The sequence below is a fragment of the Robiginitalea sediminis genome, assembly GCF_002198115.1.
Taxonomy (GTDB): domain Bacteria; phylum Bacteroidota; class Bacteroidia; order Flavobacteriales; family Flavobacteriaceae; genus Robiginitalea; species Robiginitalea sediminis.
Genome location: NZ_NGNR01000004.1, coordinates 180,227 through 237,897 on the forward strand (window position 1 = coordinate 180,227; position 57,671 = coordinate 237,897).

General features: G+C 55.1%; 54 protein-coding genes (2 of these 54 running past the window's edge). 33 read left to right on the forward strand and 21 right to left on the reverse strand.

Annotated features, from left to right (window positions below):
* The 17 genes from CA832_RS13300 to CA832_RS13380 form a co-directional block, all read left to right on the forward strand.
* Positions 1-70 carry the end of an amidohydrolase family protein gene (locus CA832_RS13300; RefSeq protein WP_088342133.1) on the forward strand. The gene continues 2,876 nt to the left of window position 1, outside the view, so 70 of the gene's 2,946 nt are visible here — the last part of the coding sequence; its start codon lies beyond the left edge, outside the window; the stop codon is at positions 68-70.
* 25 nt (positions 71-95) lie between these two features.
* Positions 96-1,385 (forward strand): amidohydrolase family protein, encoded by a 1,290-nt coding sequence (locus tag CA832_RS13305; protein ID WP_088342134.1) that lies wholly within the window; start codon positions 96-98, stop codon positions 1,383-1,385.
* A 51-nt stretch (positions 1,386-1,436) separates the two neighbouring features.
* Complete coding sequence (locus tag CA832_RS13310) at positions 1,437-2,261, forward strand: TrmH family RNA methyltransferase (protein ID WP_088342135.1); 825 nt, start codon at positions 1,437-1,439, stop codon at positions 2,259-2,261.
* A 78-nt stretch (positions 2,262-2,339) separates the two neighbouring features.
* The gene (locus tag CA832_RS13315; RefSeq protein ID WP_088342136.1) at positions 2,340-3,599 is read left to right on the forward strand and encodes a M48 family metallopeptidase; all 1,260 of its coding nucleotides are present in this window, start codon (positions 2,340-2,342) and stop codon (positions 3,597-3,599) included.
* A gap of 60 nt (positions 3,600-3,659) precedes the next feature.
* Positions 3,660-4,646 (forward strand): bestrophin family protein, encoded by a 987-nt coding sequence (locus tag CA832_RS13320; protein ID WP_088342137.1) that lies wholly within the window; start codon positions 3,660-3,662, stop codon positions 4,644-4,646.
* A 64-nt stretch (positions 4,647-4,710) separates the two neighbouring features.
* Positions 4,711-6,024, forward strand: coding sequence for an ADP-ribosylglycohydrolase family protein (locus CA832_RS13325; protein WP_088342292.1), 1,314 nt, complete (start codon positions 4,711-4,713; stop codon positions 6,022-6,024).
* On the forward strand, positions 6,003-6,515 hold the full coding sequence (locus CA832_RS13330) for a GyrI-like domain-containing protein (RefSeq protein WP_088342138.1): 513 nt from the start codon (positions 6,003-6,005) through the stop codon (positions 6,513-6,515). Before CA832_RS13325 ends, CA832_RS13330 begins: the two co-directional genes overlap by 22 nt.
* Positions 6,516-6,690: 175 nt before the next feature.
* Positions 6,691-8,898 carry a RelA/SpoT family protein gene (locus CA832_RS13335; protein ID WP_088342139.1) on the forward strand — a complete coding sequence of 736 codons (2,208 nt, stop codon included), beginning with the start codon at positions 6,691-6,693 and terminating at the stop codon, positions 8,896-8,898.
* Between the two features lie 85 nt (positions 8,899-8,983).
* Positions 8,984-9,454 carry a Fur family transcriptional regulator gene (locus CA832_RS13340; protein WP_088342140.1) on the forward strand — a complete coding sequence of 157 codons (471 nt, stop codon included), beginning with the start codon at positions 8,984-8,986 and terminating at the stop codon, positions 9,452-9,454.
* Positions 9,451-10,725, forward strand: coding sequence for an adenylosuccinate synthase (locus CA832_RS13345; protein ID WP_088342141.1), 1,275 nt, complete (start codon positions 9,451-9,453; stop codon positions 10,723-10,725). The genes CA832_RS13340 and CA832_RS13345 overlap by 4 nt, the downstream gene beginning before the upstream one ends.
* Positions 10,726-10,798: 73 nt before the next feature.
* Positions 10,799-12,484 (forward strand): OstA-like protein, encoded by a 1,686-nt coding sequence (locus CA832_RS13350; protein ID WP_394335755.1) that lies wholly within the window; start codon positions 10,799-10,801, stop codon positions 12,482-12,484.
* The gene (locus tag CA832_RS13355) at positions 12,474-13,667 is read left to right on the forward strand and encodes an aspartate aminotransferase family protein (RefSeq protein ID WP_088342142.1); all 1,194 of its coding nucleotides are present in this window, start codon (positions 12,474-12,476) and stop codon (positions 13,665-13,667) included. Before CA832_RS13350 ends, CA832_RS13355 begins: the two co-directional genes overlap by 11 nt.
* A gap of 86 nt (positions 13,668-13,753) precedes the next feature.
* A complete protein-coding gene (locus CA832_RS13360; RefSeq protein WP_088342143.1) occupies positions 13,754-15,154 on the forward strand; it encodes a tetratricopeptide repeat protein in 1,401 nt (466 codons plus the stop codon).
* 27 nt (positions 15,155-15,181) lie between these two features.
* On the forward strand, positions 15,182-16,111 hold the full coding sequence (locus CA832_RS13365; protein ID WP_088342144.1) for a DUF368 domain-containing protein: 930 nt from the start codon (positions 15,182-15,184) through the stop codon (positions 16,109-16,111).
* A complete protein-coding gene (locus CA832_RS13370; RefSeq protein WP_088342145.1) occupies positions 16,111-17,130 on the forward strand; it encodes a DUF368 domain-containing protein in 1,020 nt (339 codons plus the stop codon). Before CA832_RS13365 ends, CA832_RS13370 begins: the two co-directional genes overlap by 1 nt.
* Complete coding sequence (locus CA832_RS13375; protein ID WP_088342294.1) at positions 17,123-17,854, forward strand: shikimate dehydrogenase family protein; 732 nt, start codon at positions 17,123-17,125, stop codon at positions 17,852-17,854. Before CA832_RS13370 ends, CA832_RS13375 begins: the two co-directional genes overlap by 8 nt.
* Positions 17,855-17,946: 92 nt before the next feature.
* Complete coding sequence (locus CA832_RS13380; protein WP_088342146.1) at positions 17,947-20,052, forward strand: DUF349 domain-containing protein; 2,106 nt, start codon at positions 17,947-17,949, stop codon at positions 20,050-20,052.
* Positions 20,053-20,055: 3 nt separating this feature from the next.
* On the opposite strand, the gene rimO is transcribed toward CA832_RS13380, so the two are convergent.
* Complete coding sequence (gene rimO / locus CA832_RS13385; RefSeq protein ID WP_088342147.1) at positions 20,056-21,357, reverse strand: 30S ribosomal protein S12 methylthiotransferase RimO; 1,302 nt, start codon at positions 21,355-21,357, stop codon at positions 20,056-20,058.
* Positions 21,358-21,448: 91 nt separating this feature from the next.
* On the opposite strand from rimO, the gene CA832_RS13390 reads away from it, so the two are divergent.
* On the forward strand, positions 21,449-22,567 hold the full coding sequence (locus CA832_RS13390; RefSeq protein WP_233131821.1) for a serine hydrolase domain-containing protein: 1,119 nt from the start codon (positions 21,449-21,451) through the stop codon (positions 22,565-22,567).
* A 2-nt stretch (positions 22,568-22,569) separates the two neighbouring features.
* On the opposite strand, the gene CA832_RS13395 is transcribed toward CA832_RS13390, so the two are convergent.
* From CA832_RS13395 to recR, 11 genes are all read right to left on the reverse strand, one after another.
* Positions 22,570-24,324, reverse strand: a complete 1,755-nt coding sequence (locus CA832_RS13395; RefSeq protein WP_233131823.1) for an amidase family protein — start codon at positions 24,322-24,324, stop codon at positions 22,570-22,572.
* A gap of 63 nt (positions 24,325-24,387) precedes the next feature.
* Positions 24,388-25,350 (reverse strand): signal recognition particle-docking protein FtsY, encoded by a 963-nt coding sequence (ftsY, locus tag CA832_RS13400; RefSeq protein WP_088342150.1) that lies wholly within the window; start codon positions 25,348-25,350, stop codon positions 24,388-24,390.
* 126 nt (positions 25,351-25,476) lie between these two features.
* On the reverse strand, positions 25,477-25,629 hold the full coding sequence (locus CA832_RS13405; RefSeq protein WP_088342151.1) for a DUF4295 domain-containing protein: 153 nt from the start codon (positions 25,627-25,629) through the stop codon (positions 25,477-25,479).
* A gap of 9 nt (positions 25,630-25,638) precedes the next feature.
* On the reverse strand, positions 25,639-25,821 hold the full coding sequence (gene rpmG / locus CA832_RS13410; RefSeq protein WP_088342152.1) for a 50S ribosomal protein L33: 183 nt from the start codon (positions 25,819-25,821) through the stop codon (positions 25,639-25,641).
* Between the two features lie 26 nt (positions 25,822-25,847).
* A complete protein-coding gene (gene rpmB, locus CA832_RS13415) occupies positions 25,848-26,084 on the reverse strand; it encodes a 50S ribosomal protein L28 (RefSeq protein ID WP_088342153.1) in 237 nt (78 codons plus the stop codon).
* A 71-nt stretch (positions 26,085-26,155) separates the two neighbouring features.
* On the reverse strand, positions 26,156-27,403 hold the full coding sequence (locus CA832_RS13420; protein WP_088342154.1) for a competence/damage-inducible protein A: 1,248 nt from the start codon (positions 27,401-27,403) through the stop codon (positions 26,156-26,158).
* Positions 27,403-27,741, reverse strand: a complete 339-nt coding sequence (locus tag CA832_RS13425) for an Hpt domain-containing protein (protein ID WP_088342155.1) — start codon at positions 27,739-27,741, stop codon at positions 27,403-27,405. The genes CA832_RS13420 and CA832_RS13425 overlap by 1 nt, the downstream gene beginning before the upstream one ends.
* Positions 27,738-28,352 (reverse strand): fumarylacetoacetate hydrolase family protein, encoded by a 615-nt coding sequence (locus tag CA832_RS13430; RefSeq protein WP_088342156.1) that lies wholly within the window; start codon positions 28,350-28,352, stop codon positions 27,738-27,740. The genes CA832_RS13425 and CA832_RS13430 overlap by 4 nt, the downstream gene beginning before the upstream one ends.
* A 30-nt stretch (positions 28,353-28,382) precedes the next feature.
* Positions 28,383-29,162, reverse strand: a complete 780-nt coding sequence (locus tag CA832_RS13435; protein WP_088342157.1) for a 3'-5' exonuclease — start codon at positions 29,160-29,162, stop codon at positions 28,383-28,385.
* 42 nt (positions 29,163-29,204) lie between these two features.
* Positions 29,205-30,551 carry a dihydrolipoamide acetyltransferase family protein gene (locus tag CA832_RS13440; RefSeq protein WP_088342158.1) on the reverse strand — a complete coding sequence of 449 codons (1,347 nt, stop codon included), beginning with the start codon at positions 30,549-30,551 and terminating at the stop codon, positions 29,205-29,207.
* A gap of 77 nt (positions 30,552-30,628) precedes the next feature.
* Positions 30,629-31,255, reverse strand: a complete 627-nt coding sequence (gene recR, locus CA832_RS13445) for a recombination mediator RecR (RefSeq protein WP_088342159.1) — start codon at positions 31,253-31,255, stop codon at positions 30,629-30,631.
* 172 nt (positions 31,256-31,427) lie between these two features.
* Between recR and CA832_RS13450 the strand changes: the two genes are divergently transcribed.
* Positions 31,428-32,903 carry a sodium:solute symporter gene (locus CA832_RS13450; protein WP_088342160.1) on the forward strand — a complete coding sequence of 492 codons (1,476 nt, stop codon included), beginning with the start codon at positions 31,428-31,430 and terminating at the stop codon, positions 32,901-32,903.
* Here CA832_RS13450 and CA832_RS13455 read toward each other — a convergent pair.
* On the reverse strand, positions 32,897-33,265 hold the full coding sequence (locus CA832_RS13455; RefSeq protein WP_088342161.1) for a CoA-binding protein: 369 nt from the start codon (positions 33,263-33,265) through the stop codon (positions 32,897-32,899). The genes CA832_RS13450 and CA832_RS13455 overlap by 7 nt on opposite strands.
* Positions 33,266-33,585: 320 nt before the next feature.
* Here CA832_RS13455 and CA832_RS13460 point away from each other — a divergent pair, with 320 nt between their 5' ends.
* Positions 33,586-36,042, forward strand: a complete 2,457-nt coding sequence (locus tag CA832_RS13460) for an outer membrane beta-barrel family protein (RefSeq protein WP_088342162.1) — start codon at positions 33,586-33,588, stop codon at positions 36,040-36,042.
* A 129-nt stretch (positions 36,043-36,171) separates the two neighbouring features.
* Here the strand turns inward: CA832_RS13460 and CA832_RS13465 are convergent, their stop codons facing one another.
* Positions 36,172-37,179 (reverse strand): 3-oxoacyl-ACP synthase III family protein, encoded by a 1,008-nt coding sequence (locus CA832_RS13465; protein ID WP_088342163.1) that lies wholly within the window; start codon positions 37,177-37,179, stop codon positions 36,172-36,174.
* Positions 37,180-37,383: 204 nt separating this feature from the next.
* Between CA832_RS13465 and CA832_RS13470 the strand changes: the two genes are divergently transcribed.
* Positions 37,384-39,837 carry a S9 family peptidase gene (locus CA832_RS13470; protein ID WP_088342164.1) on the forward strand — a complete coding sequence of 818 codons (2,454 nt, stop codon included), beginning with the start codon at positions 37,384-37,386 and terminating at the stop codon, positions 39,835-39,837.
* Here CA832_RS13470 and CA832_RS13475 read toward each other — a convergent pair.
* Both CA832_RS13475 and CA832_RS13480 read right to left on the reverse strand, forming a co-directional pair.
* Entirely contained in the window at positions 39,798-41,135 is a 1,338-nt protein-coding gene (locus CA832_RS13475) for an ABC1 kinase family protein (RefSeq protein WP_088342165.1), read from the reverse strand. The two genes, CA832_RS13470 and CA832_RS13475, sit on opposite strands and share 40 nt — an antisense overlap.
* Positions 41,132-41,800: a TetR family transcriptional regulator C-terminal domain-containing protein gene (locus CA832_RS13480; RefSeq protein ID WP_233131826.1), complete on the reverse strand. Its 669-nt coding sequence runs from the start codon at positions 41,798-41,800 to the stop codon at positions 41,132-41,134. Before CA832_RS13480 ends, CA832_RS13475 begins: the two co-directional genes overlap by 4 nt.
* Before the next feature lie 346 nt (positions 41,801-42,146).
* On the opposite strand from CA832_RS13480, the gene htpG reads away from it, so the two are divergent.
* Both htpG and CA832_RS13490 read left to right on the forward strand, forming a co-directional pair.
* Complete coding sequence (gene htpG / locus CA832_RS13485) at positions 42,147-44,033, forward strand: molecular chaperone HtpG (RefSeq protein ID WP_088342166.1); 1,887 nt, start codon at positions 42,147-42,149, stop codon at positions 44,031-44,033.
* A 115-nt stretch (positions 44,034-44,148) separates the two neighbouring features.
* Positions 44,149-44,502 (forward strand): DoxX family protein, encoded by a 354-nt coding sequence (locus CA832_RS13490; protein ID WP_088342167.1) that lies wholly within the window; start codon positions 44,149-44,151, stop codon positions 44,500-44,502.
* Positions 44,503-44,506: 4 nt separating this feature from the next.
* On the opposite strand, the gene CA832_RS13495 is transcribed toward CA832_RS13490, so the two are convergent.
* The gene (locus CA832_RS13495) at positions 44,507-44,905 is read right to left on the reverse strand and encodes a hypothetical protein (RefSeq protein WP_088342168.1); all 399 of its coding nucleotides are present in this window, start codon (positions 44,903-44,905) and stop codon (positions 44,507-44,509) included.
* A complete protein-coding gene (locus CA832_RS13500; protein ID WP_088342169.1) occupies positions 44,895-45,479 on the reverse strand; it encodes an RNA polymerase sigma factor in 585 nt (194 codons plus the stop codon). The genes CA832_RS13495 and CA832_RS13500 overlap by 11 nt, the downstream gene beginning before the upstream one ends.
* A 124-nt stretch (positions 45,480-45,603) precedes the next feature.
* On the opposite strand from CA832_RS13500, the gene CA832_RS13505 reads away from it, so the two are divergent.
* Together CA832_RS13505 and CA832_RS13510 are read left to right on the forward strand one after the other, a co-directional pair.
* Positions 45,604-45,951, forward strand: coding sequence for a DUF6249 domain-containing protein (locus CA832_RS13505; RefSeq protein ID WP_088342170.1), 348 nt, complete (start codon positions 45,604-45,606; stop codon positions 45,949-45,951).
* A gap of 239 nt (positions 45,952-46,190) precedes the next feature.
* Positions 46,191-46,829 (forward strand): MOSC domain-containing protein, encoded by a 639-nt coding sequence (locus CA832_RS13510; RefSeq protein ID WP_088342171.1) that lies wholly within the window; start codon positions 46,191-46,193, stop codon positions 46,827-46,829.
* Positions 46,830-46,882: 53 nt separating this feature from the next.
* Here CA832_RS13510 and CA832_RS13515 read toward each other — a convergent pair whose 3' ends face one another.
* On the reverse strand, positions 46,883-47,236 hold the full coding sequence (locus CA832_RS13515) for a hypothetical protein (RefSeq protein WP_088342172.1): 354 nt from the start codon (positions 47,234-47,236) through the stop codon (positions 46,883-46,885).
* A 205-nt stretch (positions 47,237-47,441) separates the two neighbouring features.
* Between CA832_RS13515 and CA832_RS13520 the strand changes: the two genes are divergently transcribed.
* Genes CA832_RS13520 through CA832_RS13530 form a run of 3 tightly spaced genes read left to right on the forward strand, consistent with a single transcriptional unit; the run spans position 47,442 to position 49,214 of the window.
* Positions 47,442-48,314, forward strand: coding sequence for an AraC family transcriptional regulator (locus CA832_RS13520; RefSeq protein WP_088342173.1), 873 nt, complete (start codon positions 47,442-47,444; stop codon positions 48,312-48,314).
* On the forward strand, positions 48,311-48,904 hold the full coding sequence (locus CA832_RS13525) for an alpha-ketoglutarate-dependent dioxygenase AlkB family protein (protein WP_088342174.1): 594 nt from the start codon (positions 48,311-48,313) through the stop codon (positions 48,902-48,904). Before CA832_RS13520 ends, CA832_RS13525 begins: the two co-directional genes overlap by 4 nt.
* A 25-nt stretch (positions 48,905-48,929) precedes the next feature.
* Entirely contained in the window at positions 48,930-49,214 is a 285-nt protein-coding gene (locus CA832_RS13530) for a TIGR03643 family protein (RefSeq protein ID WP_088342175.1), read from the forward strand.
* Positions 49,215-49,217: 3 nt separating this feature from the next.
* Here CA832_RS13530 and CA832_RS13535 read toward each other — a convergent pair whose 3' ends face one another.
* Positions 49,218-49,991, reverse strand: coding sequence for a S1/P1 nuclease (locus CA832_RS13535; protein WP_088342176.1), 774 nt, complete (start codon positions 49,989-49,991; stop codon positions 49,218-49,220).
* A 94-nt stretch (positions 49,992-50,085) separates the two neighbouring features.
* Between CA832_RS13535 and CA832_RS13540 the strand changes: the two genes are divergently transcribed.
* From CA832_RS13540 to CA832_RS13560, 5 genes are all read left to right on the forward strand, one after another.
* On the forward strand, positions 50,086-52,347 hold the full coding sequence (locus CA832_RS13540) for a transglycosylase domain-containing protein (protein ID WP_233131828.1): 2,262 nt from the start codon (positions 50,086-50,088) through the stop codon (positions 52,345-52,347).
* Positions 52,328-53,278 carry an alpha/beta hydrolase gene (locus CA832_RS13545; protein WP_158211937.1) on the forward strand — a complete coding sequence of 317 codons (951 nt, stop codon included), beginning with the start codon at positions 52,328-52,330 and terminating at the stop codon, positions 53,276-53,278. Before CA832_RS13540 ends, CA832_RS13545 begins: the two co-directional genes overlap by 20 nt.
* Before the next feature lie 70 nt (positions 53,279-53,348).
* The gene (locus CA832_RS13550; RefSeq protein WP_233131830.1) at positions 53,349-55,550 is read left to right on the forward strand and encodes a DUF5916 domain-containing protein; all 2,202 of its coding nucleotides are present in this window, start codon (positions 53,349-53,351) and stop codon (positions 55,548-55,550) included.
* Positions 55,551-55,602: 52 nt separating this feature from the next.
* Entirely contained in the window at positions 55,603-56,874 is a 1,272-nt protein-coding gene (locus CA832_RS13555) for a DUF819 family protein (RefSeq protein ID WP_088342179.1), read from the forward strand.
* A 51-nt stretch (positions 56,875-56,925) separates the two neighbouring features.
* Positions 56,926-57,630, forward strand: a complete 705-nt coding sequence (locus tag CA832_RS13560) for a DUF4369 domain-containing protein (RefSeq protein ID WP_088342180.1) — start codon at positions 56,926-56,928, stop codon at positions 57,628-57,630.
* Here CA832_RS13560 and CA832_RS13565 read toward each other — a convergent pair.
* Positions 57,627-57,671, reverse strand: partial view of a hypothetical protein gene (locus CA832_RS13565; RefSeq protein ID WP_088342181.1) — the end only. 225 nt of this gene lie beyond the right edge of the window; 45 of the gene's 270 nt are visible here — the last part of the coding sequence; the start codon falls outside the window, past its right edge; the stop codon is at positions 57,627-57,629. The two genes, CA832_RS13560 and CA832_RS13565, sit on opposite strands and share 4 nt — an antisense overlap.

The window sequence follows — 57,671 nt, forward strand, 5'->3', positions numbered from 1 at the left end:
AAAGGACGGGGGGGCCAAACGCACCCCTAAGATGAACCGCAAAGAACGCCTGCACTGTGACAGCCTCTAACCCAATACGAAACGCAAGAAGACCCATGAAACCACACTATATAGTAATCGCCTTGTTCCTTTTCCTTGTGGGAGCTCCGGGGAATGCCCAGCAAACCCCTGCCCCGCCGCAGGAAGGAACCATCAGTATAACAGGGGCTACCCTGCACCTGGGGGACGGCAGTATTATCGAGAACGGCACCCTGACCTTCACGGATGGGACCATAACCGCGATAGGCGCAGACGTGGCCCCTGCAGGGCGCGTCATAGACGCTTCCGGGAAGCATGTATACCCTGGCTTTATTGCCCCTATTAAGTCCCTGGGGCTTATAGAAATCGACGCGGTCCGGCCTTCGGACGACGAAGATGAAATAGGGGGTATGATCCCGCATGTGCGGAGCCTTATCGCCTATAACGCAGAATCCAAAGTCGTGGAAAGTATGCGCCCCAACGGGGTGTTGCTCGGGCAGGTCACCCCTCAGGGCGGTACCATTTCCGGCACCTCCTCCATCGTCCAGTTCGACGCCTGGAACTGGGAGGATGCGGCCGTGAAAATCGATGACGGGATCCACCTGCACTGGCCACGGTCCTTCCGCCGTGGGCGGTGGTGGCTCGGGGAACCCCGCGGGTTGCAACCCAACAAGGATTACGCCGACGAGCAGGTGGAAATCCTGGACTTTGTCCGCAGCTCCAAAGCCTATGGCACCGGGGCCAATGCCGACGTAAACCCGGCCTACCAAGCCATGCAGGGCCTTTTCGATGGCAGTAAGAGGCTTTATGTCTATGCCGACGGGGAGCGGGAAATTATCGATGCTATTACCGCCCTAAAGGAGGCCGGTATTTCCAAAGTGGTCCTGGTGGGGGGCTACCAGGCCTATAAAGTGACCGATTTTCTGAAGGAGCACAGCATCCCTGTACTGGTGTCCGAACCCCATGCCCTGCCAGCGATGGAAGACGACCCGTACGACCTCCCCTACCGCCTGCCGAAAATGCTGGTAGATGCCGGGCTGTTGGTGGGGATCCAGAACGAGGGGATGGCCAACTTCCAGACCCGTAACCTGGCATTTTATGCCGGCCATGTGGCCGGACAGGGCCTGGACCGGGAAAAGGCGCTGCAACTCATCTCAGGCAATACGGCCAAAATACTGGGGATAGACGACCGCTACGGTACCCTGGAGGCAGGTAAAAGTGCTACCTTATTCATTTCCGAGGGCGATGCCCTGGACATGCGCACCAACCTGCTCACCCATGCCTTTATAGACGGGCGGGAACTCTCCCTGGAAACCCACCAGACCGAACTCTGGAAGCGGTACTCCGGGAAGTTTGCCCGGCAGTAGGCGGCAATACCTTATCTTTGAAAACGGAACAGCAAGCTGTTCCGTTTTTTTATGCCCGCTCCCATCAAACATATCAGCAGCATCCAAAATGCCGAAGTACGGCAGTTGCAGCATTGGAACCAAAAATCCCGCGACCGGAGGAAGTCCGGAAGGTTCGTCCTGGAAGGCCTGCGCGAACTCACCCTTGCCCTGGAAGGGGGCTACCGGGCCGAACGGTTTTATTTCTGCCCGGAAATCCTGGGCGAAGATGCCCTGTATGCCCTCCCGGGAGCGGAACAAGTCCCGCTTACCAGCCTGAGCCCGGAGGTATACAGGCACCTGGCCTACCGCGGTAAAACCGAAGGAGTGCTCGCCGTAATGCACACCAAAACCCATGGGCTGGACGATCTGGTATTCCGCAGGGAAGCACCCCTGATCCTGGTGGCCGAGGCCCCAGAAAAACCCGGTAACATCGGAGCCCTCCTGCGCACAGCAGACGCTGCGGCCCTGGATGCGGTTATCATTGCGGACCCAAAGGGGGACGTATACAACCCCAATGTAATCCGCTCCAGCGTGGGTTGTCTGTTTACGGTTCCCGTTGCCGTGGCTACCTCCGAGGCAGTCCTCGAATTCCTGGCTGCGCGGGGCATTCAGGTGTTGGCGGCCTGCCTGGGGGGCAGTACGCGCTACGACCTGGCCGATTACAGGACCCCTACGGCCATCGCCGTGGGTACCGAAGCCACCGGCCTCACCGAAAAGTGGCGTACCGCAGCCCGTACTGCGGTGGAAATCCCCATGTCCGGTGTTATCGATTCCATGAATGTTTCGGTATCTGCGGCCATCCTGGTTTTTGAAGCCCTCAGGCAACGGGGTTTTGACCAGGGCAGCCACCTTTAATCAGGGTGCGATTTGTCGGAAAAGTTATCCAGACCCCTGAAAATTGGTTACTTTGGTCTCCCAGCCCAAACCTGAGACATGTCGGCAACCTTCCTGCTATACCTCATTGCAGGCATCCTGTTGGTCCAGTATGCCATAGACACCGTATTGGAATACCTCAACGCCAAGCGGTTCGACGCCCCCCTGCCCCCTGAGGTGGCCGGGTTATACGACGAGGCGGAATACCGGAAATCCCAGGAATACAAGAAAGCCAACTACCGCTTTGGCCAATGGTCCTCGGCCCTTTCCACCTTTGGAATGCTCGCGTTTCTCCTGTTGGGCGGTTTCGGGTGGATAGACGCCATGGCGACCTCAGTAAGCACACACCCTCTCCTGCAGGCTCTTGCCTTTTTCGGGATTGTCTTTGTCCTCTCCGATTTGCTCACCACCCCATTAAGCTATTACCACACCTTTGTCATTGAGGAGCGTTTCGGCTTTAATAAGACCACCCCGGCCCTGTTCTGGACCGACAAATTAAAAGGGTGGCTATTGGCCCTGGTTGTTGGCGGAGGCCTGCTTACGGCCATCCTGGTGTTCTATCAGTGGGCCGGTAGCGGGTTCTGGCTCTACGCCTGGGGGCTGATTGCGGTATTCAGCGTGGGGATGAACTTGTTCTACAGCCGGCTGATTGTCCCCTTGTTTAACCGGCAGGAGCCCCTGGAAGACGGGCCCTTGAAATCGCAGATTGAGCAGTATGCACGGAAAGTGGGATTTGAGTTGAAAAAAATCTTCGTGATAGACGGATCGCGCCGGTCCACCAAAGCCAATGCCTACTTTTCGGGGTTTGGCAGCCAGAAACGCGTCACCTTGTATGACACCCTGATCCGGGACCTGGAGCAGGAGGAGGTGGTTGCCGTCCTGGCCCATGAGGTAGGGCATTACAAACGGCGGCATATCCTGATCAATTTGCTGGCCTCCATCCTGTTAACGGGGATAACCCTCTATGTGCTGTCGGTTTTTGTCAACCACCCGGAACTCTCCCTGGCGCTGGGGGTGAAAAACCCCAGTTTCCATGCAGCCCTGTTGAGCTTTGGCTTGCTCTACAGCCCGATTTCTGAGGTCACGGGCCTGGTGATGAATTATTTCTCCCGAAAGTTTGAATTCCAGGCGGATGCGTATGCCCGCGAAACCTATGCCGCGGAACCCCTGATCCGCTCCCTGAAAAAACTCTCGCGCAACCACCTGAGCAACCTCACCCCCCACCCTGCATACGTGGTGGCCCATTACTCCCACCCCCCGCTCGCGGCCCGAATTGCCCACCTGAAATCCAGGCCCGAACCAACGCCCCCCATCGCCTGAGGCGGCCCGAATCTTTTGCTTACCTTTCGGGGTGCCCTGAGTGGCAAACAGACCACAGGTATGTATATCAGAAAGACCTATGGCTTTTGGATGACCTTTAACTGGTCCAAATGGCCCTTTATCCTCGGCACCCTCTACGGGGCCCTCATTTCCGGAATATCCTATTTGCTGGGGACTGCCCTCTACATCCCCTGGGGGCCACTGGGGGTGGTGGGCATTGCCGTAGCCTTCTACCTGGGATTTAAAAACAACAGCTCCTACGACCGAACCTGGGAAGCCCGCAAAATATGGGGGAGCATTGTGAACAACAGCCGGAGTTTCGGGGCAGCCGTTATGGCCTTTGTCCATGGGAACGAGGCCGGTGCCGTCCGGCAGGAACTCTTGTACCGTCATCTGGCATGGCTTACGGCCTTGCGTCACCAGCTGCGCACCAGCAGGCCGTGGGAACATACCGAAAACAGGGTTAAAGGACTGTATGCTCCCGAGATTTGCGAAGGCGGGCGAACCGACTTGGACAGCGAATTAAAAGCCCTGATAGGCCCGGCGGAATTGGCCGGGTTACAGGGAGCAGCGAACAGCGCCACGCAATTGCTCCGGATACAGTCCGAACGTTTGCAGGAACTCCGTAATGCAGGGTATTTTGAGGACTTCAGGCACATGGAGTTCCATCACCTGATAACCGCATTTTACGAGGACCAGGGGAAATCCGAACGCATCAAGAATTTCCCGTTCCCGAGGCAATATGCCTCGGCAGGACTCTGGATTACCTGGATGTTCTGTATTCTGGTGCCTTTCGGGTTGATGGATATCCTACAAGGGCAACCCCTTGGCATGTGGTGGCTTTGCCCGGTACTGGCAGGCATCATTATCTGGGTTTTCTTCCTTACGGAAAAGATTGGGGATTATTCGGAAAACCCTTTCGAGGGCACCTATAACGACGTCCCCATCACGTCAATTGCCCGGGCCATAGAGATAGACCTCAGGGAGATGCTGGGCGAAACCGAGGTACCCCCACCAGTGGTGGACGTGAACGGCTTTTTGATGTAGCCCGGCCGCTGCCCGGGGTTCCGTCCATTTGATTATCTTGGAGGTCCAACCAACCTTTTTAACCATGAGGATATCTGTACTAGTGCCGTTGCTGCTCCTGATTGTGGCCTGTGGGGAAAAGCGAGACCCCGGGGCCGAATCAGCGGAAAATACCGTAATGATTTCCCGAAGCGACTACAAGGACCGCCTGGAGGGGTTCTGGCTGGCCCAATGCATCGCCAACTGGACCGGGCTGGTAACCGAAATGGACAAAATCGGCAATATCGGGGAAATCCGGACAGGGCCGTTTTATACCCGTGAGGATTGGGGAAAACCGGACCAGCCCAGCATCTTCAACCCGGATTCCATAAGCCGCTGGTCCGAAACCATCGATTTTGTGCTTCGGGGGCCCGAAGAGGTCTGGGGTGCGGACGATGACACAGATGTCGAGTACATGTACCAGTACCTGCTATTCGAATCGGGAGCTACCCGACTAAACCCGGAGCAAATCCGGGACGGGTGGCTCCGGCATATCCGCGCCGAGGAGGAAAACTACCTCTGGGTTTCAAACCAACAGGCCTTTGACTTGATGCAACAGGGGGTCCTGCCCCCCGAAACCAGCGACCCGGAGCGCAACCCGCATTACGAAATGATAGATGCGCAGCTCACCACGGAAATTTTCGGGCTATATGCCCCGGGCAGGCCGGACATCGCCCTGGAAATGGCCCACCTGCCCATCAGGACCACGGCCAGGGGCGGGGCTGCACAAATCTCAGAGTTCTATGTGATCCTGCACGCGCTGGCTGGCACGCCTGCTGAAGGGCTTAATCCGAAAGCGCAATTGATGCAAATGGCTACCACCGCCCGCGGGCACCTGACCGAGGGGGATTACCCTGCAGCCATGTACGATTATGTCCTGGGGCTCTATAAAAGCGGCATCCCCTGGGAACAAACCCGGGATTCTATCTACCAGCGCTACCAGGTGGAGGAGGCAGACGGTTACGACATCACTTCCCAAAACCTCTATTGCAATGGGTGTTTTGCCGCCGGCATCAATTTTGCAGCCAGCCTGGTGAGCTACTTCTACGGGGAGGGCGACCTGAAGCAAACCCTCAAAATCGGGGTGCTTTGCGGATGGGATTCGGACAACCCCACAGCCACCTGGGGCGGGCTACTCGGTTTTATGATGGGAAAGGAAAAAGTGGAACAGGCCTTCGGGCAACCCCTTTCCGACCGCTTCAACATCCACAGGACCCGGCAAAATTTCCCGGATGACGGCAAGGATACCTTTGACAAAATGGCCGCAAAAGGGATGGCTATTACCGATAGGGTAATCACCAAGGAAATGGGTGGAAAAACAGATCCCGAGGAAAAGGTATGGATCATTCCACTGCAATGACCCGCATGGACTATACCCTTCAAACCCACCCGGAAACCCTTTTGGCCGGAAAATCCCTGAGGATGAGCGTGGCCCTAGACCGCACCGGGGAACTCTGGGGGCGTTTTATGCCCGGATTAAAGGAGATTCCCGAACGCATCGGCCGCGATTTGTATTCCATGGAGGTCTACGACGGGCTGGCGTATTTTGATGCGTTCGATCCGGAAAAGAGCTATACCAAATGGGCAGCAGTGCCTGTTGCCGCCCAGGGGGATGCCCCAGAGGGAACGGAATACCTGATACTCCCGGAAGGGCTGTATGCCGTATTTCCCTACCGGGCCTCCATGGCACCGACCCCGGTCTTTTACGGACGTATCTTTACAGAATGGCTCCCGAAATCAGGGTTCCGGCTGGATAACCGTCCGCACCTGGCCATTATGGGGCCTGACTACCACCGGGATAATCCGGACGCCCTGGAGCATATTTGGATACCGGTTAAGGCAAACGGTTAGCCGGGATTATCTGTGCAGGGTCCCCCCACCCTCCCACCCACCAAACTACCCCCACCCCCTGCACCCCACCAGCAGCAACCACCAGAATCACGGTCAAATCGTCAGGGAACACCGCCCAACGGACGCAAGGCACAGTTTTTGTTGGAAGTAGGGAGAATTGTGCTATTTTTAATCTATGGCTGCCGAAACCCTCATAGAGCAGGAAAACAAGGAGATCGCCAAGCAGTATAAGGAACTGCTGCGAATCAGCTATCAGACCTTGTCCCCGGAGGACAAGAAACTGATCCGGCAGGCTTTTGACGTGGCCGTAGATGCCCACAAGGACCAGAGGCGCAAATCCGGGGAAGCCTATATCTTCCACCCCATTGCCGTGGCGAAGATTGTGGCTTCGGAAATAGGCCTCGATGCCGTTTCCATTGCAGCGGCCCTGCTTCACGATGTGGTAGAGGACACCCCCTATACCCTCAATGACCTGGAGCAGATCTTCGGGGAAACGGTGGCCCGGATCGTGGACGGGCTTACCAAGATTGCCCACCTGAAGAAGGACATGAACATTTCCCAGCAGGCGGAGAATTTCCGCAAGATGCTGCTCACCCTCCACGACGATGTCCGGGTCATCATCATCAAAATAGCCGACAGGTACCACAACCTGCTCACCATGGATTCCATGCCGGAACACAAGCAGGTAAAAATTGCCTCGGAAACCCTGTATATCTATGCCCCTCTGGCCCACAGGATCGGACTGTACAACATCAAAACGGAATTAGAGGACCTCAGCCTGAAATATACCGAGCCTGATGTGTACAACGACATCCAAAACAAGATTGAGGACACCAAGGAGGAGCAGGAGCAGTATATTGAGGCCTTTTCCAAAGTAATTCAGGACTCCCTGGATATGGAAGGCCTGCATTATACGATCAAGGGGCGGATGAAATCCATCCACTCCATCCGGAGGAAGATGCAGACCAAGAACATCTCCTTCGACGAGGTCTACGACAAATTTGCCATCCGTATCATCTACAAATCGGACCGGAAGAACGAGAAATTCCTGGCCTGGAAGATCTACTCCATAGTAACAGACCACTTTACCCCCAACCCCGTTCGGCTCCGGGATTGGATCTCCTCTCCCAAGAGCACAGGTTACGAAGCCCTGCACATTACCGTGATGGGGCCCAAAGGAAGGTGGGTAGAGGTGCAGATCCGCTCGGAGCGCATGCACGAGATCGCCGAGAAGGGGTACGCCGCCCATTTTAAATACAAACACGGGGAACAAAAAGAACAGGGGATTGAGGTTTGGCTGAACCGCCTGCAGGAAGCCCTGGAGAGTTCCAACGGGAATGCGGTGGATTTCGTGGAGGAGTTCAAACTCAACCTGTATTCCAAGGAGATTTTTGTCTTCACCCCTACGGGCGACCTTAAATCCCTCCCCAAAGGGGCCACCCCGCTGGATTTTGCCTTCAACATCCACACGGAGGTAGGCATGCACACGCGGGGAGCCAAGGTAAACGGCAAACTGGTACCGCTCAACACCACCCTGAAAAGCGGCGACCAGGTAGAGGTCATTACTTCGGACAGCGCCCGACCCAACCAGAACTGGCTCGATTACGCCACCACCGCCCGGGCTCGCTCCAAAATCCGCTCTTCCCTGAAAGAGGAGAAAAAGGAAATGGCCACCGAGGGCAAAGACATCCTCAGGCGGAAACTCAAATCCCTGAAGGTGAACCTCACCGAAGACGTGGTTAACAAAATGGTAGCGTACTTCAAGCTTCAGACCAGCCTGGACCTGTTCTACCGCGTGGGCAACGGGGCCATCGGCAACCAGCAACTGCGGGAATTCGCCAATTCCTACAACAATGCTTTTATCAGCTTCTTCAAAAACAAGATGCGCCGGAAGCACCAGCCGGGGGATATCAACCGGGAGGAGATCACTTCCAATTACGACATGCTGGTCTTTGGCAAGGAGGAAGAAAAGCTGGGCTATACCCTCTCGAAGTGCTGTAAGCCCATCCCGGGGGACGATGTTTTTGGTTTTGTAAGCGTGAACGAAGGGATCAAGGTGCATAAAAAGAACTGCCCCAATGCTATTTCCCTTCAGTCCAACTACGCCTACCGCATTATCCCTGCCCGGTGGATCGATTCCACCCAGGAGGAATTCACCTCGGAGATCCGGATGAGCGGGATAGACAACCTGGGGCTGATCAACCATATCACGGACGTGATTTCGGACGAAATGCACGTGAACATGCGCAACCTGAACTTCAGCACCCAAGGGGGGACCTTCGAGGGTCGGATCACCGTAGTGGTTAAGAACAAGGACATCCTTAAGAAGCTCATCGAAAACCTGCGCAAGATCAACGGGATCGACAAGGTAGACCGCACCTGAGCCACGGCCCTGCGGGATTTCGTCCCCATGTGCCCGAATTCCCAATTAAAGCGTATTTTTGTAGCTGCCGACAGAGCTAATTCTTATGTCCAAAAAAGATCAGGAAATCGTTAAGGGAGTCTTTACGGCCTTTTTAGAAGAGAAGGGTCACCGTAAAACCCCGGAACGCTACGCCATTCTCCAGGAGATCTACGACAGCGACGACCATTTTGATATCGAATCGCTCTATATCAAAATGAAAAACAAGAACTACCGGGTAAGCCGGGCCACTTTGTACAACACCATTGAGCTGCTGCTCGAGTGTAAACTGGTCCGCAAACACCAGTTTGGCAAGAACCAGGCACAATACGAGAAATCCTATTTCGACAGGCAGCACGACCATGTGATCTTAACCGACACCGGGGAAGTGATCGAATTCTGCGACCCGCGCATCCAGTCTATCAAGCAGACCATCGAAGAGGTTTTCAATATTCAAATCAACAACCATTCACTCTATTTCTATGGGATTCGCAAACCCCAGGAAGAAGGACACCCAATAACCGAAACCGATTCATGAGCGTAGATCTGCTGCTCGGCCTCCAGTGGGGCGACGAGGGAAAAGGAAAAATCGTAGACGTTCTTACCGGAAATTACGACATCATAGCCCGGTTCCAGGGTGGGCCAAACGCTGGCCACACCCTGGAGTTTGACGGCATCAAACACGTACTGCATACCATCCCTTCCGGGATTTTCCACCCAACGGCCATCAACTTGGTGGGCAATGGAGTGGTGATAGACCCCGTCATTTTCCGCCGGGAGTTGGAAAAGTTGGAAGCCTTCCCCATAGATGTCACCAAAAACCTTCTGATTTCCAGGAAGGCCCACCTGATTTTGCCTACCCACCGCCTGCTGGATGCCGCTTCCGAGGCCTCTAAAGGGAAGGCAAAAATTGGCAGTACCCTTAAAGGTATCGGGCCGGCCTATATGGATAAAACCGGACGCAACGGCCTGCGGGTGGGTGACCTCGAGTTGCCGGACTGGAAAGAGCGCTACCGTGCGTTGGCGGACAAGCACGAAAAAATGATTGCGTTCTACGACGTGGATATCCAGTACGACCTGAAGGAACTGGAAGCGGAATTCCTGGAATCGGTGGAACACCTCAGGCAATTGCAGTTTATAGACAGTGAAGCCTACCTCCACCAGGCTATACGAGACGGCAGGAAAATCCTCGCCGAAGGGGCGCAGGGCTCCCTGCTGGATATCGATTTCGGGACCTATCCCTTTGTGACCTCTTCCAACACCACAGCCGCCGGGGCATGTACCGGGTTGGGGATTGCCCCGGGAAGCATCCGGGATGTATTCGGTATTTTCAAGGCCTACACCACCCGGGTGGGAAGCGGGCCTTTTCCTACAGAACTCTTCGACCAGGATGGGGAAACCATGGGCCGGGTCGGGCGCGAATTCGGGGCCACCACAGGGCGCCCCAGGCGTTGCGGCTGGTTGGACCTGGTAGCCCTTAAATACGCTGTACAGGTCAATGGGGTAACCCGCCTGATGATGATGAAAGCCGATGTCTTGAGCGGCTTCGACACCATAAAGGTATGCACCGGGTACAATTACAAAGGAGAGAAGATCACTCACCTCCCCTATACCCTGGAGGCCGAACACCTGACCCCAATTTATACCGAATTCAAAGGGTGGAAGGAGGACCTCACCGGGATGTCCGAATCCGGGCAGCTGCCGGCCGAACTAAAGGCCTACATCGCCTTTTTGGAGAAGGAACTGGACACCCCGGTATCCATCGTCTCCGTTGGGCCGGACCGCAAGCAGACCATCCACAGGGCCTGACCGACTGCTAAAAGGGTGTGAAAGCGTGAGCCTCCCGTTTATTTTGTGCTATTTTTGGTTAAAATTCCGCAAGTTGAAAGGGGTATGGATCGCGCTGGCGGCCCTGCTTGGCTGGGGTTCGCTCCAGGCACAGGCAGACAGCACACAAAGCAAGAAAATCACGATTGTCTACGGGGGGAACTTCACCAAGGACGAATCCCTGAGGCCCGGTGCGTCTATCTTCAGCCGGGATACCCGCCAGGTGCAGTTTGAACACCAGGGGGCAGACCTGTGGTGCGACTTTGCCCTGCTTTACCAGAAAGAAAACCGGCTGGAAGCCATCGGGAATGTCCGCATGAAACAAGGGGACTCGGTGCTGATGACCAGCGGGTTTGTGGAATACGACGGCAACCTGAAACAGGCCAAGGCCTTTGAAAACGTGCGTCTGACCAATCGCAGTAATGTCCTGACCACAGACACCCTGCTCTTCGACCGGGAACGGCAGGAGGCCTTCTACGAACACCACGGCCGCATTGTGGATTCGGTCAATACCCTCACCAGCCGGGTGGGGCGGTATTACCTGATCCCCAAAAAGTACCAGTTTGAGGATTCCGTTCGGATAAACAACCCGGACTACACAGTGGAATCGGCCCGCCTGGATTACTACACTCTCTCCAAAAACGCCTACATGTATGGCCCCTCCCGCATTACCGGGGAAACCTATATGATGTACTTCGAACGGGGGTTTTACGACACTAAGATCGAACAGGGGTACGGCATCAAGAATACCGAGATCCACTACAGCAACCGCATCATAGAGGGAGACAGCGTGTACTTCGACAAGGCGACCTCCTTTGCCTCTGCAACCAACAACATCGTGGTGACCGATACCATCAACAACGGGGTTATCCGGGCGCATTACGCCGAGGTCCACCGGGAACAGGATTCGCTGTTTGCAACCCGCAGGGCCGTATCGGTTTCCCTGGTGGAACAGGACTCCCTCTACATGCATGGAGACACCCTGATGGTTACCGGGAAGCCCGATGCGCGGATCCTGAGGGCCTACCGCAATGCCCGCTTCTACAAAACGGACCTGAGCGGAAAATGCGATTCCATCCACTTCGACCAGACCACGGGCATTACACAACTTATCCGCAACCCCGTGCTTTGGAACCTGGAAAACCAAATGACCGGAGACAGCATTCACCTGATATCCAATCTGGAAACGGAAAAACTGGACTCCCTGAAGGTCATCCGTAATGCTTTTATCATTTCCGAGGACACCGTGGGCCACCGGGGCTATAACCAGGCCAAGGGCAGGGACCTGTTCGGCAAGTTTATCGAAAACGAACTCCGTCTGGTAGACCTGGTAGGCAATACAGAAGTGGTCTACTACATGTACGACGACGACGGGAAACTCATCGGGATAGACAAGACAAAATGCAGCAGCATCCGCCTGGCCCTGGCCCAGTCCGACATCGAAGAGATCACCTTCTACACCGACCCGGACGGCACCATTTACCCGGAGGCGGACTTCCCCCAGGGGCAACGCCAGCTGGACGGGTTTATCTGGCGCGGGGAAGAGCGGATCCGTTCCAAGGATGACCTCTTTGATGCCGAGGACAACAACCTGGTACTCCCGCGCATCCGGGGGGTAGACGAACCCATAGACCGGGAAGAAGAGCTGCCCGAAGCGCCCACAACGCCCAACCCAGGGGCCCTGAAACCCCAGAAAGCTCTCCGGCCGAAGCCCCCAAAAGCCAATCCCCGTGAATCCTGACTTTTTAAAATTTCAGGCGCAGACCGGGCCGTATCCGCTGGGACTGCAAATCGATCGGGCTTCCGGGAGTTACCTCTACGATACCAGCGGGAAGCGATACCTGGACCTTATAGCCGGGGTCTCTGCATGTACCCTCGGCCATTGCCACCCCGCCGTGGTACATGCCGTAACCGAACAGGCGCAACGGTATATGCATGTCATGGTCTATGGGGAATTCGCCCTGGAGCCGGCCGTTGCCCTGTGCCGCGAATTGGCTGCGGCCCTCCCTGAACCCCTGGAGCGCACCTACCTGGTAAATTCCGGGACCGAAGCTATGGAGGGGGCCCTGAAACTCGCCAGGCGTGTGACCGGGCGAACCGAGTGGATCGCCGCGGAAAACGCCTACCACGGAAACACCCTGGGCAGCCTGAGCCTGATGAGCTACGAACCCCGTATGGCTCCCTTCCGGCCCCTGATACCCGGCGTCCGCCATATCCGCTTCAATTCTGAGGAAGACCTGGAACGCATTACAGAAGAAACGGCTGCCGTGGTGCTGGAGACCATCCAGGGCGGGGCCGGGTTTATCCTTCCCGAAGAAGGCTATCTGAAAAAAGTGCGCAACCGGTGTGACCAGACCGGGGCCCTGCTTATCCTGGATGAAATCCAGCCCGGGTTTGGCCGGACGGGCTCCTTATTCGCATTCAGCCAATACGATTGTATCCCGGATATCCTGGTGATGGGCAAGGGCATGGCCTCGGGCCTGCCCATAGGGGCCTTTACGGCATCAGCCGCCCATATGGAAACCCTCTCCCACCAGCCCGAACTGGGCCACATCACCACCTTCGGGGGGAACCCTGTGGTGGCTGCGGCTGCCCTGGCTACCCTCCGGGAACTGCAATCCGGTCCGTGGATGGCAGCCGTTGCGGCCAAGGAAGCCCTGTTCCGCAACCTGCTGGTGCACCCCCTCATTACCGAAGTGCGCGGCAAGGGTCTGATGCTGGCCCTCATGGTGGAACAGCCCGCCGTGGCCAACTACCTCGTAACCGAATGCATGCGGCGGGGCGTGCTCTTGTTTTGGCTGCTCTTCGAGCCGAGAGCTGTGCGGATTAGCCCGCCCCTGACCCTGTCGGAAGCCGAAATACGGGAGGGGTGCCGCACGATCCTGGAGGTCCTGGACGGATATGAGGAAGGGGCTGTTAACTAAATTGTTGATAACAATACCCCGTTTTTGGGGAAGGGGGACCCCCAAAAAATCTATTTTTAAGTCCATACAGAACCAAAGTGGCATGTATGGCGTTTGATTCCGGAGAAACCCCCAACCCTTCCATCCTTAAGTTCGAATCCATGCTCAAGACCGATGCGGTCTACTTTTTTGATGCAGAGGATTTTGAGGACATCATCCATCACTACCTGAATCACGGGAAAATTTCCCTGGCCAAAAAGGCCATCCGTATGGGCATGCAGCAGCATCCGGACGCCCTGCAACTCCATTTGCTCCATGTAGAAGTGCTGGTCTTTGAAAACCAACTGGGAAAAGCGGAGGCCATCCTGGATGAGTTACAGGAAATTGACGGGCGAAACGAGGAAATCCTCATCCAGCGGGCCAATATCCAATCCAAGAAAGACAACCACCAGGGCGCTATAGACTTCCTCAAAAAAGCCCTGGAGCTCGTGGAGGACGATTTCGACATCTATTCCCTGATGGGGATGGAATACCTCTTCCTGGACAATTATACCGAAGCCAAGGGCTGTTTTCTGAAATGCCTTGCCCACGATCCGGAAGATTACGCTTCCCTGTATAATGTGGTCTATTGCTATGAGTTCCTGGACGACCCGGAAGGTGCCATCCGGTTTTTGAATACCTACCTGGACCGCAACCCTTATTGCCAGGTGGCATGGCACCAACTGGGCAAGCAGTACTTTACCCTGGAGATGTACCCCGAGGCCCTCTCCTCCTTCGATTTCGCCATCATTGCGGACGAAAGCTTTATCGGGGCCTATTTCGAAAAGGGGAAGGTGCTGGAGATGATGGGTCGCTACCAGGAAGCCATCGCCAATTACAACATCACCATAGAACTGGATGACCCCACCTCTCATGCCTATCTGCATATAGGGCGGTGTTTTGAACGCCTCGGACAGGATCAGCAGGCACGGCACTACTACTACCTTACCGTACACGAAGACCCGTTACTGGACAAGGGGTGGCTGGCCATTACCGACTTTTACCTGCGCCAGCGCCAGTACCGCAAAGCCCTCGAATACATAGACAAAGCCATCAACATAGACGGGGAAAACGCCCAGTATTGGAAACGCTGCGGGCTAATCCACCAGGCGCTGTGCGAACTGGACCAGGCCGATTATGCCTACAAACGGGCGGTGGAACTGGGACATGCAGAACTGGATATCTGGATGCGCTGGGCCTCCGTGCTTCGGGATAGCGGGGAATACGGAGCAGCGGCAGAAGTGCTCCTGCAAGGGGCCGAACAGTATCCGGAAGCGGCGGAAATCAACTACCAGCTGGCAGGCATCTGCCACAAGATGGGCAAACCCTCCCTGGCCGCCCAACACCTGAAGGCCGCCTTTAAAAGGGCCCCCTCCAAACTGAAATCCTTCAAGAAGGCCTACCCGGAATTTTACGGGGCTTCCTGGGTGCAGGGAATCCTTCGGGACGTTCGGAAAGCATCCGAATAAAAAAGCTACTTTTGCTTTTTATCCGGAATGAACGCGCGTACCCCCTTACAACTTCTCGTATTGGTGCTCAAGGGCATGGCCATGGGCGCAGCCGATGTGGTCCCCGGTGTTTCCGGAGGGACCATCGCCTTTATTTCGGGCATTTATGAAGAGCTGATCACCTCCATTAACGGCATCCGCCCTTCTTTGCTGAAGGTGTGGAAATCCTCCGGCTTCAAAGCATTCTGGAGGGCCCTTAACGGGAACTTCCTGCTGGCCGTCGCCACGGGGATTGGCATTAGCATCATCTCCCTGGCCAAGGGGATCAGCTGGTTACTCACCAACCAGCCGGTGCTGCTCTGGTCGTTTTTCTTTGGCCTGGTCCTGGCCAGTGTGATCTACGTAGGAAGGGCTATTGGCCGTTGGGATGCAGCAGCCGTGTTATTGTTCCTCCTGGGTGCCGCCCTGGCCTGGCTTGTGGTCTCCCTCCCGGTATCGGAGCACCAGGACGGCCTGGTTTACCTCTTTTTTTCAGGGGCCCTGGCCATTTGTGCGATGATCCTCCCGGGTATTTCGGGAGCCTTTATCCTGGTCCTGCTGGGCTCCTACAAAACCGTTTTGGATGCCGTCCACGAGCAGGAATTCCGGATTATCCTCATTGTAGGCACAGGAGCTGTATTTGGCCTGCTGAGTTTTGCCCGCCTGCTCAAATGGATGTTCTCGCGTTACCGCAATGCCACCCTGGCCCTGCTTACGGGCTTTATCCTGGGGTCCCTCCGGAAAATCTGGCCCTGGAAGGAGGTCCTGGAAACCCGGGTATTCGATTCTAAAACCATTCCGGTCCGGGAGGCAGGGGTATGGCCCTGGGAGTATTCCTCCGAACCCCAGACCTTTGGCGCCCTGGCTCTGGCCCTGGCCGGGTTTTCCCTGATTTTCCTGCTGGAAGGGCTGGCGAAAAGCAAGAAGTCCGAAGCCTGATGTTTCACAAAAGATCCATAGCGGACAAAACCCTGTTGTTTATCAAAGGGCTCGCCATGGGGGCTGCCAACAAGGTCCCCGGGGTCTCCGGCGGCATTGTGGCCTTCGTCGTGGGGTTTTACGAGGAGTTTATCTACTCCCTGCAAAAAATAAACCTGAAGGCCTTCCGCCTTCTTTTGGGCGGACGGTTTCGCAGTTTCTACCGCTATGTGAACGGCCCGTTCCTCTCCATCCTTATCCTGGGGATGCTGTTCAGCTATTTTTCCGTTTCCCAGGTCCTGGATTACTTCCTCGAACGCAAGGAGCTCTACGTCTGGTCCTGTTTTTTCGGGATGATTATCGGGTCCATTTACTTTATTTCCAAAGACTTCGAGCATTGGAATAAAAAAACCCTTCCCTTTGGGATTATTGGCCTGGTATTGGGGGTTTCCATCAGTTTCCTCCCCCCTGCCCGGGAAAATGACAACCTGATCTTTATTTTCTTTTGCGGCATGATAAGCGTATCAGGCATGACCCTTCCAGGACTATCCGGTTCCTTTATCCTGATTTTGCTTGGCAATTACGTCCTGCTGCTGGTCGATTCGGTCAACGGGCTCTACGATACCCTGGCGGAAGTTTTCCGGGGCGATTTCAGTTTCGTCCGCAATACGGCCCGCCTGGAAATACTCAAGATCCTGGCCGTGTTCACCGCCGGTTCCGCTGCCGGTCTGGTTACCCTCTCACACGTGCTGGGCTACGTGCTGAAACACTACCGGCACATGACCACGGCAACCATCATTGGCTTTATCACGGGTTCCCTCGGGGTGGTATGGCCCTGGAAAAGGACCATCATGGCCCGGGCACAGGACGGGTCGCGCATCCTGGATTCCAACGGCGACCCCATCATCCAGAATTACGAGCGTTACCTCCCGGATATGGCTGTGGCGGAAAACCTCTGGGCACTGTTTTACATCGCCCTGGGAATCGCCATCCTCATCGGCCTGGAGTGGTATGGGCAAAAACGGGGACAAAATGCGTAGGTTCGGACTCATTGGCCGCAATATCGGGTATTCCTTTTCCAGGGGGTACTTCTCGGAGAAGTTCCAGCAGTTGGGCCTGGAAGACCATAGCTACGAAAACTTCGATCTGGAGGATCCTGCCCAGATACCGCATCTGCTGCGTCACACCCCGGGCCTGGCCGGTTTAAACGTCACCATCCCGTATAAGCAGGCGGTTGTCCCGCTGCTGGACCGGCTGGACCCGGTGGCGGCGGCCATCGGCGCAGTGAATACCATCTGTTTTGAGTCCGGGCAGCTAGTGGGATACAACACCGACGCGGCTGGGTTCCGCGAGTCCCTGGCCCCCCTTCTTGTACCGGAAGACCGGGGGGCTCTCATCCTGGGCACGGGCGGCGCCTCCCGGGCTGTAGCCTACGTATTGCGTGAACTGGGCCTCGAAGTCTGCTACGTCTCCCGCACCCCTTCTGAAGGCCAGCTTTCCTATGACCAGATAAACGGGGAGGCCCTGAAACGCTACAGCCTCCTGGTGAATTGCACCCCCCTGGGCACCTTTCCGGATACGGATCGCTGCCCCACCCTGCCTTACGAACTGCTGGGCAGCCGCCACCTGCTTTACGACCTGATCTACAACCCGCCCCTTACCGCCTTTCTGAGCCGGGGCCAGGCAGCCGGTGCGCGCATCAAAAACGGGCTGGAGATGCTCCAGATCCAGGCAGAGTGCGCCTGGGACCTCTGGAACCGCTAAGGGACGCTCCGCCTTCGCGGGACCTACTTTTTTAAGAACGCTTTTGTTAGTATCTTAGGTAAGCGATTGCCGGACGCCGTAAAACTTGTGTGATGTCGGAAGAGGAAAAAAAAGAACTGCAGGAAACTGCAGGGGGTAAAGAACAAATCGAAAATACTGAAGCTGTTCCACATGGGGGGCCTGAGGTGGACCCGGAGCAAGCGCCTGCCCCACCATCTAAGGAACCTACCGTAGTCTCTAAGGATAAAACCCCTGAAGAACCGGAGCCCGAACCCGATTCCGCGGAAGCAACGGTCGATGTTGTCCCTGAAGCGACTGAAGCCACCCAAGTGGAAAATCCGGACGACAATCCTGAAAAATCCGATGACGCCGGGGAAGGAGATGACGATATTGACGCCTCCAATGCCGAAGATGCCGAAGACACCGAGAACGAAAGGCGCCACCACATCCCTTTCCTGGACTACCATGCCCTGAGTATGGAAAACCTGGTAGGGGAACTGCAGCGGCTGATGCGCACCGAAAAGGTACAGGCCATCCGCAGGCATGTCGATGCCATCAAACACGAGTTCGACCTGAAATTCCAGGACTTCCTGGAGCACAAAAAAGAAGAGTTTATAGACCGGGGAGGCCTGGAAAGCGACTTCCGGTATACCTCGGTTACCAAACGGCAATTCAATGAGCTCTATGCGGAATACCGGGAAAAACGCAACCAGTATTACCGCAGCCTGGATGCCCAGCTCCAGGAAAACCTGGAAGCCCGTCTGGAGATCATAGAAGAGCTCAAAGGCCTGGTCAACATGGAGGAGGACATGAACTCTACCTACAAGAATTTTAAGGCCCTCCAGGACCGGTGGCGCAAAGCGGGGCCCATCCCCCGTAACCGCTACAACGATGTTTGGCGAACCTACCAGCACCACGTGGAGATCTTCTACGATTTCCTCTCCTTAAACCGCGAACTGCGCGACCTGGACTTTAAGCACAACCTGGAGGAAAAGGAAAAAATCGTAGCCCGGGCTGAGGCCCTGGTGGAGGATCCGGACCTCAGCCGTGCCTTCCGGGAGCTGCAGACCCTGCACAAGGTCTGGAAAGAGGAATTGGGGCCTGTGGCCAAGGAACACCGAAAAGCCATCTGGGAGCGCTTCAGTGCGGCTACGCGGGCCATGCACCAAAGGCGGCAGGAGCAGGACCAGGAACTGGAGAAGCGGTATGAGGCTAACCTGGAGGTCAAAAAAGACCTCATCGATAAAATTGCTGCTATTGCAGGGGCAGCTGCCGATAACCACCGGGGGATCCAACAGCAGATCCGCGAAGTGGAAGCCCTCAGGGAACAATTCTTCCAGGCCGGCAAAGTTCCCCAAAAGGACAACGAACCCACCTGGCAGGCGTTCAAGGGGGCGGTCCGGCAGTTCAACCGGAACAAGAACGCCTTTTACAAGACCCTCAAAAAAGAACAACAGACCAACCTGGATCGAAAGCGCGCCTTACTGGATCAAGCCCTTGCGTTGAAGGACAGCGAAGACTGGGATGCCACCACCCCCAAAATGAAACAAATCCAGAAGGAATGGAAACAGGTGGGGCATGTGCCCCGCAAGTATTCCGACAAAATCTGGAAGCAGTTCAAGGAAGCGTGCAACCACTACTTCGACCGGCTCCATGCCCAGCGCAATTCCGCTCAGGAAGGTCAGCAGGAAAACCTCAGGGCCAAGGATGGTATCCTGGAGGAACTCAAAGCATTCCAGCTCAGCGGGGACAAGGAAAAAGACCTGGAAAAAATCCGGGATTTTATCGGCCGGTGGAAATCCCACGGCCGGGTTCCCAACAACCGCAAACACCTGAATTCCAAATTCTTCAAGATTGTCGAGGCCCTGATGCGCAAGCTCGGGATCTCCCGGGAGGAGGCTGAAATCATCAAATACGGCAATAAGATCCAGCAACTGGCCAAAGAGGAGGACGCCAGGGCTGTGGAATACGAAAGGCAGGCCATCCGCAAACGGATCGAAGAGTATAAAAACGAAATCCGCCAGTTGGAAAACAACCTGGAGTTTTTTTCGGGGAGTACTGAAGGCAACCCCCTGGTACAGGAGGTGGTAGAAAAGATCGACCGCCAGAAAGCCGCGCTGGATTCGTGGAAAGCCAAATTAAAGAAGCTCAACATCCTCAGGCACAACCTGGAACGCGAAAGTCAGGAAGAGGAATAAAACCTATTCCACCACCCCGTAAAGGTCATAATCCGTGGCTTCTGTGATGCGGACAGTGGCAAAATCCCCAACCCTCAGATACGCCGATCCGGCCGGGATACGCACCTCATTGTCCACGTCCGGGGAATCGTATTCCGTCCTGCCCACATAGTGGTCCCCTTCCTTGCGGTCTATAATACACTTGAGACGCTGCCCGATGCGCTTCTGGTTGGCTTCCCAGGAAATACGCGCCTGCAGTTCCATAACCGCATTGGCCCGTTCCTGTTTTACTTCCGCCGGGACATCGTCTTCCAGCCCAAAGGCATGGGTATTCTCCTCATGGCTGTAGGTGAAACAGCCCAGGCGGTCGAACCGGGTGCGTTCCACCCAATCCATAAGGGTTTGGAAATCCGCCTCTGTCTCCCCCGGATACCCTACTATCAGGGTGGTACGGATGGCCATCTCCGGAACGGCCTCGCGGAAGTCCGCCAATAGTTTCTCGGTCCGGGCCTGGGTGGTCCCGCGGCGCATACTTCTCAGGATGGGATCGGAAATATGCTGGAGAGGGATATCGATATAGTTGCAGACCTTGGGCTCTTCCCGCATCACCTGAAGGACATCCATGGGGAAGCCCGCCGGAAAGGCATAATGCAGCCGGATCCAGTCGATCCCCTCTATCCTGGCCAGTTCCCGCAGCAGGCGGGCCAGGGCCCGTTCGCGATAGAGGTCGAGGCCGTAATAGGTCAGGTCCTGGGCAATTAGGATGAGTTCTCGCACGCCTTTGGCCGCCAGTTGACGGGTTTCCTCCACCAATTCCTCCACCGGCTTGCTCCGGTGCTTGCCCCGCATCAGCGGGATGGCACAGAAGGAGCAGGGGCGGTCGCACCCCTCAGCGATTTTCAGGTATGCGTAGTGGGAAGGGGTAGTAGTCAGCCGCTCCCCTACCAATTCGTGCCGGTAATCGGCCCCCAGGGCCTTAAGCAGCCGGGGCAGGTCCCGGGTGCCGAAATAGGCATCCACATTGGGGATTTCCTTTTCCAGGTCCGGCTTGTAGCGCTCGCTCAGGCAACCGGTCACAAAAACCTGGTCTACCAACCCATCTTCCTTGCGCTGCACGTAATCCAGGATGGTGTTGACGCTTTCCTCCTTGGCATTGTCGATAAACCCACAGGTGTTGATCACCACGATATTGCCCTCGCCTTCGTGGACCACGTCTTTGTTGCCGGCCTTGAGTTGCCCCATCAGGACCTCAGAATCGTACAGATTCTTGGAGCACCCGAGGGTGACGACATTGATGCGGTTCCGTTTACTGGATTTGGTGCGCATATAGCTTACAATGAGGGCGCAAAGGTACAAACTTAAGCGTGTATTGCGCATAGGGGCAGACGAATTTGCCGCGCCCGGACGTTATAGGGCTATGAAGCACTCATACTTTTATCAGAAGTCCGTTAGAATGTTCCTGGCCGGGGTTTTGTGCCTGGGGTTATCACAGGCCTGCTCCAACGATGCCGAACCCGTCCCGGACATGCCCGACCCCGTTTCCCAACCCTATTTTCCTTCTGATGACCCGGGGGTAGTATGGGAAACCCTCTCCCCTTCGAATCTGGGGTGGGATGCCGATGCGGGCATGGCTCTTGACGAATTCCTGGAGGAGAGCGGCACCAAGGCATTTATCATCCTTGTGGGAGGGCGCATGGCCCGGGAAACCTATTTTGGCACCTTCACCCAAGACAGTGTCTGGTACTGGGCCTCTGCGGGTAAAACGCTCACCGCATTCACCGTTGGCCAGGCCCGGGAAGACGGCCTGCTACAGCTGGAGGACCAGACCTCAGAGTACTTAGGGGAAGGTTGGACTGCCGGGGCCCTGCAGCAGGAAAACCTTATTACCATAGGTCACCAATTGCGCATGACCACGGGACTTAATGAACTATTCTTCGACTGCGTGGAACCCGATTGTCTCCGCTACCTTGCCAATGCCGGAACCCGCTGGGCCTACCACAACGGACCCTATACGCTATTGGAGTCCGTAGTATCGGCTGCATCCGGGGAAACATGGAGTGCCTACTTCAACCGTAAACTGCGGGACCCTATCGGGATGGATGGCTTCTGGAGAAGTACCAATGGAAAAAACAATGTCTATTTCAGTACGGCAAGGAGTATGGCCCGTTTCGGGTGGCTGGTTCTAAATAAGGGCACCTGGGGGGAGCAGGTTATCCTCTCCGACCGGGCTTATCAACAAGCTATGCTGACACCTTCCCAGAACCTGAACCGATCCTACGGGTACCTATGGTGGCTCAACGGCCAGCCGGGTTATATGCTTCCGGGCTCCCGTGAAGGTTTTGACGGACCTTTATTTCCCGACGCCCCGGAGGACATGGTGGCAGGGTTGGGTAAAAATGACCAGAAACTCTACCTGGTCCCTTCCATGGACCTGGTGGTGATCCGGATGGGCAATGATGCCGGGGCCAATCAGGCAGGGCCCTCAAGCTACGACAATACCCTTTGGCAACACCTGAATGCCTATTTGCGGCTTTAAACTTAATCTGTGTACCCCTGCGGCATTTGCCGAAAAGGACCCAGGGCTTCAAAGCCTGCCCCGTACCGGAGCAGCTCCAACTCCTGAAAACGGCGGGCGATAAACGTCAGGTTGGCCGGTTGGCCGTCCGGGCGGTATCCCATGGGTACCCCCAGGGCCGGGTATCGGGCCACGGCGGCCAGCCCGGCGTGCTGGTTGTTGACGCTCAGGACAGCGTGCACCCCTTCCTGGAAAGCCCCTTCGAAAAATCCCATACCGAGGCGCTGCAGCCGTCTGCGGAGCACCGGCAAGCTGTCTGCCGGGGTGGTGTCGGCAAGGATTCCCTCAAGCCGTCCTTGTCCGTATGGCGCGCGCAGCAGGCTGTCCTCCCGGTTAAAAGCAATTACGTCTGCCACCGAGGCAACCGGAACGGCAGCCGTATCCCGGACCCGGTCAGACAGGTACTGCGGCAAATCCTGCCGCATATCCCCGTTCAGGAGTTGGGTAAACCCTTCCAACTCGGTATCCGGAGGGGTAAACGGTACGATCTGCGCCCCGGCGGCTCGCAGGGCATCCACGGCCACTCGGTAGAGGCTATCCGACTCCAGTAAGGATTCGAAAACCCCGAACCGCAACCCGGCCAGGGAGGTATCTTCCGGGAGGTACCACTGGCCCTCATACTGGGCATTGACCGATTTGGTATCCTGCTCGTCGTATCCCATCATGGCATCCAGGAGGATCCCGGTATCCGAAACAAAACGGGTCATGGGGCCAGGGGTATCCAGGGTCCCGGAGATGGGGACAATCCCGGTCCGGCTCAACACGCCCACAGTAGGCTTCAGACCCACCACCGAATTCTGGCCCGAAGGGGAAAGGATGGATCCCGAAGTCTCAGTCCCTACCGCTGCAATGGCATAGCCGGCGGCGATAGCTGTTCCACTGCCCGAGCTGGAGCCCCCGGTTTCGAACTGGCGCCTGCCGTAAGGGTTCAGGGTTTGCCCGCCTATGGCGCTGTAACCCACGGGGCATCCGGAACAGAAATAATAGGCCCACTCGCTCAGGTTGACCTTCCCCAGGATAACAGCCCCTTTTCCCTTCAGTTGTTGTACGATAAAGGCATCTTCAGGGGTATGGTCCGCAAGGGCAAGGGCCCCGGCCGTGGTGGGCATCCCCTCGGTATCGATGTTGTCCTTGAGCAATACGGGCATCCCGAAAACCGGGTGGCGCGGGGCCCCCGGGTTGGCGGCCAGCAGGCTGTCGGAGCGACGTGCCTGGGCAATGGCCTCAGGGTTCAGTGCCAAAATGGTATTGAGGTAGGTATCCCGGTTTAGTTCGTACCTGTAGATACGGGAGAGGAAAAACAGGGTTAGTTCCTCGTACGTATAAAGCCCGCCCCGGATATCCTCCTGGATTTCCGGGATACTGCGAGGCAGAACCCAGTCCCGAAGCTGTTCATACCGCTGCGGGTCCAGAGCTTTGGAAGCTCCTGCCAGGGGTTCGAAAATCGTATTCTTATCGCTTATCCGGGATTGGATAAGCTTATAGCGCATCCTGGCAATGGGGTGGTCCCGGTTTGCTTCCAGCTCGGGCCCCTGGTCGTAGGGCTCCCAAAGGGAAGGGGCCTGGGTTGTTTCTGGTGGGATTACCTCAGGGGTATCGGGTACTTCCTGTGGCTCAGGGACGGTTTTCACGTCCTGGCAGCCTGACATGATAAGAAATAATACAACGGTAAATACCCCGAGTGCACGAGGTGGAAAGAAGGTGGGTTGGGTTTTCATATCCCGGGTTTTTAGGTGAAAGCTGCCAGCGCCTCCCACTGCAACCCGGAACCATCCCCGGTATCAGCTTTTGGCCTGGAAAAACGAATCTACGAATTCGTATTTATTAAAGACCTGTAAATCTTCAAGTCCTTCCCCAACGCCAATGTATTTCACCGGAATCTGGAACTGGTCGGAAATCCCGATTACCACTCCCCCTTTGGCGGTACCGTCCAGCTTGGTAATAGCCAGAGCATTGACCTCGGTTGCCTGGGTAAATTGGCGGGCCTGTTCGAAGGCATTCTGGCCTGTAGACCCATCCAGAACCAGCAAAACCTCATGGGGCGCGTCCGGGATCACTTTCTGCATCACCCGCTTTACCTTGGAGAGCTCGTTCATCAGGTTTACCTTGTTGTGTAACCGCCCGGCCGTGTCCACCAGGACCACATCGGCCCCCTGGGAAACCGCCGAGGTCAGGGTATCGAAAGCCACCGACGCCGGGTCGCTGCCCATCTTCTGCTTTACGATGGGGACCCCTACCCTTCCGGCCCAGATCTCGAGTTGCTCAATAGCAGCCGCCCGGAAGGTATCCGCAGCTCCCAATACGACATTTTTACCTTGTAACTTAAACTGGTGGGCCAGTTTACCAATGGTGGTGGTCTTGCCTACCCCGTTTACCCCCACTACCATAATGACATAGGGGCCTTCCACCTCGGGCAGTTGGAGTTCCGAGGCCTCCCCGGACTCCGTTTCGGACAGCAACCCGGCTATTTCTTCACGCAGGATGCGGTCCAGCTCTTCGGTGCCCAGGTACTTGTCCCGGGACACCCGGGCTTCGATCCGCTCGATGATCTTCAGGGTGGTATTGACCCCCACATCGGACCGTACCAGCACTTCTTCCAGTTCGTCCAGCACCTGGTCGTCTACCTTGGACTTGCCGACCACGGCCTTACTCAGCTTGGAGAAAAAACTCGTGCTGGACTTCTCCAGGCCCTTGTCCAGGGTTTCCTTCTTATCCGAGGAAAAGATTTTCTTGAATAAACTCATGGGGTCTCAGGATGGGATGTAAAGATAGGATATTCTTAAAACCCGGGTTGGGGTAAAAAACGCAAAAAGGCAGTCATAAAAAAAGCCTTCCCGGGGGAAGGCTTTGACTTGTATACGTGGCCGGTCTTATTTCTGGGACAGCCATTCGTTAACTAACTCGGGTGCCATTACCGCTTCTACGAAGGTGTAGGCTCCGGACTTAGGGGATTTTACCATCTTGATGGCCTTGGTGAGCCTCTTGGAAGAGGATTGCAGTGTTGCTACGGTTTTCTTAGCCATGGTTCGAAATTATTTAATTTCCTTATGTACGGTCATACGCTTGAGGATCGGGTTGAATTTCTTCAATTCCATCCGGTCCGGCGTGTTCTTCTTGTTCTTGGTGGTGATATACCGGGAAGTTCCGGGCATCCCGGACTCCTTGTGCTCGGTGCACTCGAGGATCACCTGTACTCTGTTGCCTTTCTTTGCCATCTTCGCGTTGCTTTAGGGGCGGGTGGTTACTGAAGGATTCCCTTTTGCTTTGCTTCTTTCAGCACCGCGGAAATCCCCTTCTTGTTGATCGCTTTCAAAGCCTTTGCAGAGACCTTCAGCGTAATCCAGCGGTCTTCCTCAGGGATGTAGAACCGCTTTTTGGAAAGGTTTACGTCAAACCTTCTTTTGGTCTTATTGATGGAAAAAGAAACATTGTTCCCGAATTGGGCCTTTTTCCCGGTGAGTTCGCAGACTTTGGACATAGCGCTACACTTCTTGGTTCAAAACAGGCTGCAAATTTACAGCATTTTTAGCGTACCCGCAAACTTCTTATTCAGATTTTCAGGATTTCCCTGTGAAGCATTTCAAATGCCTTATGCACAGCCTTTTGGACAATCCGTTCCCGGTGGTTGCCCATGGTGAATTTTTCCGAAATGGTGCCCCCTGGTCCGGCTATGGCCAGGTACACGGTCCCGATAGGCGCATCGGAATCCCCTTTAGCAGGACCGGCATTCCCCGTCGTGGCAATGGCGAAGTCGGATTGCAAGGATGCCCGCACCCCGTTCGCCATGGCTTCGGCTACCGGGCCACTTACCACGGAATGCGCCTCCACCAGTTCCCGGGGTACCCCCAAAAAATCGGTTTTAACATCAGTGGCGTAACTTACTACGCTGCCCCGGAAATAGGCAGAGGCTCCGGGGACTGCCGTAATTTGAGCCGCAAGGCGCCCACCGGTAAAGCTTTCAGCCGTGGACAGGGTGAGGCCCTTTCGCGTTAAGATTTTACCCAGGGTTTCTTCCAGGGCCTCCCCGTCCTCCTCGGCGTGCAGGATATCCGACAGCGCCTCCCGGAGAGTTACCAGGTAGGATTCCAGTTCCGCCTCTAGGGCCTTTAAGTCCGTCCCTTTTATGGAGAGCCGCAGGCGCACCTTTCCCAGGTTGGGGAGGTAGGCCAGCTTCATGTGCCCGGGCAGGGCGTCTTCCCAAGCCTCAATCCTGTCGGCAATGGCACTTTCGCCCAGACCATAGGTAATGAGGGTGCGGTAGAGGAGCACAGGACGGGTGAAGGTCTCGGTGATTTTGGGGATCACATGGTTCTGGAACAGGGCCTTCATCTCGTAGGGCACGCCTGGGAGGGAGACAAAGACCGCCTTTTTGCCCTGCATCCACATCCCGGGTGCGGTACCATAGGCATTGTGAAGCACGGTGGCCCGCGACGGTACCAGGGCCTGCCGCCGGTTGATCTCCGAAATCGGGGTCTTGATAAACCTTCGGAAAAGGGACTCCACATGGGCCAAAACCGCGGGGTCCGATACCAGGTGGTCTCCCAGGAATTCGCAGAGCGTGTGTTTGGTAATATCGTCCTTGGTAGGGCCCAGCCCCCCGGTGAGTACCACCAGGTCTGCGCGTGCCTCCGCCTCCTCCAGGGCCTTGAGGATATGCGCCCTATCGTCCTGAACGGAGCTGATCTGGTACACGCTTACCCCGATCTTATGCAGTTCGGCAGCGATATACGCCGAGTTGGTATCTACGATTTGGCCAATGAGGATCTCGTCGCCAATCGTGATAATCTCAGCATTCATCAAATACCGAAATCATTGGAAAGCTCGCCAATCACCTGTTCCACGTCACGTTTGAGCAACGGAAACCGCTCGCGGATGACGGACATATTGCCCTCGCTCTTACCCAGGGTTTCGATTTCCAACGCTACGGCGCGGGTTTGCTCCATCCCCAGAAGATCCACATTGGGCTTGATCTTGTGTGCCAGTTTATAAACCTGGTCGTAGTTCGCGGCCTCAATAGCCTGCTCCAGGTCTTTCAGGTCCTGCGGTACCTCTTCCAGGAACACGGAAATCACGGACTGAACGAAGTCCATGTCCCCCTCAGCCATTTCATTGATTTTATCGAGATTGTAAATCATCCTTTGACATTTAAAGAAAACAGGGGCTTGCCCTCGAGGTACCCCACAAGGTAATCATTTGGCGCAACCCGTCCAACCCCCTCCGGGGTACCGGTAAAAATGATATCCCCTTTTTTCAGGGTAAAGAAAGTGGAGATATAGGCGATGAGTTCATCGATCTTCCAAAGCATCAGTGAGGTATCCCCGCGCTGAACCTGCTCCCCGTTCTTCTCCAGGACAAAATTCAGGTGCTCCCGACCGGCAAACTGCTCCTTGGGCACCCACTCCCCGATGACGGCCGCCCCGTCGAAGCCTTTGGCCTTCTCCCAGGGCAGGCCCTTTTCTTTAAGGCGGGACTGGAGGTCCCGTGCCGTAAAATCGATCCCCACGGAAAAAGCATCGTAATAGGTTGGGGCAAACCTGGGGTCTATATGTTTGCCCACCTTGCAGATGCGCACCAACAGCTCTGCCTCGTAGTGGACGTCATCCGAAAACTCCGGAATGTAAAAATCCTGCTCCCGCGGCAGGATGGCCGAATCCGGTTTGATAAACAACAAGGGTTCCTCCGGGCGTTCGTTCTGGAGTTCTTCGATGTGGGCCGTGTAATTGCGGCCTATGCAAATAAGTTTCATAGTACAGGTACCCCGAGGGGATATCCGGGCTTACGCGCCGGGGTTTTCGTTAAACGACTCCAGTTTGATCTGCGTCAGGACTTTCTTGGTATATAGGGGAAAGTCCGCGTTGAGGATCCACCCGAAATACCCGGGTTCCTGCTGCAGGACCTCGGTTACCTTGCGTCCCTTGTGCTTCCCGAAAGAGAATATCGGGTCCCCGTTCTCGTCCCTTAAGATAAACCCGGCAAAATCTACCGTATCCTTATGGGAGGAGAATGCAGCCAGGGCCTTGATGTTGTTCTCCAGTTCCGGGTACCGCTCCAGTTGGGCCAGCAAGACCTCGTAAGTGGCTTCGGTATCGGCCTGGGCACTGTGGGCGTTGCTCAGATCTTTATCGCAGTAGAATTTATACGCAGCTTCCAGGGTGCGCTTCTCCATCTTGTGGAAGATGGTTTGCACGTCTACGGCCACGGCAGATTTCATGTCGAAATTCATCCCCGCACGGAGGAGTTCCTCGGCCAGGAGCGGGATATCGAATCGGTTGGAGTTGAACCCCGCCAGGTCGCACCCCCGTATCATTTGGTGGATTTCGCTGGAGAGGACTTTAAATGTGGGCTCCCCGGCGACTTTTTCGTCCGTAATCCCATGGATGGCGCTTGCCTCTTCGGGTATGGGTACCTCCGGGTTTACCAGCCAGGTCCTGCTCTCCTTGTTCCCGTTGGGATAGACTTTAAGGATGGAAATCTCCACAATCCGGTCTGTGGCGATATTGGTCCCTGTGGTTTCCAGGTCGAAAAAGCAGATAGGTTTGGTCAGATTCAGTGCCATGGTTCACATTTGGGCCGGGTGCATGGATGCCCCCGATTGTATTTATATTTCCCGGTTGATATCCCAGGATTCCAGGTAGTCGGCCACGGCCTTTACGAACATCCCGCCAAGAGCGCCGTTCACCACCCGGTGGTCGTAACTGTGGGAAAGGAACATCTTGGACCGGATTCCAATAAAGTCGCCCTCCGGGGTTTCGATTACCGCTGGCATTTTCCGAATTGCCCCAAGGGCCAGGATCCCTACCTGGGGCTGGTTGATGATAGGGGTTCCGAATACGCTGCCAAAGGTCCCCACGTTGGTTACCGTGTAGGTGCCGTCCTTAATCTCGTCGGGCTTCAGTTCGCCCTTCCGGGCCCGGGCTGCCAGGTCGTTTACGGCCCGTGCCATGCCCACCAGGTTGAGTTGGTCAGCATTCTTGATGACCGGGACAATCAGGTTGCCATCGGCCAGGGCCGCGGCCATGCCCAAGTTTATATTTTTACGCCGGATGACGTTGTCTCCGTCTACAGAGATATTCATCATCGGGTACTTTTTAAGCGCCATCGCCACGGCCTCCATAAAGATGGGCGTAAAAGTGAGCTTTTCCCCTTCCCGTGCCTGGAAGGCATCCTTGACCTTGTCGCGCCATTGCACCACCTGGGTTACATCCACTTCCACAAAGCTCTGGACATGGGCGGAAGTCGCCACGCTTTCTGCCATGTGTTTGGCGATGAGTTTGCCCATGCGCGTCATGGGGATGACCTCATCACCCTGGCCTGCAACGGCTGTCACAGCCGGGGCAGCCTTGGGTGCAGGGGAAGCCTGGGCGGCAGGCGCAGGCTCCGGTGTGGCTGGGGGAGCCGCAGCGGGCTTAACCGGTTGCGCACCCCTGTTTTCGATATACGTCAGCATATCCTGTTTGGTTACCCTTCCTTCTTTTCCGGTTCCCGGAATCCGGTCGAGTTCCTCCTGCCCTATGCCCTCCTGCCGGGCCATATTGCGGACCAGGGGGGAATAAAACCGCTCCGAAGTCGAGGCCGGAGCCGCGGTCGGGTCCGGGGTCACGGTCTGGCGAACAGCCGTTATTTCCTTTTCAACAACCGCTGCAGTCTGGGCCGCGGCAGGTTCCGGTACCTGGGTGACTTCGGCCTTTTCCGGCTGTGCCGCACCTCCGGTTTCAATTACGGCTACCACCTGGCCCACCTGGATGACGTCGTCTACTTCGAATCGCTTTTCCACCAGGACCCCGTCTACCTCGCTGGGTACCTCGGAGTCCACCTTGTCCGTGGCAATCTCGAAGACCGCTTCATCGGCTTCGATGGTATCGCCCACTTCCTTGAGCCAGGCGGTAAGGGTAGCCTCTGCCACACTCTCGCCCATTTGCGGTAATTTCAATTCGAATTTTGACATATTCTCAAATTCAGACCGGATGCGTGATTAATTTTTGCAAAAATAACAAAATATCGTCCGTTTTATTGTGCTATTTTTTATTCCTCCGATTGTTTTAGGGAGCCTTCGAAGGGAACGCGTTGTAAAATAGACCTGCCCAGGGTCACCTCGTCGGCATATTCCAGTTCGTCTCCCACCGGAATGCCCCGCGCAATGGTAGTAAGGCGGATGGGAAGCCCTTCCAGCTGGCGGGAGATATAAAAGTTAGTAGTATCCCCTTCCATAGTAGCACTCAGGGCAAAAATGATTTCTTTGGGCTCCCCGCCCCGCGCCCGGGAAACAAGAGAGGCGATGGTAAGGTCGTGGGGGCCTACTCCTTCCATAGGGGAGATCTTGCCCCCCAGTACATGGTACAGCCCGCGGTACTGGCCCGTGTTTTCGATGGCCATGACATCGCGAATGTCCTCTACCACGCAAAGGGTTTGGCGCTCCCTCTTGGGGCTGCTGCAAATGGCACATACCTCCTGGTCCGAAATATTGTGGCATTCCCCGCAGTAGCGCACCTGCTCCCGGAGTTCGAGCAATGCTTCCGAAAGACGACGCGCCTGGCCTTCCGGCTGGCGGAGCAAATGAAGCATAAGTCGCAGGGCCGTCCGCTTGCCGATCCCAGGCAGCAAGGCTACTTCATCGACTGCGCGCTGGAGCAGTTTTGAGGCGATTTCCATAGGGCAAAATTACAAACACCCCGGGAGTTTTCAGCGCTTGGGCCTGAATTTCGTTAAAGATGCCCTCTGGCAGCCAGACCCGCTTCCGGGCCGGTTCCCATAATCTATCTGAAGTTTTGTACTTTGGACGCTCCACAGCGACCCATATAAAAGAGGCGCTACAAAGGACCCTATGACGGCATTTCACATCCTTTTGCTCATTGGCGGGTACTTCTGCCTGCTGTTGCTGATTTCCTATTTCACCGGCAAGAATGACTCCAATGACGACTTTTTCCAGGCAGGCCGCCAATCCCCCTGGTACCTGGTGGCTTTCGGCATGATTGGCGCATCGCTTTCCGGGGTGACCTTTATCTCGGTCCCGGGCTGGGTCCAGAGTTCGCAATTCAGCTACATGCAGGTGGTCTTTGGTTACCTGGCCGGCTACCTGGTAATTGCCTGGGTTCTGTTACCGCTGTATTACCGCCTCGGGGTGACCTCCATTTACGAGTACCTGGACCAGCGCTTCGGAAACACCAGTTACAAGGTAGGGGCCATTTCATTTTTTATCTCCCGCGTGCTGGGTGCGGCATTCCGGCTTTTCCTGGTGGCCATTGTCCTGCAGCAATTTGTGTTCGACGCCTGGGGCGTTCCCTTCGAGCTTACCGTGATTTTATCCATCCTGCTGATATGGGTGTATACCTTCAGGGGTGGTATCAAGACCATTGTCTGGACCGACACCCTCCAAACCCTTTTTATGCTGCTGGCGGTGGGCCTCTCCATTTACTTTATCAACCAGAGCCTGGGGTGGGACCTGGCAACATTCCTCACCTCGGAAGAACTCAAACAGTACAGCCAGGTTTGGTTTACCGAATCCCTCGCCGAGCGGAACCACGTATTGAAATCCTTCCTGGGAGGCATGTTTATCACCATTTGTATGACGGGCCTGGACCAGGACATGATGCAAAAGAACCTCACCTGCAGGAACCTGGGCGAGGCCAAGAAGAATATGGTTTCCTTTAGCCTGGTCCTGGTCGTGGTAAAGTTTTTCTTCCTGTTGCTCGGGGCGCTCCTCTTTATCTATGCCGAGCGCTTTCAGATTGCCACCCCCTTAATGGACGGCTCCCCGAAAACCGATTTACTCTTCCCGGAAATCGCTCTTAACAGCGGCCTGGACCCCATAGTGGGGATTACCTTTATGCTGGGGCTTATTGCCGCTGCCTACAGCAGCGCAGACAGCGCCCTGACCTCGCTCACCACCTCTTTTTGCGTGGATTTCCTCCAGATCCGCAAACACCCGCAAGACAAGCAGAAAGCTTTGCGCAAAAAAGTCCACCTGGGCATGAGCGCCCTGTTGGTGGTCGTGGTAATCCTCTTTAAATATGTGCTGGACCGCAATGTGATAGACGGACTGCTTACGGTTGCCACCTACACCTATGGCCCGCTTCTGGGGCTCTTTGCCTTTGGCATCCTGACCCCCTACGCCCTGCACGACAAATGGGTAGGTGTGGTTGCCCTGATGGTGATCGGGGTGGTGGTCCTTTTGGTAAACCTGCAACAGACCCTACTGGGGGGGTACCAGTTCGGGTATGAACTCCTGCCCATCAACGGGCTGCTTACCTTCCTTGCCCTATTGCTGATCCGCAGGAAAACCCGCTCCGACCTTCAGTAAGTGCCGGTAGCCAGCATGACCAGGGTACAGGCTTCCACTACTTCCACGCCTGCCGCTTCCCATTTGGGGTAAGTCTCCGGGCTTTCGGCCCCCGGGTTAAAAATAACCCGCCTGGGCCGCAGACCAATTAACCGTTCCGTAAAGGGTTTCAGCAAGGAGGGGCGCATGTAAATGGTTATGGTATGAACCCCTTGCACATCATCTAAATTTGATGTAATTTTCAGGTTATAGGCGGTTCCCTCAACCAAACCAAAACCCATTGCCTCAAATCCTCTGTCCGACAGGCTTTTCATAGCCATATTACTATATCGTTGAGGTTTCAGGGAAGCTCCGAAGACAAGCGTTTTATCCGTTTTTAACATGTATGGCGTTAAATACTGTTAAGCGGTGTAACACAGATGGGAATCGTCCGTCTGTTACTATACTATTGCAAAGATACAATCATTGGTAACGCTGTATTTTTTGTAGTTAATGGTTAGTGTTTAGTATAGCCTACCAATGAAAGAAACCCCGCACCCGGATTCCGGTGTTGCGGGGTTTCGTATTTGTAAATACCTGTTTTCGTTAATGTTGGCACCCTGCCTCAGGTAGGGCGAATGTTAAAAGATACCGATACTGTAACATTCCCCCTGGGCGCTCGTCTTGTCAATAACATCATCAATCAATCAAAAAACGAACTGTCATGACTACCTGCCTTCGCGGGGTGGCGCTCTTTTTGTGTGCCCTGCTTACCCTATCTGCATCCCTCCCGGACCCGGAGACTGACCTTAAAGTTGGAAGTGTTACCGGGACTGTTATAGATCAAAGCCTCAAACAACCGGTAGCCTACGCCGCCGTGGTGGTGAAACAGGCTTCGGATTCTACCGTCGTAACCGGCGGCATCACCGAAGACAGCGGCACCTTCACAATCGAAAAGCTCCCGGAAGGCAGCTTTGTGCTGGAAGTCCAGTTTATCGGGTACAGGACCTACAAGGAATCCTTCACCATTACCCGGGGCCAGAAGAAGGTCGAACTCGGCACCATTACTCTGGAAGAAGAGGCCACGGCTTTGAGCGGGGTTGAAGTGGTTGCCGAACGCACCACCATCGAACAAAAGGTAGACCGCAAGGTGATCAATGTGGGGAAAGACCTCACCACCGCAGGGGCTACGGCCTCGGACATCATGAACAACATTCCTTCGGTTAACCTCGACCAGCAGAGCGGGGAGATTACCATGAGGGGAAATGCCAATGTCCGCGTCATGGTGGATGGTAAATTATCGAATGTACCGGTGGCCCAGTTGCTCCGGCAAATCCCCTCCACGGCTATCAAGTCGATTGAGCTGATCACAAACCCTTCGGCCAAGTATAACCCGGAAGGCATGAGCGGGATTATCAATATTGTCCTGCATAAAAACGCCAACATCGGTTTTAACGGAAACCTGAACATGGGTCTGACCAAAGGCCTGGAGGCGAAGTTCAACAATTCCCTGGACCTGAACTACCGCAACGGTAAATTCAACCTCTATGGCAATGCCGGCACCAATATCGGCAAATGGGTAAACGACGGGGAGCTCAACCGGCTGGAAGAAAACTCCATCCAGCAAATCGATGTGCTTTCCAACAACAAATCCTACCTCTATAAGGTAGGGGTTGACTTTTACCTGAACGACCACAATACCTTGTCTTTCTTCACCAACCAGAATTATTTCGACGGCCGCTTCCGGGTAGATACCGATGTCCTTTATCCGGATAACCCTAACCTGAACCTGGGCCAGCTGCTGTTGAGCGATTCGGAAAACCACTCCCAGCAGTACAACTTCGATTACAAACTAGCCTTTGGCAAGGAAGGACATGGCCTGGAACTGGAGGTGGACCATAACCTTTTTGAAAGCGAGGAAGATGCGGACTTCAATCTGAGCGGGGCCTATCCCTTCCCGGATTACGCCGATTTCGTGGATACCGAACGCACCCAGACCACCGTCAACCTGGACTACACCAACCCGGTGGATTCCCTCTCGAGGGTGGAACTTGGGGTGCAGGCGCGCCTATTCGGCACCGACACCGATTACGCCTCCACCGGGTTCTCCTATAACGCTCAGGGAGATCTGGTCCCAACCCCCACTACCGCCTTCGAATACGACATGGACATCTATTCCGCCTATGCCACCTACAGCCGGAATGCGGGCAAATGGTCGTATCAGGTGGGCCTTCGGGTAGAAAATGTGGAAGTCCAGGCAGACACCAACCAGGTAAGGGCCTTCACCGACCGGTATACGGAGTTCTACCCCTCCGGTTTTGTCACCTTTGCGCCTAATGAGAAAGACCAGCTTCAACTCAGCGTGAGCCGGCGGGTAGATCGGCCCGGGCTTTCCCAGGTAAACCCTATCCGGGAGTTTTCCACCCCGCTGATCTCTTCCTTCGGGAACCCGGCCCTTTTGCCCCAGTTCACCTTCTCCTATGAACTGAACTACACACGCCGCTTTAAGCTGGGCAGTCTTACAGCCGGGGTCTTTTACCGGACCATCACCGACGAGATCAACCGCGCCCTGTTCCTGGACCGGCTGGACCTGAACCGTATTGTGCTGTCCTTCGATAATTTCGACGACACCAACGCCTTCGGCGTGGAGCTCTCCTCCAACCTCAAACCGCTTTCCTGGTGGAGCATCAACGCGAGTTTCGACCTCTATAACCAAACCCAGCGGGGTTTCAGCGAAAGCCTTCCCCCCGGCCTGGCTAACCCGGGGGTGGACGACATCCAGACCCAAACCATCTCGGTGGAGAACACCGCCTGGAACCTCAGGGTAAACAACAGCCTGAAAGCCACTAAACAGTTAACCTTCCAGATCTTCGGGTTTTACCGCGGGCGCAACCGGACCCTGCAGTTCCAGCAGGAGCCTATCTATTTTATCAATACCGGGGCGCGCTATTCCTTTGCCCAGGGGAAAGGCACTTTGAGCCTGAATGTGAATGATGTCTTTAACTGGATGCAGGCGGAGATCTCGGCCGGGCAGCCCATCCCGCAGGAGGGCGTCTTTACCTGGGAGAGCCGCACCCTCTACCTGGGGCTGGCCTATCGGTTTGGCAGCGGCAAAAACAGGGCCTTATCCCGCAAACGCCGGGACAACGACACCAAAGAAGGCGGGGGAGGCTTATTCTAAGCGTATAGGCAGGCGCGTTAAGGGAATGGGTTGGTTGACCCTTTCGCGCACAGCCTGAAGGGAACCCTGGCCTCCATGGCCGGGGTTCCTTATTTTATGGAAGTACTGGGCGGATTGTTAACGAGTGGACTACCAGCGAATAATAACGCTGCCCCAGGTAAAGCCGCTTCCAAAAGCCGCGAGGACTACCAGATCGCCCTTCTTTACATGGCCCTGTTCCCAGGCCTCCGTCAGGGCAATGGGGATACTCGCTGCGGTGGTATTCCCATACCGCATGATATTGTTGTACACCTGGTCGTCTGCGAGGCCGAATTTCTTCTGGATGAATTGGGAAATGCGCAAATTAGCCTGGTGCGGGATCAGCAGGTCGATGTCGGATTTGTCCAGGCCATTGGTCTTAAGCCCTTCCATAATGACCTCGCTAAAGCGCACCACGGCGTTCTTAAACACAAATTGCCCGTTCATATACGGGTAATAGGAAGTATCCTCCGGGTCGTTGTCTTTGAGGATGTCCGTGACCCACCGTTTACCCATGCCCGGGGCTATAAGTGACAATTCCTCGGCATGCTGGCCTTCGCTGTGGAGGTGGCTGGAGAGGATCCCTTTTTTAGGGTCCTCCTCCCGAGTAAGGACTACTGCCCCTGCCCCGTCTCCGAAGATCACGGAAACCCCGCGGCCGCGCGTGGTCATATCCAACCCACCGGAATGCAGCTCGGAACCGATGACCAGGACATTGCGGTACATCCCCGTCTTGATGTACTGGTCTGCCAGGGATATGCCGTATACAAAGCCCGAGCACTGGTTGCGGATATCGATGGCCCCCACGGTAGGGAGGTCAAGGTCCCGCTGCACCAGAACCCCAGGGCCGGGAAAATAGTAATCCGGGCTCAGGGTGGCAAAGACAATAAAGTCGATCTCGTCCTTGTCGATCCCTGCCCGCTCGATGGCTATCCGGGCTGCCTTCACACCCATGGTAGTAGTGGTCTCCGAACCGCCAACCACATGGCGGCGCTCCACGATCCCGGTGCGTTCCTGAATCCACTCATCGTTGGTATCCATGAGTTTGGACAGGTCGTGGTTGGTCACCACATTTTCGGGCACGAAAAATCCCATGCCGCTAATCCTAGAATTGTACATGATCTTGCCGTTTGGTTATGGGGGTATGTCCGCGAAGGGAAATACCCGCACCTAAAATACCGATTAATGCCGTCTCGACCTAAAATAGTCCCGGAAAATCGCAGCGGAAATCGGCAACTACGGGTTTCATTACGGGCAAAAGTTAGTATCTTGAAAAGCTGTTATCGACAACAATCGATCCTGTACAAACCAAAACCTTAAGCCATGACCAAAAGGTTGTTTTTCATCCTGCTTTTAGTCGCCTCGGGCATCCAGGCCCAGACCCGCCTGGGGTACCAGACCCCGCCGGAACCCATCCGCCAATTGGCTGACGCCTCCATGCCCCCCTGGGTGTGGACCACCCAATCCGGCGAGCATATGATTTTGCTTTACAGGGACACCTACAAAAGCATCGAGGAATTATCCCAGCCGGAACTTCGTCTGGCGGGCCTTCGGATTAACCCGAAAACCAATATCGGCAGCCGCACCACTTTTTATAAAAACCTGAAGGTAAAATCGCCGGATGCGCGCGAACCACGTCAGGTGAGTGGGCTCCCCGGGACTCCCCGGCTTTCCAACTTCCGCCTTTCCCCGGACGAAACCCAGCTGGCCCTGACCCATACCGGACCCGAGGGGGTGGAGCTCTGGGTGGTGGAGCTGGCCAGTGCCAAAGCCCGCAGGCTTTCCGCGGGACCGCTCAATGCCAATATGGGGAACCCCATCCAGTGGTTTAAAGACAGCGGCTCCCTTTTGGTCAAGATGCTTCCCGGGGACCGCCAACCCCTGGTGGACCGGGCCGAAAAGGTACCCGAAGGGCCAACAGTTTCCACCAACGATGGCAAAAAAGCGCAAAACAGGACCTATCAGGACCTGATCAAAAACCCGGATGACGCCTTTAATTTCGAGCAGCTGGCCCGTTCTGAACTGCACCGGGTGGGCCTGGATGGCAACAGCAAGCTGTGGAAGGAGGCCGCCCTGTACCGGGGGCTTAACTTTTCGCCTGACGGGTCCTACCTGCTGGCGGTGACCGTGGAAAAACCGTTTTCCTACCTGGTACCCTATACCCGGTTCCCTTCCCGGACGGCCATCTATACCCGGGAGGGTCAGGAGGTAACCACCCTGTTGGAAGTCCCGCTTATTGAGGACCTGCCCAAGGGCTTTATGGCGGTGCGGGAAGGCATGCGGGAAATAGGCTGGCGGCACGACAAGCCCGCCGCCCTGGTCTATGTAGAGGCCCTGGACGGGGGCGATCCCGCACGGGAAGTTCCGTTCCGGGATGCGGTATACACACTGGACGCGCCCTTTAAAGGGCCAGGCACGTTGTTGGTGCAGGTACAGAACCGTTTTGACGCGATATACTGGAGCGACGGGGACTGGGCCGTGGTTACGGATTACTGGTTTAACACCCGCAATACCAAGAGCTACCGTTTTGACCCGGCTAACCCGGGCAAAACCCCCGCCCTGCTCTCGGACCGGAATTACCAGGACCGCTACAGCGACCCCGGGGAGTGGGCCATGACCCGCAATCGCTTCGGGGAGGAAGTCCTGGCACGGGACCGCAACGGCCATGCCTTCCTGCTGGGGGAAGGCTTCAGTGAAGATGGCCAGGTTCCGTTTGTGGACCGGGTGAATCTGCAGACCCTTGAAAAACAAAGAATCTACCAGTCCCGCATTCCCGGGAAGATGGAAACCCTCCTGGAGTACGAACCCCTGGAAGACCGGTTGCTGACACGCATAGAATCGCCATCGGAATACCCGAATTATTATGAGAAAAGCCTGGTCCGTCGCAAAGGGCCCATGCAACTGACCTTTTTTGAAAATCCGTATGCCTCCCTGGCCCAGGTCCACAAGGAAGTGATAACCTACCCCAGGGAAGACGGCCTGGAACTCAGTGGCACGCTTTACCTCCCTGCGGGATACGACCCCGCCTCCGGGGAGAAACTGCCCATGGTGTTGTGGGCCTACCCAAGGGAATACAAGGACAAGAACAGCGCCTCCCAGAACACTTCCAACCCGAATGAATTTACTTATCCGTCCTGGGGGTCTCCCATCTATTGGGTTACCCGGGGGTACGCCGTCCTGGACGGCGCAGCCTTTCCCATTATTGGCGAAGGGGACGAAGAGCCCAACGACAGTTTCCGCACCCAACTGGTGGCCAATGCCAGGGCCGCCATCGATGCCGTGGACGCCATGGGGCATATAGACCGCAACCGTGTGGCGGTGGGCGGCCACAGCTATGGGGCCTTTATGGTGGCCAACCTGCTTTCGCACTCCGACCTGTTTGCCGCTGGAATTGCCCGCAGCGGGGCCTACAACAGGACCCTGACCCCTTTCGGTTTTCAGCGAGAGGAACGCAATTACTGGGAAGCCCCGGAGGTATATTACAACATGAGCCCCTTTATGCACGCGGATAAAATGAAGACGCCCCTGCTTTTGATCCACGGGGAGGCCGACAACAATTCAGGGACCTACCCCATGCAAAGCGAGCGTTATTTCAATGCCCTGAAAGGGCTTGGGGCAACCGTAAGGCTGGTCATGCTGCCCAAGGAAAGCCATGGGTACCGCGCCAGGGAAAGCATCCTGCACATGTTGTGGGAACAGGACCAGTGGCTGGAGGCTCACCTGAAACCCGAGACGCCTCAACAGGATCCCTTGCCCGGGCCTGTGGAGGACAGGTAAGTCCTGAAGCGCGAAACCTGAATACGCGCACGCAGGTCGTGCAGGAGGTTGTACAACCCGAAGAATGTGCGGTTGATGTAGATAAAGTGACGGGAGCCCCTGCTGGCATTGCGGTTCCGGATTTCCGTATCGGAGGCAAAACGGCGGCTCAGGTCGGCAATGCGGCCCCAGAACCCGGGGTCTGAAAAATCGAAAGTCTCCGCCTGGAAGGGCTCGGTAAAGAGTTGCAGCATTTCCCGGAACAGGGCCGTAAAAAAAGCCACCTCCTCCGGGGTATCCCCGGGGGTAAGGATTTCGAGTTCCCGGAGTTTTTCCTCCAGCATAACCGGATTTCCGATATTTTCCGCCTGTGCCAGTTCAAAATAAGGCTTGTAGAATGCTTCGGGGATTTCCTTGACACACCCGAAATCTATGGCGATAAGCGCACCGTCCTCCCCTACCAGGAAATTACCCGGATGCGGGTCGGCGTGGACCAGCCGCAACTGGTGGATCTGGTACATATAGAAGTCCCAAAGCGTTTGCCCCAGACGGTCCCCTTCTTCCCTGGAATAGGGCCCCTTCACAAATTCCCCCAGATGGACCCCTTCCATCCAGTCCATGGTGAGGATTCGCTCAGAGGACCATTGCGGATAATAGGAAGGGAAGCGCACACCGGGCAGGTGCCTGCACGCCTCGGTTACCGCTTCGGACCGCTTCAGCTCCAGGCAATAGTCCGTTTCCTCCATTAGCTTCTCGGCCACCTCCCGGAAGTACTTCTCGGTTTCCCGGCTGCTGAGGTTAAACATGCGCAAGGCGATGGGGCGTACCAGGGCCAGGTCCGACCCGATGCTGTCGGAAACCCCGGGGTATTGGACCTTCACAGCCAGTTCCCGGCCGTCCTTACGGGCGCGGTGCACCTGGCCAATACTCGCGGCATTGACCGATTCCGGTTCGAAATGGTCGAACAGATCCTCAGGATACTGCTCCAGGGACGCCTGGAATGTCTTCCGCACCAGGGGGGCTGAGAGCGGCGGTACGGAAAATTGCGCCAGGGAAAAGCGCTCTACGTAGGCCTGGGGCAGGAGGTTCTTCTCCATACTCAGCATCTGGGCCACCTTAAGAGCGCTTCCTTTAAGGCGCTTGAGCCCGTCGTAGACATCCTTGGCGTTCTCCTCATCGAGGGAGGTACGGTCCGTCTCGGGATCCAGTAATTTCTGGCCGTAATACTTCAGGTAGTTCCCCCCAAGCTTCACCCCGGTTTGCACCAGCTTACCCGCCCGCTCGAATTTGGTTACCGGGATATGGTCCAGTGTTTTCATACCCGGGTGGCAAAGTGTTCGCGAAACAGGAATTTGCCAAAATCCACCAGCCGCTCTACCGGGGCGGTATCGGCCAGGTCAAAAAAGGTCTGGACGGATTTTTCGATGGCCATATCGGTCTTCTCAAAGCCCCGGGATTCATCCTTCATCCAGAACCGCATCAGAAAAAGCAATTGGAGCCAGAGCCCTTCGGAAACCACCTTGGAGCTGGCCTGGGAGAAGCGTTCTCCCATGTCCGATTGCATTTCAGGAGCCCATTCCTCTTGCAATCCGAGTATTTTCTTCCGGAGCCCGCTGAGTTTTTCGAGCCGTTCCAAGGGCATCCCTCCACCCTGCAGGGCCATTAAAACATAGGACCTGTTAAGGGTGAGTAACTCAAAAAAAGTATAGAAGAAACTAAGCCATTTATCCCTGGGGGTATAGGCTTCGAATCCGGCACCCTTCTCCACCCGTGCCAGGGTCTGGTCGAAGAATGACACCCAAACCGCCCGGTCAAGCGCTTCCAGGGATCCGAACAAGGCGTAGAAATCCGATTCCTCCGCCCCTACATACTTGGTAAAGGCGTAAACCGAAGCCGGGGCCTTTCCCTCTTCAAGACAGTGCATCATGTAGGCAGAGAGGAAATCCTCTGCTGTTTTTGCCGTTGCTTTCTTTTTCGTAGCCATAGCTTATTTTGTTTATGCTAAAGTATATTTTATTAGACATTAATACTGTTAATGCCTCGATAAATTCCATAAAAAAACGTGCTTCCGGAGAGAAAGCACGCTTTTCAAACAACCTAACCAATTAATAAACAAACTGATTACAATCTCAAAACGCTTACTCGTAGCTATCTTGAACTCGAATCATGACAAATATAATAGTGTTTAATTTTATATGCAATTCACTAAACATTATTTTGTGTTAATTTTTTCCCAAACCCTAAACTTGACATCCTTATGCCAGTTTGTCACTCCTGTCTGTCTTGGTATTTTTTTTGTTCATAAGGGACGGAACTAAATGTAATCAGATATGGCCACAGGCAAAATCAATGTATCGGTAGACAATATTTTCCCGCTGATCAAGAAATTCCTTTACAGCGATCATGAGATTTTCCTCAGGGAACTTATTTCCAACGCCACAGATGCTACGCTAAAACTGAAGCACCTGGCGGCTATTGGCGAATCAAATGTGGAATTGGGGGACCCCAAAATTGAAGTTCGGGTAAACAAAGAAGCGAAGACCCTCCACATCATCGACCAGGGGATTGGGATGACCGAGGAGGAAGTAAAAAAATACATTAACGAGGTAGCCTTTTCCGGAGCAGAGGAGTTCCTGGATAAATACAAGGACGCCGGGAAGGATGCCGGGATCATCGGACACTTCGGCCTGGGCTTTTATTCTTCCTTCATGGTAGCCGGCAAGGTGGAGATCAACACCAAGAGCTACCAGGATGCCCCTGCAGTGCACTGGGTCTGCGAGGGCAACCCGGAATTCACCCTCTCCCCTTCGGACAAAACCGACCGGGGAACGGAAATCATCCTCCACATCGCAGAGGATTCCACAGAATTCCTGGAAGAGGGACGGATTCGTGAACTCCTTCTGAAATACAATAAGTTTATGCCGGTGCCCATTAAATTCGGGACCCGTACCGAAACCCTTCCCAAACCCGAAGGCGCCAAGGAAGACGAGCCGGCACCCACCCAGGAGGTAGACGACATCATCAACAACCCCAGGCCGGCATGGACCCAAAAACCTGCGGATCTGGAAGATGCCGACTACCGCAAATTCTACCGGGAGCTTTACCCCATGCAGTTTGAAGAGCCCCTGTTCCACATCCACCTGAATGTGGATTACCCCTTCAACCTGACCGGTATCCTGTACTTCCCCAAACTGACCGGGGAGATGAACCTGCAAAAGGACCGGATCCAGCTGTATCAGAACCAGGTTTTCGTAACGGACAACGTGGAAGGCATTGTCCCCGAATTCCTCACCATGCTGCGCGGGGTCATCGATTCCCCGGACATCCCCCTGAACGTCTCCCGTTCCTACCTGCAGGCAGACGGGGCCGTTAAAAAGATATCGGCCTACATCACCCGGAAGGTGGCAGACAAGCTGACCTCCCTGTTCAAGGAAGACCGCAAAGCTTTTGAAGAAAAGTGGAACGACATCAAGATCGTGATTGAATACGGGATGCTTTCCGAGGAAAAATTCTTCGACAAGGCCGAGGCCTTTGCCCTTTACCCTACTGTAGATGGCACGTTTTACACCTTCGAGGAACTTCAGGAGAAAGTCAAAGACCTGCAGACTGACAAGGACGAGCGCCTGATCCTGCTGTATGCCTCAGACAAGGAGGCCCAGCACTCCTATATAGAAGCAGCCAGGGCCAAGGGCTACGAGGTACTGCTCATGGACAGCCCAATTGTGGCCCACCTGATGCAAAAACTGGAAACCTCCAAAGAGAAACTGTCCTTCGCACGGGTAGACGCAGACCACCTGGACAAGCTTATCGCCAAAGACGAGCCTCAGGTTTCCAAACTTACCGATGAGGAGAAAGAGACTTTTAAAGGCCAGATGGAAGCCGTATTGGGCGAAAACAGCCCATACAACGTGCAGATGGAGGCCATGGACAGCCAGGCGGCACCCTTTATGATTACCGAGCCCGAATTCATGAGGCGGATGAAGGAGATGCAGCAAACCGGAGGTGGCATGTTCGGCATGGGTCACATGCCCGAGATGTACAACCTGGTGGTCAATACCAACCACCCCCTGGTGGGCGAAATCCTAAACACCAGGACAGAGAAGAAGCGGACCCGCCTCATTAACCAGTCCCTGGACCTGGCGCGCCTCTCCAAGGGCTTGTTAAAAGGGGAAGACCTTACCCGCTTTATCAGCCGTAGTTATGAAATGGTGAAATAAATTCCTCCGCCAACAGAAAAAAATCCGCCCCTGAAGGCGGATTTTTTGTCCCCGCTCCTGCCCGATTACGGTCGCAATACTGAGCCTCGCAGTCGGATTGTTTACCTTTATATCTATGACATTATCCTGGCACTACATAGCAATGGCCCTCCTCTATATCGCAGCGGGGCTGGCCCACTGGATCTACCCGAAAATCTATCGCGGGATAATGCCGGGTTGGGTCCCCTGGAAAAAGGCAACAGTACTACTCAGCGGGGTTTTGGAAGTGCTCTTGGGAATCCTGTTGTTTTTTCCTGCCTGGGCACCCTATGCCCTTTACGGTATCATGGCCATGCTGTTGGCCTTCCTTCCGGTACATGGGTATATGTTGCGCCACGCAGACCGTTTCCCGAAAATCCCATATGCCCTGCTGTGGGTTCGCATTCCGCTTCAGGGGGTACTTATGGCATGGGCATGGGCCTACCTGTAACCCTTCAACGCAGCCCCTTGTGTGCATGGTAACGCTGCAACCATACAAACTGGAACAGGGCAAAAACCAACAGGGCCAGCGCACCCCATGCAGCACTATCCGGCACGTCAGGAAGACTAAAATCCGGGGCATTCCACTCTCGAAGCCGCCCAAAGGCCCCTTCCAGGAGCAGATGACGACCCTCGGAAGATCCGGGCATAAACAAATTTGCAAATGTCAGGCCGGCAAGAAGCACCAAAACCCATGTTCTATGCTGCTTCCACCAGGGTATCCGGGTTTGGGTCACCTGCGCCGTTTCCGGTTGGAGCTGTGCCATCACCTTGTCGGTAAACCCTTCAGGGGCTTTTTCCATGGCCTCACCAAGGAGCTCCTTCCATTTCCTGTAATCGTTTTCAGCTTCCATAATCCTGTAGTATTTTCCTGTTGCCTTGGTGGTCAATAAGATCTTTGAGGCGTTTGCGCGCCCGGTGCAAGCGGACTTTTACCGTATTCGGGTGTAATTCCATGACCTCCCCTACCTCCTTTAAGGAGAGTTCCTGCAAGTAGTGCAGGCTTAGTACAGCGCTGTCTTCTGCGGGAAGGCGGTCCATCAGGCAGCGCACTAGGGCACCGCGTTCGGTTCTTACCAGGCCTTGCCAGGTTTCGTTTGCAAACCCTGCTGCGAGGCCTTCCGCAGGCAAATCCGATTCCAGGCGCCTTTTCCGGCCTTCCCGGTCTGCCACGTCCAATACCCGGAAATAGGTAATCCGATACAACCACGTAGAAAATTTGGCATTACCCCGGAACCCGTCCAGGGCTTGATACGCCTTGAGAAAGGCGTCCTGAGCCGATTCTTCTGCCAATTCCCGGTTTCCCAGCATCCGTGCGGCCAGGGTATACACCATGTGGCTGTACCGGTCTACCAGTACGGCATAGGCCCTCCGGTCCCCGCCCAGCACCCTGCGGATGATCTCCATATCGGTTGGTTGTGGCTCCATTCCTCTTATAGGACGGGTAACTACGGGGCCGGGTTACATTTTTTTCAGAATTTCCGTAACCTCCCGTCCAAACCACACGTCAGATGGGCAAAACCAATAATCATCAATCTAAACATTTAAGATCATGGGAGCAGAAGTTTTTATTTTCATTACAATGTTTGCGGTACCCTTCGGAATCGCATACCTCTACTTTACCACGCGCAATAAAGAGCGCCTGGCACTAATTGAGAAAGGGGTGGACGCCACCCTCTTCGACCATGGCAGGAAGGATGCCCCACCTATCTGGAAAGTGCTGATTCTCAACCTCGCCTTGCTGTTGATGGGGATCGGGGCAGGCGTAATGACCGGCGGACTCCTCTCAACCGGCCTGGGCCTGGACGAGGATATCGCCATGCCGGGATCCATCTTCCTGCTAGCGGGTACCGGGTTGCTGGTCGGGTTTTTCCTAACCCGAAAAATGGATAAGTCCTAATGTGCTTATGCAGCATGTGAAAACCGCCTTACGGGCGGTTTTTTTATGTGCTGGGGTGTTGCAGGGTGCGGGGTTAGGTTGTCTGGGTGGGCGGGTGGGGGGCCCCATCCCTCGGATTTAGATTTTTCCGAGGCCCTCGCCCACGTCCTACTGAAACAGCACCTCCTAAATTTGCGACCGGTTGTGTACCTTTAATCCAGACATCTACCGGGGGTGTCCCGGTTCCCAAAGCAAAGCCCATGCAGGTACTCAGCACCAATACAGCCAAACCGGTTACCATCCGCTGGAAAGATAAACCACAAACGACCGGTATTTATAAAATTCCCCAACCGGAAGGGATTTACCTCACTCCGGAAGGTGTCAAAGGGGATACCATCGGAAACCCTAAGGTTCACGGAGACCGTCTAAAGGCTTGTTACCTCTTCAGCACCGGGGAGTATCCGCACTGGAAAGAACGGTATCCGCATCTGGACTGGGGCTTTGGAATCTTCGGGGAGAATCTCTCCGTGGAAGGTCTAGATGAAACCACCCTGCTCATAGGCTCCGAATACCAGGTTGGGGAAGCTCATATCCGTATTACTTCTCCCAGGGAGCCCTGCTTCAAACTTGGGATACGATTTGGCGACCAGGGCATCATAGATCGATTTGTCGGACATGGTAAACCGGGGGCTTATGCAGAAGTCCTCTCACCCGGGCATGTACGTCCCGGAGACACCCTTTCCCTGGTCCGATTTCCGGAAAACAGCATGAGTATTGCCGCCTTCTTCAGGATGCTCTATAGTCCGGTTAAGGACAGGGATTTATTGGAAAAAGCACTGGAGCTGCCCGTACTGTCCACCGACAGCAGCAAGAAGATACGCCGCTGGCTTAAGGAATAAAAAAAGAGGGGGCGCTGCCCCCTCTTTCCCGAATTAAACAAACTAAACATCCACTACCTGACAACTTTCAGGCTTTCGGAATAGGTGCGGTCTCCATCGGAAACCAGGACTTCTACCTTGTACACCCCTTTTACGGCCTTCGAAAAGTTGATGGCCTTCTCTACCACGGGAGTACTGGAAAAGCGCTCGAAGTAAAGGATGCGGTTCTCTGCATCCACTACTTTTACGACAACGGAGCTACCTTCGAGGTTCAGGTAGTTTACAAATACCCGCTCCCCTTCCGCACGCATGTACGGGGTAGTGGCTTTCTCCGTTTCCGGGTTGGAATTCACAGGAGTTGTTTTCGCTTCTGCGGTTCCTGCCATCAGGATGATGGCGGCGGCAATGTTAATCCATGTTTTTTTCATAACGGTTTGTTTTTTGAATTACACAAGGCAAATCTATGTCCAAAAGGCTGCAGGAACTACCACCGGATTATCCACTTTCTGTACTATTTTACCGCGATACCGTGTTAATATTTTGCAAAATGGTAATAAAGCACATATTTGGGGTAATTTTGCATAATCGACCACATACCGGTCACTCGTAAATTTGTAGGAGAACAGGTAGTTTATGCTAAAAACCAAACCGGCATTTGAAGCGATTGCACCCGACTTCGGGCATTCCTTCACGTACCAGAAATTCGATGCCAGCAAACCCAATACCAACCTGGTCTGGCATTACCACCCGGAAATCGAGTTGGTGTATGTAAACGGGGGGAATGGGAAACGGCAGATTGGCAGCCATGTCTCTTACTATACGGACGGAGACCTCATCCTGATCGGTTCAAACCTGCCTCATTGTGGTTTTACCGATGCCTGCACCGGAAACCGCAGCGAGTCCGTGGTACAGATGAAAGCCGACTTCCTCGGGTCCGAATTCCTGCACATCCCGGAAATGGAAAACGTGCGCATCCTTTTTGAAAAAGCTAAAGGGGGGATTGCCTTTACCGGCGGGGCCAAGAAGAAAATCGGAGATAAAATCGAAATCCTCGAATATCAGTCCGAATTCCAGCGGTTGCTCTCTATCCTGAACATCCTAAACGAACTGGGAAGTACACAGGAATACCAAATCCTCAATGCGGACCACCTCTCCATGGAAACCCAGACCAAGGAAAACGACAGGATCAACAGCATTTTCAATTATGTAAAGGAGCACTACCAGGAACCCATTTCCCTGGAGACCGTGGCAGACCTGACGCATATGACAGTGCCGTCGTTTTGCAGGTATTTTAAAAAGGTGACCCGGAAAACCTTTGTGCAATTCGTCAACGAATACCGCATGGTTCACGCCTCCAACCTGCTTTCCGAGAACCGGATGTCCATTACGGAGGTATGCTTTGCCAGCGGTTTCAACAACTTCTCGCACTTCAACAAGTCCTTTAAAGCCTTTACCGGGATGAGCCCCTCGGAGTACCGAAATCAGCTTAAAACCGTAGTCCGTTGAAGGTCCTTACCCCGCCTTTTCCCGCCCTTCCGGATGCCGAGCTGCGCTACCTCCCCGGTTTCCTTACCCCGGCGGAGGCGACCCGCCTGATGGCCCTCTTCCTGGAAACCCTCCCCTGGCGACAGGACCCGATCACGGTTTTCGGCAAAACCTACCCCCAGCCCCGGCTAACAGCCCTCTATGGCGACGGGGGTAAGTCCTACGGGTATTCCGGCATCCGCATGCACCCCCTGCCCTTTACACCAGAGCTCTCACGTCTGAAAGCGGATGTGGAGGCTGTTTCTGGCGAACGATTCTCCACCTGTCTGCTGAACCTCTACCGAGACGGGCAGGACAGCAACGGCTGGCATGCAGACAACGAAAAAGAACTGGGAACCAACCCTGCTATAGCCTCCCTCTCCCTTGGCGACGTACGCTGGTTCCACCTGAAACACCGAGGGGATAAAGCGCACTCCTACAAAATAGCCCTGGAACCCGGCTCCCTCCTACTCATGGGGGGAAGTATGCAACACCACTGGGTGCACCAGGTGCCCAAAACCCGGCGCGAAGTGGGGCCCCGTATCAACCTCACCTTCCGGAAAATCCTCTAGGGGGGATTCTTCGTATTTTTGACCCATGGAATCGGATAAACCAAGCCCGCAGGAACGGGATAGGATTATAGAAATGGCGTGGGAAGACCGTACGCCCTTTGAGGCCATCCAGGCCCAATTCGGTTTGGGCGAAGCCGATGTAATCCGCCTGATGCGGCAGGAACTGAAGCCCGGTAGCTTTCGCCGCTGGCGGGCCCGTGTGCAGGGCCGCAGCACCAAACACCTGAAGAAACGGCCCGAAGGCATGGTTCGGTTTAAGAGTTCCCGCCAGCAAAACATCAGCGGGAACCGCCCCTCCAAACCAAAATGAGGTTTAGCCGTAAATATCGTTCAGCACGGCTGCAAGCCTGAGGCCTCCCCGAAGTAACTGCTCCTCTACGGTATCCCACCAGGTATACCGGTACCGATAATAGAGTTTTTCTCCAACGCTTACCGACTCGTACACCTCTTTGGAAACCTCCTGGATTTCCTCTACCCAATCCAGGACGTCCCCCTGCTGGACGGCTTTGATTTGTGCGCGGTTCCAGCGGGGCAGGCTCCCTGCCAATTCGGTGTAGCTCATGCCGTAATCGTCTATCATTTCGGAATCCCAGACACGGTGGAGGTTACTGCCGCGGTCGAACCATTGCAGCTGGATGTCATTCCCCCCGCGGTCTTCGGCCCGGCCTACGTGCATTGGCTGGTGAAGGTCGCCCACCAGGTGCACGAGCATCTTGAGGTAGAAGGCTTCGTCTTCCGGGGTGGTAGTATCCGATTTCAGGGTCTCGATACAAAAACGGATGCCGGCCACAACATCGCCATTCGGGCTGGGGGTTACCTCAGTATAGGCCTTGTCCAGAGGAAAGTTGACATAGTGCCAAGGGCCAAAACGGCGGTAGGAAGTATCGGATTTGATGTCGTCCGCATAGTTAGCCACCTCGGCCAACCCCTCCCCCTTTAAAATCCGGGCTACTGCCTTTTGGGCCTTGCGACTAAGGTGTTGCTGGGCAATCTCACCAACCACGCGGTGCCCGGTACGGGACCACACCGGGGGGTTTGCCATTACGGTAAGGGGAAGCAGGAACAAAAGGAAAAGATAGCTGCGCATAGGACGAATTTTACGCTTGTAAAAGTACAGATTCAACCGTAAAAGAATTGTTAATTCCACCCTGTATTCTGCCGCAAAGTCCGAACTTCCCCCTGTGAATACAGCGCGTAAAACACAGCGCCGGCGCCTCTGGCGGTTTCTGCTGAGAATTCTTATGGTCCTGACGGGAATCGGGATCCTTTTTGCCGGATCGGTATACCTGGGGCTATGGGGGCCGGTGCCTACCGAGAAAGAACTGGCAACCCTGGAGCTGGACCGGGCCTCCGAGGTATATACTTCGGATAGCGTCCTGATCGGGAAATTCTTCCGTTACGACCGGCAACCCATTCCCCTGAAAGAGATCCCGGACCATCTGATCGAGGCCCTGATAGCCGTAGAGGACGCCCGGTTCCGGAAGCATCGCGGTATTGACTTCCCGAGCCTGGGACGTGTCCTGGTCAAATCCATCCTGATGGGGGACGAAGCCGCGGGGGGTGGCAGCACCCTCAGCCAGCAGCTCATTAAAAACCTGTATCCCAGAACCGGAACCGGCACAGTGGGCCTGGCCGCGGACAAGCTCAGGGAAATGATCGCAGCAAGACGGCTGGAACGGGTCTACTCCAAAGACCAGATCCTGGAACTCTACCTCAACACGGTGTCTTTTGGGGGGAACCGGTATGGGATAGAAGCCGCAGCGCGAACCTTTTTCAACACCACTACCGCCCGCCTGGAGCCGCATCAGGGCGCCACCCTGGTAGGGATGCTCAAGGCCACCTACACCTATGACCCCCACAGGTTTCCCGAGCGCAGTCGGGAGCGCAGGAACCTGGTCCTGGAACTGATGGCCAAATCCGGCGTTTTGACTACCAAAGAAGCCAACCGACTGAAAAACCAGGATCTCGGCCTGGATTACCGGCCCTTCCGCCACGATGCAGGATTGGCCCCCTATTTCAGAGAAAGGGTACGAAAAATCATGGCCCGGTGGCTGGAGTTGGAAAGCGACCCGGATTCCCCACTGGACTTGTACACCTCCGGCCTGAAGATATATACCACCCTCGATTCCCGCATGCAGCACTATGCCGAAACAGCCATGCAGGAACACCTGAAAGTGCTTCAAAAACGCTTTCGGGAAGGCTATGGAAAGGCTGCCCCCTGGCGGAAGGGTTCTGCGGTAAGCCTGCAACTGGTACGGGAATCGGCACCCTACCTGAAATTGATAGAACAAGGGCTTTCAGATTCCCAGGCGCTGGACAGCCTGGAAAGACCCAGGGAAGTCTTCCTCTGGGACTGGGATGGGGGCAGGACCATAAATGGCTCGGCCATGGACAGCATCCTCCACTATGCACAGCTCCTCCAGGCCGGCAGCCTGGCCATAAACCCATCCGACGGGGCCGTCCGGGTATGGGTTGGGGGCATCAATTACGAGTACTATAAATTCGACCATATCGCCCAAAGCCGGCGGCAGGTGGGCTCTACCTTTAAGCCCGTAGTCTATGCCTCGGCCCTGGAAGACGGGATGGACCCCTGTCGCTACCACGCCGTCCGGGAAATCCGGTACGAAAATTTCGAGGGGTGGACCCCTTCCAACAGCGGGGAAAAGGCCGAAGCCTATATGAATTATTCCATGCAGACGGCCCTGCAGCAATCGGTCAATACCATAGCTGTAAAAATCCTGGAGGAAACCGGGATCGAGAAGGTCATAGAAACCGCCCGGGCCATGGGCATACGCGACGAACTCCCGCAACAACCCTCCCTGGCCCTGGGAAGCGGGGAGGTCGGGATGGAACAGCTCGCCGGCGCCTATGCCTGTTTCCTGAATTCCGGACGGCCGGTTACCCCCTACCTGATTACCTCCGTTACGGATCGGGATGGCAGGGAACGCTACAAACACCAGAATCCGGAACCCTACCCTCCGGCATTTTCCGAGCAAACCCGTGAGCTGATGCTAAAGATGCTCGAATCCGTTGCAGATAAAGGCACGGCAGCTTCATTACGGACGCAATACGGGCTCAAAGGGGAACTGGCCGGAAAAACAGGTACCACGCAAAACAACAAGGATGCCTGGTTTGTGGCCCTCACCCCTAAGTTGGTCCATGTAAGCTGGGTGGGGCTGGACAACCACAGGATCGGGTTCCCCAGTACCCGGATCGGACAGGGGGCACAGGCGGCACTCCCGCTTTTTGCACGCTGGTACAAAAGCATACAACAAGACACCGAACTGCGGGCCCTGACCCAAACCCGCTTCCCGGAGCCAGACCCCGGGACGCTTTCCCTGCTGGACTGTCCCGCAGAAAAACGAGACGGTTTTTTCAAACGGCTCTTTACCAACCCTAATAAAACCAAAACGCGCAATTTCCGTGATAAATCGAATCCTTAGAGGCTTTCTCTTCTGCCTGCTACTGGCCACAAACCTGTCTGCCCAGGAGGTTCGGCAGGAAGAAATACCGTTGCAAAACGACTCCATCCGCATCCCGGGTACCCTGACCTACCCAACGGGAGAAGGTGCCCTGCCCCTGGTGGTCTACATCCACGGTTCCGGCAACATCGACCGGAACGGAAACCAGCCGGGCACCTTTGTGCAAGCCGGTTATATCAAAGCCCTCAGGAAGGCCCTCAACCGCGAAGGGATTGCCTTTTTTTCCTACGACAAACGCACCGCCGTGGAGGCCAATTTGCCGTATCTGGATCAGGTATCCCTTACGGATTATGTATCGGATGCGCGCAGAGCCCTGGAGTATTTCGAAAAAGACCCCCGGTTTTCCGGGGTACACCTGATTGGCCATAGCCAGGGTTCCCTGGTAGGGATGCTGGCGACTTCCGGGCAGGTGCGAAGTTTTACTTCCCTGGCAGGACCTGCCCTGCCCATCGATTCCATTTTGGTCCGGCAATTAAGCGCGCAAAACCCGGAACTGGGAAGGGAGGCCCGACCAATTCTTGCGAAATTAAAACAGGGAGAGCCCCTGGAGCTTTCCGGGGCATCGCCCGTACTCCAGCTCCTGCTGGCCCCGGCTTCACGCCCGTTATGGAGCTCCTGGATGGCCTATGACCCCAGGGAGGAATTGGCCAGGGTAGATGCGCCTGTCCTGCTCCTTTATGGGGGGATGGATACCCAGGTCCCGGTAGAAACCGGCCTTGGCTTCCGGGAAGTCCGGCCCGATGCGCAGTGGGTGGTGCTGCCTCAGATGAACCACGTGCTGAAACAGGTTACCTCCCCCGAAACACAACAGCAGGCCTATACAGACCCGGGGGTGCCTTTGGCCGAAGGGCTGGTAGAGACCTTGAGCACCTTTATTGTACAATCGAACTAATTTATCCCGGAACAACTGCGGGATCCTTATTAATGGTGTAAATTTGACACCCGAACGCCTGAATGAGATAATGAGTCCAAGAATTTGGTTCCTACTGGTTTGCCTTTCCCTGACTGCCCTGGTGCGCGGACAGCAAATTCCCCAAAAGTCCTTCACGGTTAAATTTACCGACCAGCCCATCGTATTAGACGGTATTCTGGACGATGCTGCATGGGAAGGGGCCGAAAGTGCAAAAGACTTCTGGGAATACTTCCCTGTAGACAGTATTCAGGCCCGGCAGCAGTCGGATATCAAAATGCTCTTCGACGACACCAACCTGTACATTGGCATCCGCGTGAACACAGCAGGGCGGAATTATGCCATCCAATCGCTGCGAAGGGATTTCCGGGCCGGCAACTCCGACAATATTACCCTTCTTTTCGATACTTTCAATGACGGGAACAACGCGTTTTTATTCGGGACCAACCCCTATGGAGTCCAACGGGAAGGCCTGGTATCAGGCGGCGGACTGGATTTAAGCGGATTCACCATTTCCTGGGACGTCAAATGGAAAGGGGAATCCCAGATCTATGACGACTACTACACTTCAGAACTTGTTATCCCGCTAACCTCCTTTAAATTCAGGGAAGGGGAAACCCGCTGGCGCTTTAACAGCTACCGCTTCGATACCCAATCCAACGAAAGTTCCACCTGGGTACAGATACCGCAGAACCAAAATATCTACGGGCTTACCTTTATGGGGGAAATGGTGTTTGAAAAACCCCTGGGCCGGTCGCGAACCCCCATGGCGCTTATCCCCTATGTGAACACCAGCTGGTTCCAGGACAGGGAAACCCCATTGGAAGAAACCAACTTTAAGGTGGGTGGCGATGCTAAAATCTCCATCGGGAACAGTATGAACCTCGATGTGACACTCAACCCGGATTTTTCCCAGGTTGAAGTGGACGACCAGGTAACCAACCTCACCCGTTTTGCCATTGCCCTGCCCGAAAAGAGACAGTTTTTTGTAGACAACAACGACCTGTTCGCGAGCTTTGGGGACTCCCGGGATGCGAATCCCTTTTTCTCGAGGCGGATCGGAATCGCCGAAGACACTGCGGGGAATACTATCGAAAACCGGATCCTGGCAGGGGTCCGCCTAAGCGGGAAGGTGAATGACAAGTTGCGCCTCGGGTTTTTCAACATCCAGACCGAAGAGGATGCAGCCAATGAAATCGCTGCGAACAACAACAGTATGCTGGCCCTCCAGCAGCTGGTATTTTCCCGTTCCAACATCGGGTTTTTCCTCCTGAACCGTCAAACCATAGGCGATAACGACTTTGTCCTACCCGAGGACCGCTACAACCGGGTTGCGGGGATCGATTATAACCTCATCTCGGCAGATAACGTCTGGAGCGGGCAGTATTACCTGCACAAGTCCTTCAGCCCGGGGGTGGAGAGCAAAGATTGGTCAGCCGGGGCAACCATGCGCTACAACACCCGCAGGTGGAACGGGTTTGCCAAGGCCGTATACCTGGGGGAAAATTTTGAATCGGACCTGGGTTTTGTAAGGAGAAATGACATCTTTAAAGGCCTTTTTAATATCTCCCACGTGTTCTGGCCGGAGAACAGCATCATCAACAACCACAGTTTCGGCATTACCCCCGTATTTATCTGGCAGCCCAGCAGCGATATGCTGCGCACGGATTACACCATCCGCACCCGGTGGGAAGCCCGGCTGCGGAACCAGCAGGAGATCCGCCTGCAGTGGAACAACGAATACACCTACCTCTTCGATTCCTTCGACCCCACCCGCTCCGATGGGCTCGAACTCCCGGCGGACACGGATTACTATTACAACAGTGCCCAGATCCAATACCAGTCCGACAGGCGCAGGATCGCCTCCTACAGTGTGGAAACCACCTATGGAGATTTCTTTAACGGGGAGCGGTTATCCGTAGAGGGCCAGTTCAGCGTCAGGATTCAACCCAAGGCCTTTATTTCCATGCAGTTGAATTACGACAAAATTAGCCTTCCGGACCCCTACCCCAGCGCGGACATCTGGCTGATTGCCCCGCGGTTCGAGCTCACCTTCTCCCGGTCGCTGTTCCTCAATACCCTGGTTCAGTACAGCAACCAACGGGATAACCTGGGGATCAATGCCCGCCTGCAATGGCGCTTTGCCCCCCTTTCCGACCTGTTTTTCGTCTATACAGACAACTACTATGTAAACCAGTTCAGCCCGCGCTTCCGTTCGGTTAACCTGAAACTTACCTACTGGCTCAACATCTAATGGGGACTGTTTAAAAAATCCTATCTTTTGGGGCGAATCTGAATTATCCCCCATGGATGAACCCCTGATTACCAACGATACCATTACCCTGGGCCTGCTAGCCGCCTGCCTGGGCTTCGTCTTCCTTACTTCCGGCTCGAAAAAAGGTTTCTGGCAACGGTTTTACAACTGGGTGCCGGCCATTCTGCTGTGTTACCTCCTGCCTGCCATCCTGGCCAGTCTGGGGATTATTTCGGACGACCATTCCCGTTTGTATTTCATGGCCAGCCGGTACCTGTTGCCGGCAGCCTTGGTTCTGATGACCCTCAGCATAGACCTGAAAGCCATCAGCAACCTGGGATCCAAAGCCCTGATTATGTTCCTGACCGGTACGGCAGGAATTATTATTGGCGGGCCCCTGGCCGTTTTGATCGTTTCAGCGGTAAGCCCCGAAACTGTGGGTGGCGTAGGGTTCGATGCCGTCTGGCGGGGGCTTTCCACCATCGCGGGGAGCTGGATTGGGGGCGGTGCCAACCAGGCGGCCATGCTGGAAATATTTCAGTTTAACCCGGACCGCTTTGGGGAAATGGTCCTGGTCGACATCGTGGGTGCCAATATCTGGATGGCCATCCTGCTTTTGGGGGTAGGCAAAACCCGTCAAATTGACCGGTGGCTGAAGGCCGATGCCTCTTCCATTGAGGCCCTGAAGAAAAAAGTCACGGCCTTTGCAGAGAGTATTACGCGCGTGCCTACCCTGAACGATTATATGGTCCTATTCTTCCTGGCCTTTACCGCCGTGGGGCTGGCCCACTTCCTGGGCGGAATAACCAGCGGTGCCCTTTCTGCTGGCGTAAGCTGGGTGAGCGACCCCAGCAGCTTTTTCTCTTTCCTGGGTGGGGAATTCTTCTGGATGGTGGTTATTGCCACTGCCATTGGTATTGCCCTTTCCTTCACCAGGGCCAAAAACTACGAAGGGGCCGGCGCCAGTAAGCTCGGCGGGGTGTTTATCTATATCCTGGTAGCCACCATCGGGATGAAGATGGACCTGAGCCGCCTGTTGGAAAACCCCGGGCTAATCGTCCTGGGGCTTATCTGGATTGGCTTTCATGCGGGCCTGCTCATCCTGGTGGCCAAATGGATCCGGGCCCCGTTCTTCTTTTTGGCCGTAGGCAGCCAGGCCAATGTGGGCGGGGCTGCTTCTGCCCCTGTGGTCGCTGCCGAATTCCATCCGTCCTTGAGTTCGGTAGGGGTCCTGCTGGCGGTTTTAGGATACGTGGTGGGAACCGGGGGTGCCCTTCTCTGCGCGTATCTGCTTGAAATAGCAGCGGCTATAGGCACGGGCTGATCCTTGATGGATTGCCGAAAAAAGCGCATATTTGCGCCTCATCTGAAGGATATGAAAAAGATTGGGGTATTGCTGCTCAGCATCGTATGGCTAGCCTCCTGCAGTTCAGGTTCGGATTCCTACCTGCTGGAAGTGGAAGGGAATGTAAAAGGGCTTAAAAAGGGCCGGTTGCTCCTGCAAACCGTTACGGATTCCACCCTGGTTACCCTGGACTCCCTACAGGTAGACGGCAGTGGGGTATTCACCCTTAGCAGCGAGGTTCAGGGGCCGGACATTTACTACCTGTATCTGGATAAAGCAGACAATAATGTGATTAATGACCGTATTGTCCTTTTCACTGCCCCCGGAAAAATCCACATCGAAACCGAATGGGACAATTTCGAAGGGGCCGCGAAAATAAGCGGTTCCCGGGAACAGGAACTCTTTGAGGAATACCGCAAGGCACAATCGCGTTTCCACGTGCGCCAGCTGGAACTGAACCGCGCCCTGGCACCCCTTGCCCTGCCCGATGATTCCGCAGCTATCGATTCCCTGACCCAGGTATCGGACAACTTACTGAAACGCTCCTACCTGTATGCCATCAACTTTGCCATCAACAACAAAGCCACATATCTGGCGCCGTATATTGCCGTAAGCGAGGTAGCCGATGCCAACCCGGTTTACCTGGATTCTATCTACGGGGTATTGCCAGACAGTGTAGCCCGGTCCAAATATGGGGTAAAGCTGGCGGAGTTATTGGAAAAGTCCGGGGACTAAGCCATATTGTTAATCCGCTCCACAAGGGTGGTAGCTTCCTT

Excerpts from the sequence above, each read along its gene's own strand:
- CA832_RS13550 (WP_233131830.1), top strand. The coding sequence starts at position 53,349 with ATGAGTCCAAGAATTTGGTTCCTACTGGTTTGCCTTTCCCTGACTGCC.
- CA832_RS13340 (WP_088342140.1), top strand. The coding sequence starts at position 8,984 with ATGTCCAAAAAAGATCAGGAAATCGTTAAGGGAGTCTTTACGGCCTTT.
- CA832_RS13335 (WP_088342139.1), top strand. The coding sequence starts at position 6,691 with ATGGCTGCCGAAACCCTCATAGAGCAGGAAAACAAGGAGATCGCCAAG.
- CA832_RS13500 (WP_088342169.1), bottom strand. The coding sequence starts at position 45,479 with ATGGAGCCACAACCAACCGATATGGAGATCATCCGCAGGGTGCTGGGC.
- CA832_RS13560 (WP_088342180.1), top strand. The coding sequence starts at position 56,926 with ATGAAAAAGATTGGGGTATTGCTGCTCAGCATCGTATGGCTAGCCTCC.
- CA832_RS13430 (WP_088342156.1), bottom strand. The coding sequence starts at position 28,352 with ATGAAACTTATTTGCATAGGCCGCAATTACACGGCCCACATCGAAGAA.
- CA832_RS13515 (WP_088342172.1), bottom strand. The coding sequence starts at position 47,236 with ATGAAAAAAACATGGATTAACATTGCCGCCGCCATCATCCTGATGGCA.
- rpmG (WP_088342152.1), bottom strand. The coding sequence starts at position 25,821 with ATGGCAAAGAAAGGCAACAGAGTACAGGTGATCCTCGAGTGCACCGAG.
- CA832_RS13495 (WP_088342168.1), bottom strand. The coding sequence starts at position 44,905 with ATGGAAGCTGAAAACGATTACAGGAAATGGAAGGAGCTCCTTGGTGAG.
- CA832_RS13370 (WP_088342145.1), top strand. The coding sequence starts at position 16,111 with ATGTTTCACAAAAGATCCATAGCGGACAAAACCCTGTTGTTTATCAAA.
- CA832_RS13425 (WP_088342155.1), bottom strand. The coding sequence starts at position 27,741 with ATGATTTACAATCTCGATAAAATCAATGAAATGGCTGAGGGGGACATG.
- CA832_RS13390 (WP_233131821.1), top strand. The coding sequence starts at position 21,449 with ATGAAGCACTCATACTTTTATCAGAAGTCCGTTAGAATGTTCCTGGCC.
- CA832_RS13440 (WP_088342158.1), bottom strand. The coding sequence starts at position 30,551 with ATGTCAAAATTCGAATTGAAATTACCGCAAATGGGCGAGAGTGTGGCA.
- CA832_RS13505 (WP_088342170.1), top strand. The coding sequence starts at position 45,604 with ATGGGAGCAGAAGTTTTTATTTTCATTACAATGTTTGCGGTACCCTTC.
- CA832_RS13450 (WP_088342160.1), top strand. The coding sequence starts at position 31,428 with ATGACGGCATTTCACATCCTTTTGCTCATTGGCGGGTACTTCTGCCTG.
- CA832_RS13535 (WP_088342176.1), bottom strand. The coding sequence starts at position 49,991 with ATGCGCAGCTATCTTTTCCTTTTGTTCCTGCTTCCCCTTACCGTAATG.
- CA832_RS13475 (WP_088342165.1), bottom strand. The coding sequence starts at position 41,135 with ATGAAAACACTGGACCATATCCCGGTAACCAAATTCGAGCGGGCGGGT.
- CA832_RS13395 (WP_233131823.1), bottom strand. The coding sequence starts at position 24,324 with ATGAAAACCCAACCCACCTTCTTTCCACCTCGTGCACTCGGGGTATTT.
- CA832_RS13555 (WP_088342179.1), top strand. The coding sequence starts at position 55,603 with ATGGATGAACCCCTGATTACCAACGATACCATTACCCTGGGCCTGCTA.
- CA832_RS13330 (WP_088342138.1), top strand. The coding sequence starts at position 6,003 with ATGGATCATTCCACTGCAATGACCCGCATGGACTATACCCTTCAAACC.
- CA832_RS13345 (WP_088342141.1), top strand. The coding sequence starts at position 9,451 with ATGAGCGTAGATCTGCTGCTCGGCCTCCAGTGGGGCGACGAGGGAAAA.
- ftsY (WP_088342150.1), bottom strand. The coding sequence starts at position 25,350 with ATGAGTTTATTCAAGAAAATCTTTTCCTCGGATAAGAAGGAAACCCTG.
- CA832_RS13435 (WP_088342157.1), bottom strand. The coding sequence starts at position 29,162 with ATGGCACTGAATCTGACCAAACCTATCTGCTTTTTCGACCTGGAAACC.
- rpmB (WP_088342153.1), bottom strand. The coding sequence starts at position 26,084 with ATGTCCAAAGTCTGCGAACTCACCGGGAAAAAGGCCCAATTCGGGAAC.
- CA832_RS13360 (WP_088342143.1), top strand. The coding sequence starts at position 13,754 with ATGGCGTTTGATTCCGGAGAAACCCCCAACCCTTCCATCCTTAAGTTC.
- CA832_RS13305 (WP_088342134.1), top strand. The coding sequence starts at position 96 with ATGAAACCACACTATATAGTAATCGCCTTGTTCCTTTTCCTTGTGGGA.
- CA832_RS13530 (WP_088342175.1), top strand. The coding sequence starts at position 48,930 with ATGGAATCGGATAAACCAAGCCCGCAGGAACGGGATAGGATTATAGAA.
- CA832_RS13520 (WP_088342173.1), top strand. The coding sequence starts at position 47,442 with ATGCTAAAAACCAAACCGGCATTTGAAGCGATTGCACCCGACTTCGGG.
- CA832_RS13405 (WP_088342151.1), bottom strand. The coding sequence starts at position 25,629 with ATGGCTAAGAAAACCGTAGCAACACTGCAATCCTCTTCCAAGAGGCTC.
- CA832_RS13380 (WP_088342146.1), top strand. The coding sequence starts at position 17,947 with ATGTCGGAAGAGGAAAAAAAAGAACTGCAGGAAACTGCAGGGGGTAAA.
- CA832_RS13325 (WP_088342292.1), top strand. The coding sequence starts at position 4,711 with ATGAGGATATCTGTACTAGTGCCGTTGCTGCTCCTGATTGTGGCCTGT.
- CA832_RS13320 (WP_088342137.1), top strand. The coding sequence starts at position 3,660 with ATGTATATCAGAAAGACCTATGGCTTTTGGATGACCTTTAACTGGTCC.
- CA832_RS13470 (WP_088342164.1), top strand. The coding sequence starts at position 37,384 with ATGACCAAAAGGTTGTTTTTCATCCTGCTTTTAGTCGCCTCGGGCATC.
- CA832_RS13510 (WP_088342171.1), top strand. The coding sequence starts at position 46,191 with ATGCAGGTACTCAGCACCAATACAGCCAAACCGGTTACCATCCGCTGG.
- CA832_RS13455 (WP_088342161.1), bottom strand. The coding sequence starts at position 33,265 with ATGTTAAAAACGGATAAAACGCTTGTCTTCGGAGCTTCCCTGAAACCT.
- CA832_RS13460 (WP_088342162.1), top strand. The coding sequence starts at position 33,586 with ATGACTACCTGCCTTCGCGGGGTGGCGCTCTTTTTGTGTGCCCTGCTT.
- CA832_RS13480 (WP_233131826.1), bottom strand. The coding sequence starts at position 41,800 with ATGGCTACGAAAAAGAAAGCAACGGCAAAAACAGCAGAGGATTTCCTC.
- CA832_RS13490 (WP_088342167.1), top strand. The coding sequence starts at position 44,149 with ATGACATTATCCTGGCACTACATAGCAATGGCCCTCCTCTATATCGCA.
- CA832_RS13420 (WP_088342154.1), bottom strand. The coding sequence starts at position 27,403 with ATGAATGCTGAGATTATCACGATTGGCGACGAGATCCTCATTGGCCAA.
- rimO (WP_088342147.1), bottom strand. The coding sequence starts at position 21,357 with ATGCGCACCAAATCCAGTAAACGGAACCGCATCAATGTCGTCACCCTC.
- CA832_RS13315 (WP_088342136.1), top strand. The coding sequence starts at position 2,340 with ATGTCGGCAACCTTCCTGCTATACCTCATTGCAGGCATCCTGTTGGTC.
- htpG (WP_088342166.1), top strand. The coding sequence starts at position 42,147 with ATGGCCACAGGCAAAATCAATGTATCGGTAGACAATATTTTCCCGCTG.
- CA832_RS13310 (WP_088342135.1), top strand. The coding sequence starts at position 1,437 with ATGCCCGCTCCCATCAAACATATCAGCAGCATCCAAAATGCCGAAGTA.
- recR (WP_088342159.1), bottom strand. The coding sequence starts at position 31,255 with ATGGAAATCGCCTCAAAACTGCTCCAGCGCGCAGTCGATGAAGTAGCC.
- CA832_RS13365 (WP_088342144.1), top strand. The coding sequence starts at position 15,182 with ATGAACGCGCGTACCCCCTTACAACTTCTCGTATTGGTGCTCAAGGGC.
- CA832_RS13465 (WP_088342163.1), bottom strand. The coding sequence starts at position 37,179 with ATGTACAATTCTAGGATTAGCGGCATGGGATTTTTCGTGCCCGAAAAT.
- CA832_RS13375 (WP_088342294.1), top strand. The coding sequence starts at position 17,123 with ATGCGTAGGTTCGGACTCATTGGCCGCAATATCGGGTATTCCTTTTCC.